This is a genomic window from Actinoplanes xinjiangensis (assembly GCF_003148685.1).
GTDB classification, from domain to species: domain Bacteria; phylum Actinomycetota; class Actinomycetes; order Mycobacteriales; family Micromonosporaceae; genus Actinoplanes; species Actinoplanes xinjiangensis.
The window spans coordinates 402,600-457,086 of the sequence record NZ_QGGR01000007.1; the positions used below are offsets into that span (position 1 = coordinate 402,600).

The 54,487-nt window shown below is 70.3% G+C and carries 45 protein-coding genes and 1 pseudogene (1 of these 46 running past the window's edge); 17 read left to right on the plus strand and 29 right to left on the minus strand.

Going from position 1 to position 54,487, the window contains the following annotated elements; genetic code table 11:
* Together BC793_RS18750 and BC793_RS18755 are read right to left on the minus strand one after the other, a co-directional pair.
* Nucleotides 1-2,242 carry the 5' portion of a PAS domain S-box protein gene (locus BC793_RS18750; protein ID WP_109593893.1) on the minus strand. It extends 1,253 nt beyond the left edge of the window, so 2,242 of the gene's 3,495 nt are visible here — the first part of the coding sequence; its start codon is at nucleotides 2,240-2,242; its stop codon lies beyond the left edge, outside the window.
* A gap of 42 nt (nucleotides 2,243-2,284) precedes the next feature.
* Nucleotides 2,285-3,463 carry a cytochrome P450 gene (locus BC793_RS18755; RefSeq protein WP_109593895.1) on the minus strand — a complete coding sequence of 393 codons (1,179 nt, stop codon included), beginning with the start codon at nucleotides 3,461-3,463 and terminating at the stop codon, nucleotides 2,285-2,287.
* A 91-nt stretch (nucleotides 3,464-3,554) separates the two neighbouring features.
* On the opposite strand from BC793_RS18755, the gene BC793_RS18760 reads away from it, so the two are divergent.
* From BC793_RS18760 to BC793_RS18770, 3 genes are all read left to right on the plus strand, one after another.
* On the plus strand, nucleotides 3,555-3,752 hold the full coding sequence (locus BC793_RS18760) for a ferredoxin (RefSeq protein ID WP_109593897.1): 198 nt from the start codon (nucleotides 3,555-3,557) through the stop codon (nucleotides 3,750-3,752).
* A 108-nt stretch (nucleotides 3,753-3,860) separates the two neighbouring features.
* The gene (locus BC793_RS52295; protein ID WP_109593899.1) at nucleotides 3,861-4,487 is read left to right on the plus strand and encodes a TetR/AcrR family transcriptional regulator; all 627 of its coding nucleotides are present in this window, start codon (nucleotides 3,861-3,863) and stop codon (nucleotides 4,485-4,487) included.
* Nucleotides 4,488-4,501: 14 nt separating this feature from the next.
* Nucleotides 4,502-5,005: an adenylyl-sulfate kinase gene (locus BC793_RS18770; RefSeq protein WP_158319298.1), complete on the plus strand. Its 504-nt coding sequence runs from the start codon at nucleotides 4,502-4,504 to the stop codon at nucleotides 5,003-5,005.
* 447 nt (nucleotides 5,006-5,452) lie between these two features.
* Here the strand turns inward: BC793_RS18770 and BC793_RS18775 are convergent, their stop codons facing one another.
* The 10 genes from BC793_RS18775 to BC793_RS18820 all read right to left on the minus strand — a co-directional run bounded on the left by BC793_RS18775 (nucleotide 5,453) and on the right by BC793_RS18820 (nucleotide 20,935).
* Nucleotides 5,453-6,055, minus strand: coding sequence for a hypothetical protein (locus BC793_RS18775; protein ID WP_109593903.1), 603 nt, complete (start codon nucleotides 6,053-6,055; stop codon nucleotides 5,453-5,455).
* Between the two features lie 1,549 nt (nucleotides 6,056-7,604).
* Nucleotides 7,605-8,195 carry a TetR/AcrR family transcriptional regulator gene (locus tag BC793_RS18785; RefSeq protein ID WP_109593906.1) on the minus strand — a complete coding sequence of 197 codons (591 nt, stop codon included), beginning with the start codon at nucleotides 8,193-8,195 and terminating at the stop codon, nucleotides 7,605-7,607.
* Between the two features lie 31 nt (nucleotides 8,196-8,226).
* The gene (locus BC793_RS18790; protein WP_109594055.1) at nucleotides 8,227-9,072 is read right to left on the minus strand and encodes an oxidoreductase; all 846 of its coding nucleotides are present in this window, start codon (nucleotides 9,070-9,072) and stop codon (nucleotides 8,227-8,229) included.
* A gap of 139 nt (nucleotides 9,073-9,211) precedes the next feature.
* Nucleotides 9,212-11,014 carry a non-ribosomal peptide synthetase gene (locus tag BC793_RS18795; protein WP_109593908.1) on the minus strand — a complete coding sequence of 601 codons (1,803 nt, stop codon included), beginning with the start codon at nucleotides 11,012-11,014 and terminating at the stop codon, nucleotides 9,212-9,214.
* Nucleotide 11,015: 1 nt separating this feature from the next.
* Nucleotides 11,016-12,662, minus strand: coding sequence for an acyl-CoA dehydrogenase family protein (locus BC793_RS18800; protein ID WP_109593910.1), 1,647 nt, complete (start codon nucleotides 12,660-12,662; stop codon nucleotides 11,016-11,018).
* On the minus strand, nucleotides 12,550-13,359 hold the full coding sequence (locus BC793_RS18805; protein WP_109593912.1) for a thioesterase II family protein: 810 nt from the start codon (nucleotides 13,357-13,359) through the stop codon (nucleotides 12,550-12,552). Before BC793_RS18805 ends, BC793_RS18800 begins: the two co-directional genes overlap by 113 nt.
* Complete coding sequence (locus BC793_RS18810) at nucleotides 13,356-16,265, minus strand: type I polyketide synthase (protein WP_109593914.1); 2,910 nt, start codon at nucleotides 16,263-16,265, stop codon at nucleotides 13,356-13,358. Before BC793_RS18810 ends, BC793_RS18805 begins: the two co-directional genes overlap by 4 nt.
* 3 nt (nucleotides 16,266-16,268) lie before the next feature.
* Nucleotides 16,269-17,534 carry an MFS transporter gene (locus BC793_RS18815; RefSeq protein WP_158319299.1) on the minus strand — a complete coding sequence of 422 codons (1,266 nt, stop codon included), beginning with the start codon at nucleotides 17,532-17,534 and terminating at the stop codon, nucleotides 16,269-16,271.
* A 2-nt stretch (nucleotides 17,535-17,536) separates the two neighbouring features.
* The gene (locus BC793_RS49650; protein ID WP_158319300.1) at nucleotides 17,537-17,740 is read right to left on the minus strand and encodes an MbtH family protein; all 204 of its coding nucleotides are present in this window, start codon (nucleotides 17,738-17,740) and stop codon (nucleotides 17,537-17,539) included.
* 36 nt (nucleotides 17,741-17,776) lie between these two features.
* The gene (locus BC793_RS18820; RefSeq protein WP_109593918.1) at nucleotides 17,777-20,935 is read right to left on the minus strand and encodes a non-ribosomal peptide synthetase; all 3,159 of its coding nucleotides are present in this window, start codon (nucleotides 20,933-20,935) and stop codon (nucleotides 17,777-17,779) included.
* A 54-nt stretch (nucleotides 20,936-20,989) separates the two neighbouring features.
* Here BC793_RS18820 and BC793_RS18825 point away from each other — a divergent pair, with 54 nt between their 5' ends.
* Nucleotides 20,990-21,961: an ArsR/SmtB family transcription factor gene (locus BC793_RS18825; RefSeq protein WP_109593920.1), complete on the plus strand. Its 972-nt coding sequence runs from the start codon at nucleotides 20,990-20,992 to the stop codon at nucleotides 21,959-21,961.
* 46 nt (nucleotides 21,962-22,007) lie between these two features.
* Nucleotides 22,008-22,550 carry a GNAT family N-acetyltransferase gene (locus BC793_RS18830; RefSeq protein WP_109594057.1) on the plus strand — a complete coding sequence of 181 codons (543 nt, stop codon included), beginning with the start codon at nucleotides 22,008-22,010 and terminating at the stop codon, nucleotides 22,548-22,550.
* A 332-nt stretch (nucleotides 22,551-22,882) separates the two neighbouring features.
* Here BC793_RS18830 and BC793_RS18835 read toward each other — a convergent pair whose 3' ends face one another.
* The 3 genes from BC793_RS18835 to BC793_RS18845 all read right to left on the minus strand — a co-directional run bounded on the left by BC793_RS18835 (nucleotide 22,883) and on the right by BC793_RS18845 (nucleotide 25,508).
* Complete coding sequence (locus tag BC793_RS18835) at nucleotides 22,883-24,364, minus strand: cellulase family glycosylhydrolase (protein WP_109593922.1); 1,482 nt, start codon at nucleotides 24,362-24,364, stop codon at nucleotides 22,883-22,885.
* A gap of 108 nt (nucleotides 24,365-24,472) precedes the next feature.
* Nucleotides 24,473-24,778: a hypothetical protein gene (locus BC793_RS18840; RefSeq protein WP_109593924.1), complete on the minus strand. Its 306-nt coding sequence runs from the start codon at nucleotides 24,776-24,778 to the stop codon at nucleotides 24,473-24,475.
* Nucleotides 24,779-24,806: 28 nt separating this feature from the next.
* Nucleotides 24,807-25,508 (minus strand): hypothetical protein, encoded by a 702-nt coding sequence (locus tag BC793_RS18845; protein WP_109593925.1) that lies wholly within the window; start codon nucleotides 25,506-25,508, stop codon nucleotides 24,807-24,809.
* A 212-nt stretch (nucleotides 25,509-25,720) separates the two neighbouring features.
* On the opposite strand from BC793_RS18845, the gene BC793_RS18850 reads away from it, so the two are divergent.
* From BC793_RS18850 to BC793_RS51385, 4 genes are read left to right on the plus strand one after another with little or no spacing between them, the layout of a single operon-like run.
* Complete coding sequence (locus BC793_RS18850; RefSeq protein ID WP_109593927.1) at nucleotides 25,721-26,131, plus strand: hypothetical protein; 411 nt, start codon at nucleotides 25,721-25,723, stop codon at nucleotides 26,129-26,131.
* Between the two features lie 10 nt (nucleotides 26,132-26,141).
* A complete protein-coding gene (locus BC793_RS18855; RefSeq protein WP_109593929.1) occupies nucleotides 26,142-27,179 on the plus strand; it encodes a hypothetical protein in 1,038 nt (345 codons plus the stop codon).
* A 22-nt stretch (nucleotides 27,180-27,201) separates the two neighbouring features.
* Entirely contained in the window at nucleotides 27,202-27,738 is a 537-nt protein-coding gene (locus tag BC793_RS18860; RefSeq protein ID WP_109593931.1) for a hypothetical protein, read from the plus strand.
* On the plus strand, nucleotides 27,735-28,550 hold the full coding sequence (locus BC793_RS51385) for a hypothetical protein (protein WP_109593933.1): 816 nt from the start codon (nucleotides 27,735-27,737) through the stop codon (nucleotides 28,548-28,550). The genes BC793_RS18860 and BC793_RS51385 overlap by 4 nt, the downstream gene beginning before the upstream one ends.
* A 95-nt stretch (nucleotides 28,551-28,645) precedes the next feature.
* Here the strand turns inward: BC793_RS51385 and BC793_RS52675 are convergent.
* From BC793_RS52675 to BC793_RS18880, 4 genes and pseudogenes are all read right to left on the minus strand, one after another.
* Nucleotides 28,646-28,876 (minus strand): annotated as a pseudogene (locus BC793_RS52675) (hypothetical protein); the annotation flags it as partial.
* Between the two features lie 130 nt (nucleotides 28,877-29,006).
* A complete protein-coding gene (locus tag BC793_RS52300; protein WP_275416189.1) occupies nucleotides 29,007-29,138 on the minus strand; it encodes a hypothetical protein in 132 nt (43 codons plus the stop codon).
* 22 nt (nucleotides 29,139-29,160) lie between these two features.
* Nucleotides 29,161-29,997 carry an SGNH/GDSL hydrolase family protein gene (locus tag BC793_RS18875; protein WP_158319301.1) on the minus strand — a complete coding sequence of 279 codons (837 nt, stop codon included), beginning with the start codon at nucleotides 29,995-29,997 and terminating at the stop codon, nucleotides 29,161-29,163.
* A gap of 127 nt (nucleotides 29,998-30,124) precedes the next feature.
* Nucleotides 30,125-30,415, minus strand: a complete 291-nt coding sequence (locus tag BC793_RS18880; protein WP_239170061.1) for a CoA-binding protein — start codon at nucleotides 30,413-30,415, stop codon at nucleotides 30,125-30,127.
* Here BC793_RS18880 and BC793_RS18885 point away from each other — a divergent pair.
* Entirely contained in the window at nucleotides 30,414-31,052 is a 639-nt protein-coding gene (locus BC793_RS18885; RefSeq protein ID WP_203896243.1) for a hypothetical protein, read from the plus strand. The genes BC793_RS18880 and BC793_RS18885 overlap by 2 nt on opposite strands.
* On the opposite strand, the gene BC793_RS52305 is transcribed toward BC793_RS18885, so the two are convergent.
* The gene (locus tag BC793_RS52305; protein ID WP_109593936.1) at nucleotides 30,995-33,190 is read right to left on the minus strand and encodes a rhamnogalacturonan lyase; all 2,196 of its coding nucleotides are present in this window, start codon (nucleotides 33,188-33,190) and stop codon (nucleotides 30,995-30,997) included. The two genes, BC793_RS18885 and BC793_RS52305, sit on opposite strands and share 58 nt — an antisense overlap.
* Before the next feature lie 247 nt (nucleotides 33,191-33,437).
* Between BC793_RS52305 and BC793_RS50625 the strand changes: the two genes are divergently transcribed.
* Nucleotides 33,438-35,777 carry an alpha-glucuronidase gene (locus BC793_RS50625; RefSeq protein ID WP_249037382.1) on the plus strand — a complete coding sequence of 780 codons (2,340 nt, stop codon included), beginning with the start codon at nucleotides 33,438-33,440 and terminating at the stop codon, nucleotides 35,775-35,777.
* A 168-nt stretch (nucleotides 35,778-35,945) separates the two neighbouring features.
* On the opposite strand, the gene BC793_RS18900 is transcribed toward BC793_RS50625, so the two are convergent.
* Nucleotides 35,946-38,171, minus strand: coding sequence for an ATP-binding protein (locus BC793_RS18900; protein ID WP_158319302.1), 2,226 nt, complete (start codon nucleotides 38,169-38,171; stop codon nucleotides 35,946-35,948).
* Between the two features lie 264 nt (nucleotides 38,172-38,435).
* Between BC793_RS18900 and BC793_RS48885 the strand changes: the two genes are divergently transcribed.
* Both BC793_RS48885 and BC793_RS18910 read left to right on the plus strand, forming a co-directional pair.
* A complete protein-coding gene (locus tag BC793_RS48885; RefSeq protein WP_146246332.1) occupies nucleotides 38,436-39,758 on the plus strand; it encodes an SET domain-containing protein in 1,323 nt (440 codons plus the stop codon).
* Nucleotides 39,759-39,763: 5 nt separating this feature from the next.
* Nucleotides 39,764-40,723: a serine hydrolase gene (locus BC793_RS18910; protein ID WP_239170060.1), complete on the plus strand. Its 960-nt coding sequence runs from the start codon at nucleotides 39,764-39,766 to the stop codon at nucleotides 40,721-40,723.
* 441 nt (nucleotides 40,724-41,164) lie between these two features.
* Here BC793_RS18910 and BC793_RS18915 read toward each other — a convergent pair whose 3' ends face one another.
* Together BC793_RS18915 and BC793_RS18920 are read right to left on the minus strand one after the other, a co-directional pair.
* Entirely contained in the window at nucleotides 41,165-41,431 is a 267-nt protein-coding gene (locus BC793_RS18915; protein ID WP_211340640.1) for a beta-galactosidase trimerization domain-containing protein, read from the minus strand.
* A gap of 66 nt (nucleotides 41,432-41,497) precedes the next feature.
* Nucleotides 41,498-42,493, minus strand: coding sequence for an aldo/keto reductase (locus BC793_RS18920; protein ID WP_109593946.1), 996 nt, complete (start codon nucleotides 42,491-42,493; stop codon nucleotides 41,498-41,500).
* Nucleotides 42,494-42,594: 101 nt separating this feature from the next.
* Between BC793_RS18920 and BC793_RS18925 the strand changes: the two genes are divergently transcribed.
* Both BC793_RS18925 and BC793_RS18930 read left to right on the plus strand, forming a co-directional pair.
* Nucleotides 42,595-43,452 (plus strand): helix-turn-helix transcriptional regulator, encoded by an 858-nt coding sequence (locus BC793_RS18925; RefSeq protein WP_109593948.1) that lies wholly within the window; start codon nucleotides 42,595-42,597, stop codon nucleotides 43,450-43,452.
* A gap of 39 nt (nucleotides 43,453-43,491) precedes the next feature.
* Nucleotides 43,492-44,049 (plus strand): hypothetical protein, encoded by a 558-nt coding sequence (locus BC793_RS18930; RefSeq protein ID WP_109593949.1) that lies wholly within the window; start codon nucleotides 43,492-43,494, stop codon nucleotides 44,047-44,049.
* A 59-nt stretch (nucleotides 44,050-44,108) separates the two neighbouring features.
* Here the strand turns inward: BC793_RS18930 and BC793_RS18935 are convergent, their stop codons facing one another.
* The 6 genes from BC793_RS18935 to BC793_RS18960 are packed head-to-tail and all read right to left on the minus strand — an operon-like array spanning nucleotide 44,109 to nucleotide 51,736.
* Complete coding sequence (locus BC793_RS18935; RefSeq protein ID WP_109593951.1) at nucleotides 44,109-46,127, minus strand: beta-galactosidase; 2,019 nt, start codon at nucleotides 46,125-46,127, stop codon at nucleotides 44,109-44,111.
* The gene (locus tag BC793_RS18940) at nucleotides 46,124-46,771 is read right to left on the minus strand and encodes a hypothetical protein (protein WP_109593953.1); all 648 of its coding nucleotides are present in this window, start codon (nucleotides 46,769-46,771) and stop codon (nucleotides 46,124-46,126) included. Before BC793_RS18940 ends, BC793_RS18935 begins: the two co-directional genes overlap by 4 nt.
* Entirely contained in the window at nucleotides 46,768-48,249 is a 1,482-nt protein-coding gene (locus tag BC793_RS18945; RefSeq protein WP_109593955.1) for a GH39 family glycosyl hydrolase, read from the minus strand. Before BC793_RS18945 ends, BC793_RS18940 begins: the two co-directional genes overlap by 4 nt.
* On the minus strand, nucleotides 48,246-49,886 hold the full coding sequence (locus BC793_RS18950) for an ABC transporter substrate-binding protein (protein ID WP_109593957.1): 1,641 nt from the start codon (nucleotides 49,884-49,886) through the stop codon (nucleotides 48,246-48,248). The genes BC793_RS18945 and BC793_RS18950 overlap by 4 nt, the downstream gene beginning before the upstream one ends.
* Nucleotides 49,887-49,898: 12 nt before the next feature.
* The gene (locus tag BC793_RS18955; protein WP_109593959.1) at nucleotides 49,899-50,771 is read right to left on the minus strand and encodes a carbohydrate ABC transporter permease; all 873 of its coding nucleotides are present in this window, start codon (nucleotides 50,769-50,771) and stop codon (nucleotides 49,899-49,901) included.
* The gene (locus BC793_RS18960) at nucleotides 50,765-51,736 is read right to left on the minus strand and encodes an ABC transporter permease (protein ID WP_109593961.1); all 972 of its coding nucleotides are present in this window, start codon (nucleotides 51,734-51,736) and stop codon (nucleotides 50,765-50,767) included. Before BC793_RS18960 ends, BC793_RS18955 begins: the two co-directional genes overlap by 7 nt.
* A gap of 202 nt (nucleotides 51,737-51,938) precedes the next feature.
* Between BC793_RS18960 and BC793_RS18965 the strand changes: the two genes are divergently transcribed.
* Nucleotides 51,939-52,988: a LacI family DNA-binding transcriptional regulator gene (locus tag BC793_RS18965; RefSeq protein ID WP_109593963.1), complete on the plus strand. Its 1,050-nt coding sequence runs from the start codon at nucleotides 51,939-51,941 to the stop codon at nucleotides 52,986-52,988.
* A gap of 8 nt (nucleotides 52,989-52,996) precedes the next feature.
* Nucleotides 52,997-53,974, plus strand: coding sequence for an acetylxylan esterase (locus tag BC793_RS18970; RefSeq protein ID WP_109593965.1), 978 nt, complete (start codon nucleotides 52,997-52,999; stop codon nucleotides 53,972-53,974).
* Nucleotides 53,975-54,487: the final 513 nt, after the last annotated feature.

Consider the following 54,487-nt stretch of genomic DNA (forward strand, 5'->3'; position numbering starts at 1 on the left):
CCTCCCAGCGGCCGTCGTGTTCGAGGCGTTCGCGCTGCCCGGCGGCCGTGCCGTGAGCGGGGTACACGGTGGCGAACAGACGGTCGGCGGCCCTGCCGGTGGCGGCGGTGAGCGGCCATCCGTACAACTCGGTGGCGCGGGCGTTCCACCAGCGGATCGTCCCGTCGAGGTCGCGCACGATGACGGCGGCCGGGATCAGTTCCAGCAGCCGGGCATGGCGGCGCAGTTCGGCGTCGGCGGCGCGGCGGGCGGTGATGTCCTCGATCTGGTTCACCACGTACCGGGCGTCGCCGTGCTCGTCGCGGACGACCGAGGCACGTACCGCGACCCAGATGGTGCGGCCGTCGCGGTGCCGGTAGCGGCGTTCGGCGCTGACCGTGTCGATCTCCCCGTCGCGCAGCCGGCGGATGAAGTCGGCGGTGCCGGCCACGTCGTCGGGGTGCTGGAGGTCGGCGTACGTCATCCGGCTCAGCTCCTCCGACGAGTAACCGGTGATCGCCGACATGGCCGCGTTGGCGTGCAGGTACCGGCCCAGTTCGCCGGGTTTGAGGCTGGACAGGGTGAGCCCGACCGGGCTGTTGTCGAAGGTGAGCCGGAACCGGTTCTCGCTGACCGCCAGCTCGGCCAGTGCCCGGGCGGTGTGCGCGGCGTCGTCGGCGTGCCGCAGCGCCCCGGTGAGGGCGTCGGCCAGCAGGGTCAGCAGCTGCTCGTCACCGTCGTCGAACGCGCCGGGCCGGCCGCCAGCGACCAGCAGTGCCCCGAACACGGTCCCGGCCGGGCTGCGCAGTGGCGCCACCACCAGCGAGCGCATGCCGATCGTGCGGGACAGGGTGTGGTCGGCGCGCGGGTCGGTGGCGGTGTCGTCGCAGCGTACGGTGGTGCCGGTGGCCGTCGCGGCACCGATGACGGTGCCGGAGAGGGCGACGGCGGGCACCTCACGGCCGGCGAACGCGCCGGTGCCCGCGACCATCCGCATGGTGCGGCCGTCGGGGTCGATCAGATGCACCGACGCGGCTTCGCCGGTCGAGATCACCTCGAGCGTACGGTCGGCGATGAGCCGTAACACCGCGTCCCGGTCGGCGGCCACCGTGGTGATCTCCCGTTGCACCCGGATCGTGGTGCGCAGCCGGTCGGTCTCGCGGGCGGCGGACTGCTCGGCGACGATCGCGTCGGTGACGTCCCGCCCGGTCACCATGATCACCTGCTGGTCCGCGACGACCCGGCGCGACCAGTGCACCCACCGGTATCCGCCGTCCCCGGTCCGGCAGCGGAACGTGCCCTCCGCGGGGGCCGCGCCGGCCGGGGCGTCGTCCGGGTGCCGCAGCGCGGCGAGGGTCGTCCCGGTCAGTTCGTCCTCGCCCCAGCCGAGCGTCCGCTGCCAGGCCGCGTTGACGCGCAACACCGTCCCGTCGAGATCGGTCAGGGCCAGCAGGTCCGGGCTCGCGGTGATCATCACGTCGAGCAGGTCCTGGCTGTGCCGCCCCGCGGTCACGTCGACGATCTGCGCCAGGAACCGCACCGGCACCCCGGACTCGGCGGTCAGCACGGTGACCGTGACCAGGCAGTGGAGCACCTGCCCGTCCTTGCGCAGCAGCCGCCGCGACACCTGCCGGCCGGCCCGGGACGCCAGGTCGTCGGGTACGGCGCCGTCGGTGTCCCGGTCGCCGGGGTGGGTGACGCCCGACAGGGTCAGCCCGGCCAGTTCGTCGCCGGTGTACCCGAGCAGCGCGGACACCGCCGGGTTGACGCGGGTCCAGCGGCCGTCCTCGTCGAGGACCGCCATGCCGATCGGGGACGCCTCGACCAGCGACCGGAACCAGGCCTCACTGTCGGCCAGCGCCTGCCGGCTGCTGCTGTCGACGACCTCGGCGATCAGGAACGCCGCCCCGGACCGGTCGTGGGCCAGGAAGTTGCGGCTGGAGATCCACACCCGGGAGCCGTCCCGGCGCACCAGCACCCGCTCGACCACGGCTTCCTGGATCCGGCCCTCGATCATGCCCTCGAACACGTCGCCGACCCCGGCCCGGTCCTCCGGGGCGACCACGATCTGCGAGGACCGCCCGATCAGCTCCTGCCGGTCGTAGCCGAGCAGATCGCCGAACGCCTGGTTGGCGGCGACGAACCGGCCGACCTCGCCCTCGGCCAGGGTGAGCACCACCTTCGGCACCGGGCTGGCGGTGAACGCGCCCACCAGCAGCTCCAACGGCTGGCCGTCGACGCGTTCGAGGATCCCGACATGCACAAGCTCACGATCGGCCGGGTCGCCCGGATCGTGAGGGGCCGGTCACCAGCGCACCGGTACCTCCTCGAGGCCGCCGACCAGCAGGCCCCGGCGCTGCCGCAGCTCCTCCACCCCGACCGCCAGCTCCAGGGTCGGCAGACGCTCCAGCAGCACGCTCAGCACGGTGCGCAGTTCCACGCGGGCCAGCGACTGACCGAGGCAGGAGTGCGGGCCGGCGCCGAAGGTCAGGTGCGGATTGGGGGAGCGGGCCAGGTCCATCTCGCCGGGGTCGGTGAAGACACGCTCGTCACGGTTGGCCGACGGCATCGCCGACAGTACGGTCGTGCCCGCCTCGACCACCGTGCCGGCGATCTCGACGCGCTCGGTGACCAGGCGGTGCGTACCGAATCCGAGGTTGGCGTCGAACCGCAGGACCTCCTCGACGGCGGTCGGCACCAGGCCGGGGTCGGCGAGCAGGCGTTCCCACCGCTCGCGCCGGGCCAGCAGCATGGCCGCCATCCTGCCGATCATGTTGGCGGTGGTCTCGTGGCCGGCGACGAGCAGCGCCTGCCCGGTGAAGACCAGTTCCGGCTCGGACAGCCGGCCGTCCTCGGCGTCGACGACCGTGACGAGCTCGGAGAGCAGGTCGTCACCCGGGTGCGCCCGTTTGGCCGCGACATGGGCCTGCATGTACGCCCACAGCTCCTGCCCGGACCGCCAGGTCTCCTCGGCGGTGAACCGGGTGATGTTGAGGAACCGGTCCGACCAGTGGGCGAACCGGTCCCGGTCGGACGCCGGCACCCCGAGCAGGTCGCAGATCACGTAGACCGGCAGCGGGAAGCCGAGCGCGGTCCGCAGATCGGCCGGCGCCCCGTGGGCGATCATGTCGTCGACGAGCTGATGCGCGATGCGGGTGATGCCCGGTTGCAGGGCGGTCATCCGCCTGGCGGTGAAGGACCGGGTCAGCAGGCGCCGCCAGCGCTGGTGCCGGGCCTCCTCGTTGAGGAACGCCGGCCCGGTACCCATGGCGTTGCCGCCGGCCGGGGTGTTGCGGATGAAGCGGCGGTCGGTGATCGTCGTCCGGACGTCGTCGTAGCGGGTCAGCAGCAGGGCGTCGGTGCCGGCCGGGGTGCGCACATGGGCCACCGGGCAGCTCGCGCGCAGCTCCTGCCACTCCGCGGGCGGGTCCACCGCGGTCGGGGGTGTGAACGGGTAATCGAGCACGTTCTCCTGATCCGGCATGCCGTCTCCTCGAGTAAACGTCTGATTACTTGGTAGCGTACGGGCGGGACGACGAGGCAGCAAACGGTCGAAACGGTCACCGGGAGGTTCTGTGCGGATCGCCGCCGACGAGGACAAATGCATCGGTGCTGGTCAATGCGCTCTGACCGCACCCCACGTCTTCGACCAGCGCGACGACGACGGTGTTGTGGTCGTGCTGGTCGAGTTCCCGGCCGAGCCGGACCGTGCGGCCGCCCGCGCTGCCGCCGCCGGCTGCCCCGTCGCCGCCATCACGGTGACCGCCGGCTGACCCGGTGCTCCACCGCGCCAACCGCCAACCGCCGACCGCCGGGGCCGCCGCCGACGACCTCTATGGGCCCGGGACAAACCGCCTGCCGGTACCCAGTACGGTCGAGGGGTGACGAACGCCGCCGATTCCCGTAAACGCGGTCCACGAGGCTCGTACGTCGCCGGTCGTGAAGCCCAGCGGGCCATCCTGGACGCCGCGCGCGACGTCTTCGCCGAACATGGTTACCGCGGTGGTGTCCTGCGCGACGTCGCCGACCGTGCCGGCGTCAGCGCCGCCAACATCATCCACCACTTCGGCTCCAAGGAAGGCCTGCTGGTGGCCCTTCTCGAGGAGCGCGACCTCGGCAACAGCCACGAGTTGCAGGCGACCTCGTCCGGCTTCGTCGCCGGCCTCCGCGACCTCGTCCGCCGCAACGCGGCGGACCGCGGCATGGTCCACCTCTTCACGACCCTCGCCGCCGAGGCGACCGCTTCCGGTCATCCCGCCCACAAATTCTTCCGTACGCGGTACGACGAGATCCGCCGAGCCGCCACCGAAGGCGTCGTGACCGCCCGCGACCAGGGCACCCTTCCACCGGGCCCACCCGCCGCCGACGTGGCCGCCGCCCTGCTCGCGGTGATGGACGGCCTACAGACCCAGTGGCTGCTCGACCCCGATTTCGACATGGTGGCCGCTTTCGACGCCCACCTGACCGCCATCGGCGCACCGCCCGCGCCGGAATCCGGAACACCCTGACCGCCCGGGCGCTGTTGATCACCGGCGTCGTCGGTGCCGGCAAGACGACGATCGCCGGGGCGGCCGCCGACCTGCTCCAGGCCCGGCAGGTCGCGCACGCCGTGATCGACGTCGACTGGCTGCGCCGATGCCGGCCCAGCCCGCCAGACGACCCGTTCCACGTCGCGCTCACCCTGCGCAACCTGGCCGCGGTCAGCCGCAACTTCCGGGAGGCGGGCGCCGGGCGCCTGATCCTGGCCGGCGTCATCGAGAGCCGCTCGGAACGCGACGCCTACCAGGAGGCCATCGGCATTCCCCTGGCCGTCTGCCGCCTGCACGCCGACCGGGCCACGATCCGCAGCCGGCTGACCGCCCGGCTGGGCGCCGATTCCCCGGAACTGTCCTGGTTCCTCGATCGGGCCGCCACCCTGGACCAGATCCTCACCACCGCCGATCTCGCCGACACCGTCGTGGACGCCGGCCGCCCGATCACCGAGGTCGCCGCGGACGTCCTCACCGCGACCGGCTGGGACCGCTGACCCGGTGCGGCGGTTTCGGTGGCCGTGGTCGGCGTGGCCTGGGACCGCTGACCCGGTGCGGCGGTTTCGGTGGCCGTGGTCGGCGTGGCCTGGGACCGCTGACCCGATGCGGCGGATTCGGCGGTCATGGTCGGCGTCGGCGGGCCTGGGTCTGCTGATCCGGTGTGACGGGTTCGGCAGTCATGGTTGGTGTCGGCGGGCCTGGGTCTGCTGATCCGGTGTGACGGGTTCGGTGGTCGTGAACGGCGTCGGCGGGGCCTTGGTCTGCTGATTCGGCGTGGCGGGTTGGGTGGTCGTGGTCGGGCGTCGGCGGGGAAGAAACTGCCGCGCCCGCGTGGGCGACGCCCTGCCGCCCGGCTACGGCGAGGTGAAAGGAAAGGGCATTCCGGTGCCGTGGTGGCAGCCGCCGCTACCGGAGTGTTCGCGGTCGTGGGCCGTCGGACGCGGTCAGGCTCCGGCCGGGCGGGTGATCTCCCACTCCTGCGTCTGAGCGGCGCCGGCCGGGCGCAGCGTCAGACGGAACCGGGCAAGGTCGATGCCCTCCGCCACTTCGAACAGGACGTGGCGCAGGCAGGACGCCGACGCATCGAGGAGCGAGGGGGCGTAGGGCTCCCATCTCGTGGTCATGTCGGCGTCGACCCGGTGCTCGTTGCCGTCCGTGTCGATGAGCCAGGCGCGGTCGGCGACGTCGTTCAGGAAGGGGACCGAACCGACGTTCTCCACCTGGACCAGCACCAGGACCGCCCGTCGGCCCGGCGTGTCGGTGGGGAAGTACGTGGGGTCCTCGACCGATGCGATCGAGAGCTGCATCGCCGTGCCGGCGGAACCCTTCATGATCACCACGCCGTCCTCCGGGACCACGTCACCGACGGGTACCGCGTCCGCCCGGATCCCCGTCGGCAGCCAGGCCCGGACCGTTGCCGTTGGCGCCGGGGCGGCCGGAGCGAAGTCGAAGGCCGGCGCAGACGTCCGGACCGGCGAGGCCGACGACGTGACGGTGCTCCCCGACCCTGTGGGCTCGTCGACCGGCCGGTCGACGCTGACGGCCACGAGCCCGAGACCGGCGGCGAGCGCGGCCGCGGTAGACAGGGCGATGCAGATCCGCCGCCCACGGGTCGACCCTGACGGCTCCGGTTCCGAAGCGGCCGCCGGAGCCGTCAGTGCCGGTGGAGAAAGCGGCCGAGTCGTCAGCGCTGGTGGAGGAGGTTGCCGAGCTGTCAACGCCGGTGGAGAAGGTTGCGCGGCTGTCAGCGCCGGTGAGGAAGCTGGCGGTCTCGTCTGTGCTGGTGCAGGAAGTCGCGGCGCTGTCAGTGCCGGTGGGGGAGGCGGCGGACCCGCCAGTGTCGATGGCGAGGGGGCGGCCGGGCCGGCCCCGATCCGACCGCGGCGGCTGATGCGGGCGCCGGCGATTGCTCCGGCAGCCGCCACAGCGGTCACCGCAGTGATCGCCAACCAGCGGGAATGTCGGCGGGGGAGGGGCGGTGGCGCGGTCACGGGCCCGAGCATCGGCCGCCGGGGTGACCATCTGAGCGAACCATCAGAGGGCTTTCGGAGTGAGGGCTGCCCCGTCCTCCCCCGTTCTCTGGGATTCCGGCATACCGTCATCGCGGAACAGATCGAGGAACAAGCCGCAGACCTCAACGCGAACGGTCTCCAGCGCCGAGGCCCCTGCCTGTAGCTTTTGCGGCGGCGTCGGTCGCCCGGTCACTCCCGGCAGGGCGGAGCGGGGGTGGGATCCGCTCGATCCACCGGCCGTGGACCGAACCGAGCGGCGTGCCGAACCGACCCACACTTGCCGAGTGGCAGCGACAACGCCATCACACACAACGCGATCGTGGGACCCGGTCGTCGTGAAGACGATGACGGACGCTCACGCAGAGCCGATCGCGCGACCCCACCACGGCTATACCGACGATCAGCGCCCACGATCGCTGATCGTGCGCCGCGGTCTTCGCTCAGAGCCCGTCAGACCCTGACACCGAAGGCTCTCGGACGGTCGGCGACGCTGGTAGGGGTCCAGGGCATCGCCGGCAGGGATCCAGGAAATGGGCGGTAGGGGTCTAGAGCATCGTCGGTGGGGGAGGCCATCAGTGGCGGGATGCTCGGCGGGGGCGGGGACCGGCCCGCCCGTCGGGAGAGACGAACCGGGAGGCGCGGCATGGGCGTGCCGGGCGGCCCAGGCAGCCGCGGCCACCGACAACCGCCGTGGTGACCGCCGCGAGCGTTGGCCAGCAGTTTGGTTCGGGTGGGAGGGGCACCGTCACGGGCGCGGGGATCGGTTGGCGGTGACGGACTGGGAGAGCCGGATATCGGCAAGTGGGAGGGGCACCGTCACGGGCGCGGGGATCGGTTGGCGGTGACGGACTGGGAGAGCCGGATATCGGCAAGTGGGAGCGGCGCCGTCACGGTCGGGGGCGTCGGCCGGGCGGTGACGAGCTGGGGGAGTCGGCTATCGGCGGGTCGGAGGGCGCCGTCGCGGTCGGGGGCGTCGGCCGGGCGGTGATGACCTGGGGGAGTCGGCTATCGGCGGGTGGGAGGGGTGCCGTCACGGGCGCGGGCGCGGGCGTCGGCCGCGGGGGTGACGACCGGAGAGAGCCGGCTACCGGTCGGCAACCCCGAGGAGGGGGCGCAGGACGTCGTCGACGACGTGGATCACCCAGGGCTGGTCGAGGGGTTCGCCGGAGAGCAGCAGCCGGTGCCAGAGCAGGGCCTTGCCGACCTCGACGAGCGTGGTGGCGTCGGCGGAGGCGGCCAGCTCGCCGCGGGCCACGGCGCGGTCGAGGACGGCCGCGGTCTCGGTCACGCCGGTCGACAGGACGTGTTCGTGCAGGAGACGGCCCAGGGACGGGTCGGCGCGGATGGCCGCGAGGAGGCTCAGCACGATCGGCTGTTTGCGCTCGTAGACGCGGCAGAACCCGGTCATCGCGGCGATCAGGTCGCCGCGCAGGGAGCCCGTGTCCGGCAGCGGTGGGTGGTCGATCATCAGGCCGTGCAGGGCGGCGGCGACCATGTCGGGTTTGCCGGACCAGCGGCGGTAGATGGTGGCCTTGCTGGCCCGGGCGCGGCGGGCCACCTCGTCGATCGACATCCGGTCGTAGCCGACCTCGGCCAGCAGCTCCCGGATGGCGTCGAGGATGGCCGTCTCGCGGGCCGGGTCCAGCCGGTGCTGGGTGGCCGGTGACTGTGGCATCCCCGGCCTCCCGCAGAAGAACGACAAAAGATCACTGAGCGCTGGTGAAAGTACCGTATCGCACTCCCGTCAGCTCCTCGGAGATCGCCCACAGCCGCTCGGCGACGGCCTGGTCACGGCCGGCCGGCGACACCTCGATCCGGGCCGGAGCGCCGCGCCGTTCACCGATGCCGTCCGGTCCGTACGCCTCCCCGGTCCGGCCCTCGACCGCCGCCCGCAGGATGGGCCGGGCGCCGTCGGCGGCGGACTGCGCCGACAGGCGGGCGAGCCTGATGAGCACGTCACGTACCCGATCGCCGGTACGGGCCAGGTCGGTGTGCGCGACGCCGGGGTGCGCGAGGACGCTGGTCAGCCCGGTACGCCGCCCGAGTTCCAGCCCGAACAGCACGTTGGCGAGTTTGGACTGGCAGTAGGCGCCGAACTGCCGGTAGCGGCGCTCGCCCATCAGGTCGTCGAAGTCGATGCGGCCGCGCCGATGCAGTCCGCTGGTGACGGTGACGACCCGGCCGCCGTCGCTCGCCTCGAGGGCGGGCAGCAGCAGGCCGGTGAGCGCGAAGTGGCCCAGGTGGTTGACCCCGAACTGGCGCTCGAACCCGTCGGTCGTCAGTTCCCGCCGGGGGACGGCCATCACCCCGGCGTTGTTGATCAGGAGGTCGAGTCGCCCGTACCGCTGGAGGAAGTCGTGCGCGAAGCGCCGCACCGAGGTGAGGTCGCCGAGGTCCAGGGGCTGCCAGACCGCGCCGATCCGGGTGGCCGCGGCTTCGCCGCGCTCCCGTCCGCGGGCCGCGATGATCACCTGGTTGCCCTGTCTCGCCAGGTCGAGTGCCGTGTGATAGCCGATGCCGCCGGATGCGCCGGTAACGATGATGACTGACATGTACGGTACGGTACCGTACACCTTCAAGCTGCGACGGGCCGGAAGTCGCGGCCGGCGCCCGATCAGACCTGCCGTCGACCTCGTCGAGCAGCAGACTGATCGGGAACCCGCTGGTAGGCCCTTGGGGGATGACCTTCGGCTACGCGACCGACAGTCCTGGGTGATCCGACATTCGCGGCGCGTGGTCGATCCGGTGGGCCAGTTCGGCGACGGTCGGGTTGTCGAAGACGGTTCGTACGGTGAGCGCGACGCCGAAGCGGGTGCGGATCCGCGACACCATGCGGGCGGCCTGCAGCGACTGTCCACCCAGGTCGAAGAAGTCGTCGTCGCGGGTCACACCGGCCTGGGTGAGCAGCTCGCTCCAGATCTCGGCGAGGGCCGCCTCCGTGCCGGTGTGCGGGCCGGTGGGCGTACCGGACGGGGTGGTCGTGCCGGTGGCCAGGGCGGTCAGTGCCGTGCGGTCGACCTTGCCGTTGGGGGTCAGCGGGAGGGCGCCGACAGTCACGAAGCGGTCCGGCATCAAATGTTCGGGCAGGTGCTCGCGAAGACGCAGGCGCAGACCGGTGACCAGGTCGGCATCCGTCCCGGCCGGCACCACGCATGCGATCAGGGTGGCGTCGTCGGTGCCGGATCCGGCCAGTGTCACGGCGGCGTCCTTGACCAGCGGGTCGCGGCGCAGCACGTCCTCGATCTCGGCGGGCTCCACCCGGAAGCCGCGCTTCTTGAACTGGTGGTCGGCGCGGCCGAGGAACTCGATGGCACCGTCGGGCCGGTACGTCGCCAGGTCGCCGGTGGCGTAGAGCCGCTGGCCGTACGCCCAGGGGTCGGGAATGAACCGCTCCGCGGTCAGCGCCGGGTCACCCAGGTAACCGCGGCTCACGCCGGGGCCACCGGCGTACAGGAACCCGGGTACACCGACGGGGACCGGCCGGTAGCGGTCGTCGAGGATCTCGACGCGGGTGCCGGAGATGGGCCGGCCGATCGGGATCCGCGGCCGGGTGGTGTCGGCCAGGGTCACGGTGTGGCAGGTGGTGAACGTGGTGACCTCGGTCGGGCCGTAGCCGTTGATCAGCCGGCAGTCCGGTGCCTGTTGCAGGAAGCGCCGGGCCCGTTGCGGTGACATGACGTCGCCGCCGGTGAGGAGCTGGCGCAGCCCGAGCAGGCCGTTGAGACATTCGTCGACCATGACGTTGAACAGCCCGGCGGTGAGCCATGCGGTGGTCACCCGTTCGCGGTGCAGCAGGCCGGCGAGCTCGGCCGGGGACAGGGCGCCGGGTGGGGCGATCACGAGCCGTCCACCGTTGGCCAGGGCACCCCACATCTCGAAGGTGGACGCGTCGAACGACACCGTGGACAGCTGGGCGATCACCTCATCGGGGCCGAGGTGTACGTAGTCGGGGTCGTCGACGAGCCGGACGATGCCGGCGTGCCGGACCGCCACCCCCTTCGGAACCCCGGTGGAGCCGGACGTGAACATCAGATAGGCGACGTCGTCGGGGTGCACGTGCGCGGCGGGCGCGGCCGGGCCGGGCCGGTCCTCGACGTCCAGGACGGTGCCGTCGTAGCCGTCGAGCGGGCCGTGGGCCAGCAGCGTCCGGGCACCGGCCACCTCGATCATCGCGGTCAGCCGCGCGGCCGGGTAACCCGGATCCAGCGGTACGTAGCAGCCGCCCGCCTTGAGGATGCCGAGGACGGCGACGACGAAGTCGACGGAACGTTCCAGCAGCACCCCCACCGCCTCGTCGCGGCGTACCCCGGTGGCGTGCAGGCGCCCGGCGAGCCGGCCGGCGCGGGCGTCCAGTTCGCCGTAGGTGACGTCGGTGCCGTCGCAGGTGACGGCGACGCGGTCGGGTGTCGCGAGAGCGTGCCCGGCGAACAGCTCGTGGACGCAGAGGTCGATGCAGCGTGCCTCGGCGGCCCGGATCGGTGAACGGTCGAGCATGTCAGGGGCACCCTTCGGGCAGGTCGGTGATGACGTCGCGGATCAGGAGGTCCCAGGCCGGCAGGTCGCCGACCGGGTCGTCGTCGAGTTGGGGCCACAGGGCGGCGAGGCGCCGCCGCGACGAACGGCAGGACAGGTCGGCCAGCGTCTGCGCCGCCGGATCGTCGCCGCACTGGTCGGCCCGGGCCAGGACGATCGACATGCTCAGCAGTTCGCCGCCGATGGCGCCGAGCACGGTCGTGCGGCGCTGTGAGGAGGCCGGCCGGGCGCCCGCGGCCGCCAGGTCGGCGGCCTGCCGGTGCAGGTGGGTGAGGTGGGCGCGGCAGGAGGGGGAGAGGCCGGCGGCTTCCGGGACGGGCCGGGCCACACCGGGGACGATGTCGCTCAGAGCGGTCTCCGCGGACCAGCGGTCGATCATGAAGTCGACACCACCGGCCACCCGCAGGGCGCGGGCGTCGCGGAAGAACCGTTCGACCGGCAGCGGCGGCACCCCTCGGCGCCGCTTGCTGGCCGCGGTCTCGTACCCCTCGCCGCCGAGCAGGGACACCGTCCGGTCGACCGCCCGCCAGCAGGCCAGCGACGTGATGTTCTTGGCGGCGGTGAGCTCCGGCGCGGACGGGTGGTGCAGCACCCACAGCATCACGCTGTCGATGGTGTAGACGTCCGCGGCGGTCTGCGCGATGCGGTGCCGGATCTCCTCGTACGTGTCCAGGGGGCGCCCGTCGATCACCCGGCGCCCGGCGAACTCGCGGGACCAGTGCAGGCTGAGCCGGGCGACGGCCAGCGACGGCGGCCCGATCACCAGGATGCGGCCGAGCGCGGCCAGCTGACCCAGGTCGGTCGCCGCGGCCGGTTCGCCGGGGCGCATCCGCCAGCCCTCCTCGTTCTCGTCCATTAGCGCGTGCGCCGGCACCCGGACCCGGTGCAGACCGAGACGGCCGATCTCGGCACCCTTGAGCCCCATGAACTCGTGCCGCCCCAGCACCTCGAATCCGGGGCTGTCGCTCTCCACGAACAGCAGCCGCACCTCGTCACCGACGGTGGCGGACACGTCCATCAGCCCGGCGATCGCCGCGTTGCCGATGAAGACCTTCTCGCCGGTGATCTCGTAGAACTTGCCGTCGTCGACCGGGACGGCGGTGGTGGCGCGGTGCTCGTTGGCCGTACCGGTGGGTTCGGCGTCGGCGCCGCCCGACACCACGCCCGCACGGACCCGGGCGCTGATCAGGTCCTTGAGCGGTCCGTCGGGCAGCAGCGGCAGGTAGGAGCCGGAGCCGAAACCGTTGGTGATGGCCAGGCTGTAGGCCACCGGCGAGGACCAGCTCGCGCCGGCCTGCAACACCCGGAAGGCGTTGTACGCCGACAGTCCCAGCCCGCCCAGCTCCACGTCGATCATGAGCTGGAGGAATCCGCCGTCCCGCAGCGCCCCGGTCAGCCCGTCCGGGAGCCGGCCGGCCGACTCCACCTGCTCGGGGTCGACGTGCTCGCGCAGCAGCCGGGTCAGGGCCGCGATGACGGTGTCGCCCCGCTCCCGGTCAGCCGGCGACTGCTCGGGAAACGGGTGCAGCGGCTCCCACGGGACGCTGCCGCGGTACAGCTGGTGCAGCGGACCGGGTGAGGACGGTGCCGAGGTGGTCGAAGAAGGCATCGGGGTGCTCCCGGAAGTAGAAGTGGTCACCGGGGAAGAGACGCAGATCGAAGGCGCCGGTGGTGTACGACCGCCAGGCGCGCAGCCCGTCGTGTGGTTCGTCGTCGTCGCGCCCGCCGAGCACGGTGATCGGGCAGTCCAGCGGCTCCGCCGGAACCGGCCGGTAACCGCTGACGATCGCCAGGTCGGCGCGGAGCCCGGTGAGCAGCAGCGTGCTCAGTTCGGGGTCCTCGTGCAGGGGTGCCGGCACCGGCCCGTAGAGCCGTTCGATCTCGGCGAGCAGCTGCGGACCGTCCAGTTCGCTCATCGACGGCCGGTGCGGCAGGGCGTGCGGGGCGGCCGTGCCGGAGAGCACCAGCGCCTCCGGTCCGGGCAGCCCGCGGTCCCGCAGTTCCCGGGCGGTCTCGTACGCGACGAGCGCCCCGAGGCTGTGCCCGAACAGGACGTACGGTGCGGCGAACCCGACATTGCCGATCAGTGCCCCGACCAGGCCGGCCATCCGCGTGAACGGCTCCTCGGACAGGCGGCTGCCCCGCCCCGGCAGCTGCACGGCCCGGACGTCGTGGTCGCGCAGCCGTGCCCCCCAGCGCAGGTACTCGCCGGGCGAGCCGCCGCTGTGCGGGAAGCAGTACATCCGGGTGACGGCGGGCGTACGCCGCGGGCGCGACAGCACCCACCGGGGGACGGAGGCCGTCACGACGCCACCACCGTCATCCGGGCCAGCTCCGCGGCGAGCCCGGCCACGGTCGGCGCCTCGAAGACGTTGCGCACGGTCAGCTGGGCCCCGGTGGTGTCCCGGACCAGCCGGCAGTACTGGGCGGCGACCAGCGAGTCCCCGCCGAGGTCGAAGAAGTTGTCGTGCCGGCCCACGTCGTCGAGCCCGAGCACCTCGCCGAACGCGGCCGCCACCGCCTCCTCCAGCTCACCGGCCGGCGCCTCGTAGTCCTGGTCGAGCTCGGGCGGGGTCTCGTCCACCGGCGCGAACCCGGTGCCGCCCTGGCCGGGCAGCCGGAACCGCTGCCGTTCGAACGGGTAGGCGGGCAGTTCCACCCGGCGGCGCGGCTCGCCAGCGTGCACCCCGGCCCAGTCGACCGGGACACCCTGCTGCCACAGCCGCCCGAGCGCGGACATCATGGTCAGGCCGCCCCCACCGGCGTCGTCGGCGGCATGCGGCAGACTCGCCACGACCGGCCGGTCCGGGCCGCACCCGGGGTGCCGGCGGGCCAGTCCGGCGAGGGTCCGGCCGGGACCGATCTCCAGCAGCGCGTGTTCCCCGGCGGCGAACAGCGTCCGCAGCGCCGCGTCGAACTGGACGGTGTGCCGCAGATGGCCGCTCCAGTAGGACGGCGTACCCGCCTGCGCGGCCGTGACGGGCTGCCCGGTGCGGTCGGAGATCCACGGCAGCGCCGGCGGGTGCAGCGGGACACCGGCGACGAGCCGTTCGAACTCCGGCAGGGCCGGCTCGACGAGCGGGGAGTGCGCGGCCGCGCTGATGTGCAGCAGCCGTGCCTCGACGTCGCGTCCGGCGAGCGCCGCCTGCACGGCCGCGATCCGCGCGGCGGGCCCGGTCACCACGCACTGCCGGGGACCGTTGACGGCCGCGATCGCCACGCCGTCGTCCAGGATCGGCAGCAGCTCCCCGGCGGGCAGGGACACCGCGAGCATCGCGCCGCTGGGCAGCTCACCCAGGATCCGGCCGCGGTGCAGCACCAGGGCGAGCGCGTCGGCGACGTCGAGGGTCCCGGCCACGGTCGCCGCCGCGTACGCGCCCAGGCTGTGGCCGAGGACCAGCGCGGGTTCGACACCCCAGGACCGCCACAGCGTCGCGAGGGCGTACTGGACGGTGAAGACGGCGGCCTGGCCGCCCAGCATCCCGGCCATCCGGGTGGCCGCCTCGTCGTGCCCGCCGGCCCGCGGGTAGAGCATCGTGCGCAGGTCGAAGCCGAGCTGCGCCCCGGCCAGCCGGGAGCACCGGTCCACCGCGGCCCGGAACACCGGCTCGTGCCGGTACAGATCCCGGCCCATGTCGACGTACTGGCCGCCCTGGCCGGGGAAGAGGAACGCCACCGGGCGCGGACGGTCCGGGCTCCGGGTCGCCGACGTGCCGTCACCGGTGAGCGCCGTACCGGCCTGCCGGGCGTCGGCGGCCACCACGAAACCGCGGTGACCGAAGGCCGACCGGCCGGTCTGCAAGGTCCACGCGACGTCGGCCGGCGCGAGATCACCGTCGGCGAGTGCGGCGGCCAGCCGGTCGGCCGACGAGCGGAGAGCGGTGGCGGTACGCGCGGACAGCGGCAGCAGATGATAGGGCCGTCCCGCCTCCCGCGGCGGCGTGGCGGGCGCCTCCTCCAGCACCACGTGCGCGTTGGTGCCGCCGATGCCCAGCGAGTTGACCGCCGCCCGCCGTGGTCGCGCCGACCGTGGCCACGACCGCGCGCGGGCACTCACCCGGAACGGCGTGCGGTCCAGGTCGAGCGCCGGGTTCGGCTCCCGGAAGTGCAGGGTGCCGGGGATGACCTCGTGGCGCAGCGCGAGCACCGCCTTGATCAGGCCGAGCACCCCCGACGCCGCGTCGGTGTGCCCGAGGTTCGCCTTCACCGACCCCAGAGCGACCGACCCCCGGGGTACGGCGTACGCCTTCGCCAGCGCACGCACCTCGATCGGGTCGCCCACCGGTGTGCCGGTGCCATGCGCCTCGACGTAGCCGACGTCGGCGGCGTCGACACCCGCGACGGACAGCGCCAGGCGTGCCGCGGCGGCCTGCCCGTCGACGCTCGGCGCGGTGAACCCCGCCTTGGCCGAACCGTCGTTGTTGACCGCCGAGCCGCGGATGACGGCCCGGATGTCGTCACCGTCGAGCACCGCCTCGTCGTAGCGTTTGAGCACCACGACACCGGCGCCGTCACTGGCCACCGTGCCGCCCGCCGCCGCGTCGAAGGCCCGGCAGTGGCCGTCGCGCGACAGCACCCCGTCGTCGCTGAACTCGTCGACCGGATGCGGCACCCGCAACGTCACCCCGCCGGCCAGGGCCAGGTCACAGTCACCGGCCAGCAGCGACTGCACGGCCACGTGGACGGCGACCAGCGAGGTGGAACAGGCGGTCTGCACGGTCACGGCCGGACCGTTCAGCCCCAGCTTGTACGACACCCGGCTGGTCAGGAAGTCGGCACCACTGGCCAGCCGCAGCTGCCACTCGCTGGTGCCGGGCAGTGCCGCCCGGTCGGCCAGCAGGGCGGCGAAGTGCCCGGTGTCGCCGCTGCCGCCGAAGACCCCGACGGTCCGGTCGCAGCCGGCCGGGTCGTATCCGGCGTTCTCCAGCGCCTCCCACGCGCACTCCAGGAACACCCGGTGCTGCGGGTCGAGCAACAGCGCCTCGCGGGGTGCGTAGCCGAAGAACGCCGCGTCGAACTCGTCGGCCCCGGCCACCACCCCGTAGGCCGGGACGTGATCGCGCCCGGCGGGCACCGGGAACCGCGTGATCAGCTCGTCGCCGCGGACCAGCGCGTCCCAGAACCCGTCCACCCCCTCGGCGCCCGGCACCCGGGCGGCCATACCGATGACCGCCACGAACCCGCACGTGTCCGGAATCTGTTCCCCCGTCATCGCCTATTCCTTCGCGTCCAGGAGCGCCGGCTCACCGGGCTCGTCCTGGGGTTGCGGCTCGACGTCGGCCGAGCCGGTCCGGATCTTCGAGAACAGCAGCGGCAGCACCGCGAGAGCACAGACGCCGGCGGCGATCCACAGCACCGCGCGGATCCCGAGCGGCACGACGAGCAGACCGCCCACGGCCGCGCCCACCGGCACCGCGCCCCAGGAGAGGAACCGCAGCGTGGCGTTCATCCGGCCGAGCAGCCGGTCCGGCGTCACCGTCTGGCAGATCGTCATCTGGAGCACGTTGAAGACGACGACCCCCAGGTAGACCACGAACAGGCCGGCGGTGAAACCGGCGATCCCGGTCGCCAGCGGCACCATGGCGGCGCCCACGCTGAACACCACGACGCTGACGATGACCGCCCGGCCGGAACCGATCCGCTCCGCCAGAGGGCTGCTCAGCACGGCGCCGAGCAGGCCACCGGCGCTGCCGACGGCCAGCGCGACACCGATGGCGCCGGGCGACAGGTGCAGCGTGCTCGACGCGTACGGCACCTGGAGGGCCAGGACCGCGGCGAACGCCAGGTCGGCGGCGAGCGCGCACAGCGCCAGCGGCCGGACCAGCGGGTGGCCGAACACGAACCGGACACCCTCGGCGATCTCCTTACGCAGGGTCATCCGCTCGATCGGCTCCGCCGCCGTCTCCCGTCCGCGCACCCGGAACAGGAAGATCGCCGAGGCGACGTACGTGAGCACGTCCAGCGCGATGGCCAGCGGCGCGGTGAACAACTGGACCAGGAAACCGCCCGCGCTCGGGCCGGCCAGCTGCGCGAACGACCGGGCACCCTCCATCTTGCCGTTGCCGTCGGCGAGTTCCTCCTCGGCGATCAGCGCCGGCAGGTAGGACATCTGGGCGACGTCGAAGAACAGGGTGCCCAGGCCGATGACGAAGGCGACCACGAACAGCAGCGGAAGGTTCAGGACGTCCAGCACGTACGCGACCGGGATGGTGGCCATCGCGACCGCCCGGCCCACATCGGAGACGATCAGCACCGCGCGCCGGGGCAGGCGTTCCACCCACGCCCCGGCCGGCAGTCCCAGCAGCAGCGACGGCAGGAACTCCACCGCGGCCAGCAGGCTCACCTCGGTGGCCGAGGCGTCCAGCAGCAGCAGGGCGATCAGCGGGAAGGCCAGGATGCTGATGTTGGTGCCGACCAGGCTGACCGTGTGCGAGAGGAACAGGTTGCGGTAGTCGGCGACGTGCCACAGATTGCGCTTCACCGTCACCGCCCCGCCAGGTCGCGCAGCGTCTTGGGCCGCAGGTCGGTCCACACCCGGCCGACATGCTCCAGGCACTCCTGCCGGGAGCCGGTGAAGCCGTCCGCGTACCAGCCGTTCGGTACGGGAAGGTCGGTGGGCCAGGTCGAATACTGCTCCTCGTCGTTGTGGACGACGGCGTACCGCGGCGGGATGGACTCGGTGGACATGGCGTACCTCTCTTGATCGAAAGCCGGCAGGACGGGTCATCGACCCTGTCGGCGTCGGTGCAGCCGGGACCGGCCGATGTGCCGGGCGTCGGCGTCACCGGCGGCGACGGTGCGCTCGCCGGTGTGGGTCAGGTGCCCGGCCAGGGCCGAGATGGTGGGGTGTTCGTACAGGGCGATCAGCGGCAGTCCGTCGAAGTGCTCGCCGAGCCGGGCGTGCACGGTGGCGAGGGTGTACGACGTACCGCCGAGGTCGAAGAAGTTGTCGTCGGTGCCGACCCGGTCGAGACCGAGGACGTCGCGCCACACCGTCGCCAGCAGGTGCTCCGTCGCGGTGCCGGCCTCGGTTCGTCCGATGCCGCGCGTCACGGGTGGCTGGGGATCCGGCAGCGCCGTGCGGTCGACTTTGCCGCTGGGCAGCGCCGGAAGCAAGGGCAGGCAGGTGAAGGAGTCGGGTATCAGATACACCGGTATCAGGGCCGACAGGTGCTGTCGCAGGTCCTCCGGGACGGTGCCGCTGTGGGTGACCACGTAGGCCGCCAGCCGTGCCGTCCCGTCCACTCCCGCTCGCGCCACCACCGCTGCCTGGATGACGTCCGGGTGGGTGCAGATACCGGACTCCACCTCGCCGGGTTCGATGCGGTGCCCGCGGACCTTCAGTTGCGCGTCGGCCCGCCCGAGCACCTCCACGGCGCCGTCGTGCCGGCGGCGGGCCAGGTCGCCGGTCCGGTGCATGCGGCTGCCCGGGGCCACGGCGTACGGGTCGGGCAGGAACCGTTCCGCGGTCAGGTCGGCCCGCCCCAGGTAGCCGCGGGCCAGCCCGGCCCCGCCGATGTACAGCTCGCCGGTCACCCCGGCCGGCACCCGGTTCAGGTGCTCGTCCAGCACGTACGCCCGGACCCCGCTGATCGGCGTGCCGACCGGCACACCAGCGCCGCCGGTGGAACCGGTGACCGGGTGGGTGAGCGAGGTGATCGTCGTCTCGGTCAGGCCGTACGCGTTGATCACCGGCACCGTGCTGAACTCCTGCCAGGCCCGCAGCGCCGACGGGTCGACGGGTTCACTGCCGACCACCAGCAGCCGCAACGTCCGCGGTGGCGGGGTGTCGCCCTGCGCGATCGCGGCGGTCCAGCGCTGCCAGTAACTGGACGGCAGGTTCGCCACGGTGACGTCGCGGGCGTCGAGCAGGCCGGTCAGCCGTTCCGGCGGCGGCGGTTGCTCGCACAGCACCACGCACGCGCCGGCCGCCCAGGTGGGGAAGAGTTCCTCCGCGGCGACGTCGAACGCGGCGCCGGCGAACTGCAGGACCCGGTCGTCGCCGGTCAGCGTGAAGACGTCCCGGATGGCCAGCGCGTGGTTGGCCAGCGCCCGGTGCGGGACACCGACGCCCTTGGGTTCACCGGTCGAACCGGAGGTGAAGATGACGTAGGCCAGGTCGTCGGGGTGCGGGTGGGCGTACCGTCCCGATCGTTGCGAATCGAATTCGATCAGGACCGCCTCGGCGCCGGTGCCGTCCAGCCGCGCCGCGTTGTCCTCGTCGGTGAGCACCTGCCGGGCGCCCGCCGCGGCCAGGACCCGCCGGAGGTGCCCGGACGGGTGGGTGAGATCCAGCGGCAGGTAGGCCGCGCCCGACCGGAGTACGCCGAGCATCGCGGTGACCAGGGCGGGGCCGCGCGGCAGCAGGATGCCGACCACCCCGCCGGTCACGCGGTCCGCCACGGCGTCGGCCCGGCGGTCCAGCTCCGCGTAGGACAGCGTGCCGCCCGGCGCGTCGACCGCCGGGTCCGTGGGCCGGGTGACCGCGTGCCGGCGCACCCACTCGGTGACCGGCGGCCGGTCGCCCGGGTCGTCCGCCGCGGCGACGGCCCGCTCGGCGGCGGTGAGCACCGGCAGCCGGTGCAGCGGCAGAGCCGGATCCGCGACACCGGCGGCGATCACCCCCAGCAGGCGCTCCGCGAACGCCGTGATCGTGCCGGGCTCGAACAGGTCGGTGTTGTACGTGAGGTGGACGTCGAAGTCACCGCTGTCGCCGGGCGCCCGGACGATCATGACGTCCAGATCGAACTTGGCCGTGCCGGTGAACATCGGCCGCACCTCGGTGCGCAGGCCCGGCAACCGCAGCTCGGCGAAGGGCCGCGACTCGAACGTGATCAGCGCCTGCACCAGCGGGACGGTCGCCGGGTCACGGTCCAGGCGCAGCGCCCGCACCACCGCGTCGAACGGCACCCCGGCGTGCTCGACGGCGTCCAGGGTGGCCGACCGTACCCGCCGTACCAGCTCCCCGAACCCGGGATCGCCGGACAGGTCGGCACGCAGCGCGACGGTGTTGACGAAGAACCCGATCAACGGCTCGAAGCGCTCGTCGGAACGGCCCTCGACGGGCGTGCCGATCAGCACCTCCCGGCCGCCGGTGAGACGGCCGAGCAGCGCGGCGTACGCGGCGGTCATCACCACGAACGGCGTCGTCCGCAGCTGCCGGGCCAGTGCTGATGCGTCCGCCACCAGAGCTGTCGGCATGCCGACCGTGTGGGTGGCGCCGCGCCCGCTGCGCACGGCCGGGCGCGGGTGATCGGTGGGCAGCGCCAGCGCGGCCGGGGCACCGGCGAGGTGGTCACGCCACCAGCCGATCGCGCCGCCGTCGACTCCGGCGGCCCGCTGCTCGACCGCATGGTCGGCGAAACCGGCGGTCAGCGGCTCGGGCTCGGCGCCGGCCGGGTAGTACCGGCCGAGTTCGCCGAAGAACACGTGCATCGACTGGCCGTCGCAGGCGATGTGGTGCAGGACCACGACCAGCAGGTGCTCGTCGTCGGCGACCCGGACCAGGCCGGCGCGCAGCGGACGGTCGGCGGCCAGGTCGAACGGCTCCTCGGCCCAGCCGCGGGCGATCGCCTCGGCCGCGCCCGGCTCGCGATCGCGCACATCGGCGACCGCCAGCGGCACACTCTCGGCCGGCAGAACCTGCTGGTACGGCTCGCCGTCCACCGACGGGAACACGGTCCGCAGCACCTCGTGCCGGTCGGCGACCCTGGTCAGCGCCCGGCGCAGTGCCTCGGCGTCGAGGTCACCGTGGAGCCGCACCACGACCGGAACGTGGTACTGGGATTGATTCGGATGCATACGGTCCAGCAGCCACAGTGCCTGCTGAGCGAAGGAGAGGGGCAGTAGCCGCGAACCGGCCGTGGTCTTCCCGGAAGGCATGGCGCCATCAAAACGGCCGCCGCGGATTTGAGGCCAGCATTTAGTCTCAGCGGAATGTTGGTGCTTCGATTCGACGCTGACGACCTGGCCTCGGTACGTTTCGCCTGTTCGCCGCTGCAAGAGGTCGTGATGAGCCTCTGGATCTGGCAGAACCCCAGCCGCTACGCGATCCACCTGCCCCTGGTGCGCATGTCGGCTTCACGACTGTCCGGGGTCGACTGGCCCCTGTTGCAGGCACTGATCGGGCCGGCCGGATTCCTGCCCGACTTCCTCACCCCGCACCCGGCCGTCCCACGCCCCGACATCGCCGACGAACTCGACGCCGTCCGGGCCACCGCCCACGACGTGGTCCGGCAGGATCTGCGCAACGCCGCCGGCGCCGGCGGTCTGCACCCCCGCCTGCGCGCCGCCGACACCGACCCGGCCGGGCTGCTCACCGAGATCACCGCGACGCTGCACGACTACTGGCGGCTGATCCTCGAACCGCACTGGCCGACCCTGCGCGCCGCCCTGGAGGCGGACATCCTCTACCGCGCCAAACGGCTCGCCGACAAAGGCGCCCAAGGCCTGTTCAACGACATCGACCGGATCATGAGCTGGGGCAACGGTGAACTGCGGATCGACGAGCCCGGTCTCCAGGCCGAGGTCGACGTCAGCGGCCGCGGACTGACCTTCACCCCGTCGCTGTTCTGCAACCGCGCGGTCACCCTGATCGACACGTCCCAGCCGCCGCGGCTCTGGTATCCGGCACGCGGCCGCGGCACCGTCTGGGGCACCCGCACCGCCCCCTCCGAACAGGCGCTCGCCGACCTGCTCGGCCGCAGCCGCTCGCAGATCCTGCAAACCCTCAACCAGCCGCTCAACACCGCCGAACTCGCCCGCCGGCTCAGCCTCAGCCCCGGCGCGGTCAGCCAGCACCTCGGCGTCCTGAGCCGGGCCGGCCTGCTCGACCGGTCCCGGCACGGACATGCCGTCCTCTACTCGCGGACCACGCTCGGTGAGCGGCTGATGAGCCAGATGACCTGACCGTACGGCCTTGCCGCCCGCGGAGATCTTCGGATACCAATGGGTGATGATCCGGGGCGAAAAGGTGGGGCTGCGAGCCCGCCACGAGGACGACGTGGCGGTTCTGCACGCCGAACTGTATGACGACGTGCGCACCCAGGCACTTGCCGACTCCGCCCCGTGGCGGCCGATCCGGGCCGACGCCGAGAAGTCGCCGTATGCGGTGGGGGAGCACTCCGACGACATCGCGTACTTCTCGGTGGTCGAACTCGGGACCGGCGCCCTGGCCGGTGAGGCACTGCTCTGGGGCATCGACACGTACAACCGGCGGGCCCATCTCGGGCTGTCCGTCCTCCCGGCCAAACGCGGCCTGGGCCTGGGCACCGACATCGTCCGGGCACTGTGCGCCTACGGGTTCGCGGTCCGCGGGCTGCACCGGCTGCAGATCGAGACCGCCGCCGCGAACACCGCGATGATCCACGCCGGACAGCGCGCCGGATTCACCGTCGAGGGCACCCTGCGCCGCTCGGCCTGGGGTTACGGCGAGTTCACCGACGAGGTGATCCTGGGCCTGCTCGACGACGAGTGGAAGGCCCTCGCGGACGGCTAGGCCGCGACCGCGCCGCCACGCTGCATGCCGTCGCGGGCGCGGACGTCTCGACGGGAGGTCACCCGGCGTGCTCCGGGGGCTCATTCCGGCGCGGGGGCCGGAACTCGGCATCGGACCCGCGGCGCCGGATCGGAATCACGACACCGTCCCGGTCGGGCTTTCCGGCCGGTGGCGGGTCGACGGGTTCGAGGGGCTCGGTGATGGGCACCATGGCGGGCCTTTCCGGGAGAGCGGTGAACGGCCATCATGCCCTCCGGGTACGACATCTCCCACCGCGACGCCGGCACCGGCGGAGACCGGTGCCGGCCGTGGTCGTGCTCACCGGGAGACACTCAGGAGATCGCGACGTCGTCGAACCAGACGGTGCCCCGGTTGTCACCGGACTTCAGGTGCAGCTGGACACCGGCCGCGCCGCGCGGGGCGACCGTCTCGACGACGAGCTTCGTCCAGCCGGTGGTGCCCTGCGGCAGCCGGTTCGAGCTGTGCTGGGTGATCCACCGGCCGTTGCCGTCGAACCAGCTCAGCGTGATCTCGGTGATGCCGGTCGCGGACGCGCCCCGGGCGTACGCCTCGGCCCGCCACCGGTGCCCGGCCTGCACCGGCGTGATCGGCGAGGTGACCAGCGACGGCAGGCCCGCCGAGGTGCGCGTGGTCCCGGCGAACCGGGCCGCCGCCTGACCGGTACGGGCGACGCCGGTGGTGATCCTGCCGCCGCCCGCCTTCGGCAGGTTCTGCCGCCACGGCGAGTCCGGCGGAGGCGCCTCGAAACCGAGGTTGAGCACCGAGTTCGGGGTGGCGCCGGTGGTCCAGGCGCCCTTGACCACGGCGGCCGCCGCCTTCGGGGAGCCGTCGGTGCGGTGCAGTCCGAACCGGTACTGGGCCGGCTTCTCCGACACCGCCGAGTGGGCCGGGATCGCGCCGGGCACGAAATCGGTGAGCGTCCACGGCGACACCGAGCGCACACCGGCCTCGCGGGCCGCCCGGAACACCCGGGCCAGGAACGCCGCCTGCTCGCCCTCGCTGTCGGTGGCGCTGCTCAGACCGGTCTCACCGATCACGATCGGCGACGGCGACACCGCGGCCTGCGCCTTGCGGATCTCCGCGAGCGACCGCTCGGAGCTGCCGTAGAAGTGGAAGTCGTAGTAGTCCAGGGGAGTGGCGGCCAGCGCCTTCTTGATCTTCGCCAGGCCGGGGGCGCCGGTCTGGCCGTCCACCGACAGGGTCAGCGGCATCGCCGGAGCGACCGCCCGGACCGCCGGGATCACCCGGCGCACCCACGCCACGGCCGCGGCGTCACCGGGCTGGAACTCGTTCTTCAACTCGACGGCGATCACCCGCGGATCGTTGGCGTACGGTGCCAGCACGGCCTTCGCCCAGTTGATGCTCCGGCCGACCTCGGTGTAGCCGTCCCACCAGTCGAACAGGGTCAGCTTCACCGTCATCCGGTGCTTCGCGGCGATGCCGATGAAGGTGCTGAGGCGCTCGGCGTACCCGCTGAGGGGTTTGGGGTAACCGAAAGCCTGCGGGAAGACGATGACCCGCACGTTGTCGGCGCCCAGCGCGGCGGCCTTCGCCAGGTCCGCCTCGATCCGCTTCGCGTCGAACTCGGTCCACATCGACGACCAGGCGGCGTTCGACGGGTAGTAGTTGATGCTCTTGGCCACCCGCACCGACGCGAGCCGGCCGGTCAGGGTCGGCAGGGCGGCCGAGGACACCCCGGTCGCGGAGTCGGCCGTGGCCGGCGCCGGGGGAGCCACCATGCCGAGGGTGAGCGCGGAGGCCAGGACGGCCGCGCGGAAGCGTGCGCTGCGCATGAAGGGGTAGGCCTCTCTCGCGGATGCGGAATGGCCTACTGATCGGCGTGCGACGGCGCTGACGGCAGAGCGGGTGGAGGGCGAAGGTGTTGCGTTTCGGTCGCCGGGTCAGGCGCCGGTTGCCATCCGGATCAGCGCGTTGCCACCCAGGAGCAGAACGTCCGCGCCGGCGACGAACGCCATGCCGCGCTTCAGCAGTTGCGCGGCCTGCTCCGAAACCCCGGCGGCGAAACCGCGCACCACCAGGATGATCGCGCACACCACCAGCGGGACCCCGGCGATCAGGAGCAGGCCGACCTGCCACGGTGTGTCGCCGCCGGCCACCAGCAGGCCGATCAGCACGGCCGGCAGGATGCCGAAGAACAGGACGGCGAGTACGGCGTACCAGCGCAGGGGTGCGATCGTGTTGCTCACGGCGCAGATCGTAGCCGGGCTCCCGGGGTCAGCCGGCGTCGCCGCACTCGGGGGTCTGCACGGTGGGCTCGTTCTTGACGATCCGGGCGGCGGCGAGATCCGCGGGGCTCCAGACGTCGTGGGCGCGGGCCGGTCGCGGTGCGAGCCGGTGGTTCGTACGCTCCCAGCCCTTGCCGCCGACGAAGAAGTCCATCCGCGCGGTTCGCCACAGCTGCACGTCGAGGAGTTGGGCGGGGCGGCCCATCCGCTGCCACGCCGCCTGGAGGGCGTCGCGCTGCACCCAGATCTTCATCTGGTGGCACGGCGGGATCGTCGCGATGTGGACCTGCGGCCGGCGGCTGTCCTCGTCTCCGGTGGAGTGCAGCACCACGTCGGTCACCGGCAGCGACGACATGTTGCGGATCATCATCCGGGTCACGTGCTTACGGGGGTCCGGCTTGTCGGTGTAGGGCCCGGACTCCCAGAACGTCACCAGCGAGGACCAGCGCTGCTCGTCACGCTCCAGCGCGCGTGTGTTCAGCCGCTGCTGATCCCGCATCAGCTGCTGCTGGTCCTGGTAGGTGGTCAGCGCGATCACCCCGCTCGGAACGGCCAGGGCGACCAGCAGCAGGTTCACCCACACCTGCCGGACCTGCGTCCGCACCTCCAGCCGGCGCAGTTCATCGGCGGGTACGGCACGACGGCGGATGACGCGGACCCGGGCTTTCGTCGCCGGCAACTTGAAGAGCACGCCCAGAAGAATGAGACTTCACCCGAAATTTCCGGATGTTTAACACGCTGGTGTCCCTCTTCAGGGTCATCCCGGCACACCGCGCCGGATACCACCGGCCGGGTTCCTTCACCATCTGCGGATTCCCGCGTCCTGCGGCCGGTGGATCGAACCACATCCGGGTCCGCTGCTGTTGTTACGGTCGTATCCGGCTTCGCGGGGGAGGCTCCACCATGGTCGATGAGATGCAGGGCGCCGTGTTCGGCGGTCCGCTGGAACGGCTGCGCCAGGCCGCGCGGGTCGACCTGCCCCGCCTGGCGGACGAGTACGCGCAGATCCGCAACGCGTGCGAGACCACGTCCAGTTATGACGACAAGTTCGACAGGCCCGCCTACTTCGGGCCGCCGGCGCTCAAAGGCGCCTGGGTTCAGCTGCGCGACATCGTCTGGGCCGCCACCGGGGAGACCGGCGAGAACCTGTGGGAGCTGTCCCAGGGGCTGGAGGCCGCGCTCAACAGGTTCGTCCACGAGGACACCGTGGCGGGCGCCGAGATGCTCGAGGTCCGGGACCGGATGCAGGGTGACACGTCCCAGGCCAACGACGAGTGGACGGTCGGCTACGACGGCGGTTCCTACCCGCGATAGGGGTGGCACGATGGCGGAGTTCCCGCAGAGTCTCGAATACGCGATCAGCAGCCTCGTCAACACGCTGGTCTACAAGATCATGACCCGTGAGGGTGATACCGACGCTCTGGAGGAGTTCGTCCAGGTCACCGGAATCCCCTACGTCAGTGACGTCACGGTCCGGGACTACGCCACGCAGAAGGCCAAGGAGATCTGGGGCCCCTACATGGAGCTTCCGGTGCCCTCGTCCTTCGACCCGGCGATCGAGGCCCTGGCCGGCGCGCATCACCGGCTCACCAACACCGGAGTGACCAGCATCGAGGACGCCGAGGCCTTCAGTCTGGATGCGCTGATCCCGGACTTCATGACGGACTTCAGTGTCAACCAGGCCGGCTGGCGTGGCGCGACGATCGACGCCGTCCGCAGCGGCTACCTCGATCGATGGGGTGGGATGGTGTTCCTCCAGGCCAACACCATCGCCCTGCTCTGGCTGGTGCTGCGCGGATACCAGGAACAGGTACGGCAGGCACAGAACGACGTTGTCAAACTCGTGAACCTCGCCGAGCAGGTGATCGAGGCGTACGACCCGTCGTCGATGTGCGGATCCACCGACAGCAAGAACCTCACCTTCAACATCGCCATCGGTGTGCTGGGTGTGCTGTCCGCGGGCGCCGGCGCCGCCGGAATGGCCGTCACCTCCATCGTCTCCGCCGTCGGCGGGGCTGTCCTCGGAGTGGCCAAAGACAAGTACGAACCGGACGCACCCCCGGACTCGGACATCGGGGGCGACAGTGTGGCCGCGATCTGGCAGAGCATTCTCAACGCGACCGACAGGTTGCGCCAGCAGTTCGAAGCGTCGGAGCGGGAACTCCACGACATCATCGAGGGCTTCCACAGCGGAGTCGTCAACGGAAGCATCCGGCTCGGAAAGTCCGACCGTGGTGGGAAGGTGACCGTTCCGGCGCTGGAAGCGCTCCGGTCGAAGCCGCTGGGCCCGGGCACCACCGGCGTGGAACGACCGTACGTGGGTTCGGCCAGCCCGGATCCGGCACATTCCCCGGAATACTGATCCAAGATCGGGAGGCGAGAAGATGGCTGCCATCGCAGACGATCTCCGGGCGATAGTCGTCACGGCGACCTCACCTGACGGGCGTATCGAGGGCCGGATGGAGTCGCTCGAGTACATCACGTTGCGCTTCTTGTCCGACAGCTACGAGCAGTACTATCGGCGCCGCGACGCCGAGTCGCTGGCACATCAACTGGGTCGCGGTGCGACGCTGATGGCCACGGCTTACCAGAGGGCCCGGCGGGCGGTCATGCTCACACACAGCTTCGAGCGTTACAGCTCCCTGAGGCCCCCGTTCTCGTCCCGGCATCGTGAGTACCTCGAGCGTGGCGCGGAGATCAGGTCTCGCGGCGGTTCCCCGGACCGGGAGATCCAGGTGACGGCGGTCGCCCTCATGGAATACCACGTGATCATCACGCCCGATGTGCTGGACCGCCACGAAGAGCGGGGATTCCTGCAACTGGCGGATGCCGCGATGAACGACCTCCGAGCGGACCATCGGCGGGCACACACGGCACTGCGACATGAGCTGTACCTGAAGTACAAGGACAGGGAACGGTGAAGGTCCGGGGACTTCCGCGGCGGCGCCTTCTCGTCGCCGTGCTCGGCGCGGCTGTGACCGTCGGCATGACCGCGAGCTGCACCGGGCCATCCGGCGACACCGACCCACCCGGCCCGTCGCCGAGCCCTGACCCGTCGATGTTGCAGGACGACCTCGCTGACGGGATCGCCGTCGAAGACCGCGGCTTCTCCACCTTCCCGGTACCGGGCGGCAGCGACACCGGGCGCATCATCGGTGCGGCGGCGGTCATCCGGAACACGACGGACCGGCCGATGAGAGTCCATGTCAGGTACCGGTTCGTGGACGCCACAGGGCATGGATGGCGATCCGACGAGCTCGACGATTGGGCGGCGGTCGTCAGCGCGGGCTGGGCCTATCTGCCGCCGGGGCAGTCGGTCGAACTCGGGGATGGCGAGCAGATCGACGCGGCTGAGGCGGCCCGGGTCGCGCGGATCGTGCTCTACGTCAACGGTGAGGGAACGCCGACGACAAAGGCGTCCGTGCTGCTGCGCGCGAAAATCGACAAGTTGCTGCCCCGGCCCGCAGGCGGCGGGTGGGACTACGTGTCCTTCGATGTGGAAAGCAGCCTGTACAGATTCCGAGAGCCGAACTACGTCATGGTGTTCCGCTCTCCCGACGGGCGCCTGATCGGTGGGTGGTTCGTCGATCGCGCCCACTGGGTCGACATCGAGAAGTCGCTGCCGGAGGGCGAGACCGACGAGTACCGCAGTGGCACCAGCCGGCACACCCTGCCCACCCTGCTCCCACCCGGGATCCGGCCGGGCGACGTCACCATGTATCTGTGGCCGTGACCGGCCACGGCCGGCTCGTCGGCGTGGGCCGGGAAGACCTTTCCGGTGAGCAGCTCGTGCACGGCCGGGTCGTCGTCGAGGCAACCGTCGGACAGGACGGTCAGCCGGTAGCCGAGGTCGGCGGCCTGGCGCAACGTGGACAGGACCACCCCGCTGGTCGCGATACCGGTCAGGATCAGGTGGCCGATCCGCTCGTCCGTGCCCGGCGCGACAGCAGGAAGCCCCGGATCTCGTCTCTGACACTCACCGCCCGGCCATAGGACGGCCGGTTCCGGCTCCGGGAGGAACTGGCGCTGCCGGAAGGAGGGGGGTGCCCGCCCCGGCACGGGGATCCGGGGCGGACCAGCTCAGCATCCTCCCGTCCGGCCCCGGCGGCGGTGAGGCACACGGGTGCGTTTTCCCTGGCCGAACGGGTGACAGCCGTCTCCGTGTGGGCGGTGCGGTGGTCCGTGGGCGTCAGGTGCCGGCGCGGACGACGACGGTGGACGGTGCCGGGGTGACGTCGTCGACCGGCAGGCCGAGGACGGCGCGGCCCGCGCGTGGTCGTGACCCTCCCGTGACGGCCGCGGCCGGCGGGTGACGGGTCACCCGCCGGCGGAAGGACCTTGTGTCAGGCCCGGTCGGTCAGGCCGCTGCCGGCGACGGCCGGCAGGTAGCCGCGGGCCTGGCCGGTCGCGGTCGGGTGCAGCACCCGGTCGTCGCGCATGCCCTCGGCGCCGACCAGCCACGGCTTGCGGCTGCACAGGCCGTGGGCGGCGAAGCCCGGCTGGACGTCGACGTAGCGGACCCGGTTGCGGTTGGCGGCCGCGGCGATCGCCGCGTTCAGGCGGCTGACCACCTGGTTGGCGCGCACGCGCATCCGGGCGGTCACCGGCACGGCCGGGCACTGCCGGCTCTTCGCGAACGGCAGCGGATAGCCGGTGACGATCACGCGGGCGTTCGGCGCGGCGGTGGTGACGGTACGCAGCATGCGGTTCAGATCGCGCGGCAGCGCGGTGACCAGCCGGCGGTTGATCGTCAGGGTGCCGTCCTGGCAGGCGACCGCCGAGAACCGGTTCATGCACGACTCCAGCAGCTGCTTGAGCGGGAGGTCGTTGGCGCCGGCCGTGATGGTGACCAGCCCGGTCCGCGGGCTGAGCGCGGAGGACTGGCGGATCACGTCGGCGGTGGTGGCGCCGACACACGCGGCGTTGCGCACCGCGATGCCGCCGTGTGCCTCCCGCGCCAGCAGCGCCGGGTAGGCGGCCGCGCTCCGGCCGCACGCGTCACTGGTGGGCGCGGCACCGAAACCGGCGGCGTAGGAGTCGCCGAGTGCGACGTACTGGAGCGGGGACGGCGCGACGGACACCGCCACGGCGGTCGCGGGGGCGGCCCAGGCGGTCGCGGTCAGTGCGACGGTCGCGCAGACGGCGACGACGCGATGGAAGATCGCGGTGGGATACGACATGACAGTTCTCCGTAGGAATGCGGTGTGTGCGGTGAACCGGGGAGGGTTCATAACGGACAAACGCACCGTACGGGAAAAGGTCCCCCTATTCAGGCAGGCTGTAGCCGCGGTCCCGCGCGGCGGCGTGTCACTGCAGGCCGCCCCGTACCGACGTGATCCGGGACGTGTTGAAACCGAGCCAGTGCATCCGCCCCACGTAGCGGGCGTGTTCGACCTTCAGGCAGCGGTCCATGACCACGGTCAGGCCGCCCGCCTCGGCGATGTCCGCCCCCTCCTGGTTGATCACCCCGAACTGGGTCCACAGCGCACCCGCGCCGACCGCCACCGCCTCGGTCGCGATCTGTGGCAGCGCACCGGCCGCCGAGTTGCGGGCGGCCGGCCGGCACGTGGTGCTCGCGGTGGGGGAGCACACCCGCATGCCGCGCCGGCACCGTGACCGTGACGTGCTGTGGTGGATGCACGAGTCCGGGCTCTGGGCGCAGCGGTACGACGAGGTCGACGATCTCGACCGGGCCCGGCGGCTGCCGTCGCCCCAGCTCGCCGGTGGTGCCGAGGTCGACCTCAACACACTGACCGCGGCCGGGGTCGAGCTGGTCGGCCGGCTGGCCGCGGTGCGTGACGGATGGGCGCTGTTCTCCGGCGGGCTGCGCAACGTGTGCTCGCTCGCCGACCTCAAGGCGAACCGGATGCTGGCCGGGTTCGACGAGTGGGCCGGACTGACCGACCGGGTCGTGCTCGAACCGACCCGGGTACCGGACCGGCCGCGGCTGCGACTCGATCTCCACGGTGGTGAGATCGGCACGATCGTGTGGGCGACCGGGTTCCGGCCCGACTACTCCTGGCTGGACGTTCCGGTCGTCGACGAGAAGGGCCGGTTGCGCCACGACGGCGGCGTGACCGGCGTTCCCGGGCTGTACGCCCTGGGCCTGCCGGTACTACGCCGCCGCCGGTCCACGTTCCTGCACGGCATCGAGGACGACGCCCGCTACGTCGTCGATCACCTGGTCCGGACGTTGAGCGGCACCTTCGACCAGTCGGTGTCCGAGGCAAGGTAGAAACTCGGGTACGACGGCTGGTTGTAGGTGGTCTGCTGACGGGCCACCTCGACCCGGTACTGCGGGTCGTGCATCAGCGTGTACAGCTTGTGGCCGGTCACCTCGGTGCTCAGGTAGATCCGGATCGCCGAACTGTCGGCGGTCCGGACCAGCAACTCCTCACGCCAGTCACCGAGGACGTCGGCGACCAGACCCGGGTTGCCCTTGGTGCCGTTGTTCGTCAGGGTCCCGTCGGCGGTCAGCAGCCGGCCCCGGGTCCAGTCGTCGATCGTCGGTGTGACGTCCTGCGCCCCGTTGACGATCTGCGTGGTCAGGTCGGCCGCCCACCGGATGCTCGCGTTCGTGCCGGGGATCGTGCCGGTCAGCACCTCGCCGGTGGCGCTGTGCAGGCCGAGCGCCTCGGAGCCGCCGGGCATGCTCGCCCACGACTCGATGCCCCGGGTGCCCGGCAGCACGTCACCGATCATGCCGCGGCCGGTGTCCCGCCCCGAGTACGTCCCGAACAGCACCTCGCCGGTCTTCGCGTCCCGCATCGCCATGCCGTACGGGGCCGAGGTGCCACCCTCGTGCACCGTGAAGATCTCCAGACCCGGCCGGTCCGGATCGATGTCGGTCACGTGCATGGCGTCGCCGTGACCGAGCCGCGCCCGCTCCCCGGTGGGCAGGGCGCCGAACGAGGAGTACAGCAGGTCACCGTCGTCGTCGATGGTGGCCCCGCCGTAGACGATCTCCTGCCTGCCGTCGCCGTCCACGTCGGCCGCGCTGAGGGAGTGGAAGCCCTGCGTGGTGAGCTTGCCGTACTGCGCCGACGTCCCGTCCCGCCCGTGCGGGGAGTCGTTGAACGGGTTCGTCATCGGCGTCCAGCCCGAGTCCACATACCAGTCCTCGACCAGCTTGCGGCCCGTCCACCGGTAGGAGACCAGCGTCGTGCGGGTGTAGTAGCCGCGGGCGAACACCGCCGACGGGTGCCTGCCGTCCAGGTAGGCCACCCCGGCCAGGAACCGGTCCACCCGGTTGCCCGGCTCGATCCGGGGCATCGCGTAGTCGCCCCACATCAGCCCGTCGTCGTGCCGGCCCGGCTTGTACTCGATGGTCTGCAACTCACGGCCGGTCGCACCCTCGAAGACGGTCAGGTACTCCGGGCCGTCGACGATGAAGCCCTCGAACGCCCGCAGGTTGTTACGGGCACTGCGGGACGGCGCGTAGACGTCCATGAAGTAGTCGGTCAGCTTCTCGGCGTCGGCGCGGCTCAACGGGTACTGATACTGCGGGGTGATGCCGAACGCCTGCTCCAGCGTCGCCGGCCAGCGCCCCGCCACCACCTCCGGATGCCGGTGCCAGCCGAGGAACATCCGCACGACGTGCTCGTGGTATCCGGCGGCGCTCAACCGGTGGTCCTCGGTCGGGGCGTGACCGGGGGTCGTGATGTACCGCTCCCGGCCGTCCCGGATGGTCTTCGTGCCCGGGGCCGTCTTCAGCATCATCTCCGAGCGGCCGTCGCCGTCGAAGTCGTACACCAGGAACTGGGTGTAGTGCGCGCCGGCCCGGATGTTCACGCCCAGGTCGATGCGGTGCAGCAGCCTGCCGTCGGCGCGATAGGTGTCGATGTAGACCGGGCCGGTGTACCCGACCTGGGAGACGTCCTTGGAGTTGGACGGGTCCCACTTGACGATGTATTCGTACCGCCCGTCACCGTCCACGTCGCCGACGCTCAGGTCGTTCGCCGAGTAGGTGTAGGCGGGACCGTCCGCCGGCTTCTGCAGCGGCAACTCGGTGTGGTTCGCCGCCCAGGGCGTGACCGTCCGCGATCCACTGACCCGGTAGCGGGAGGTGGCGGTGCCGTCGCGGTCCAGGAAGTTGGTGCTGTCGGTGACCGTCGCGATCCGCCGGCCGTCCCGGTAGACCCCGAAGTTCGCCCCGGTCAGGCCGGTCGCCGAGGAGCCGGTGGCCTCGTTCGCCAGCAACCGCCAGCTCAGGAAGACACCCTCGCTGGTCGCGGCCGCGACCAGGCCGCGGTCGAGGCGTTCCATCTGCGGACCGCCGCGCGGTTTCGCGGCGACGGGTGACGCGGGCAGGGCGGCGGCCAGCACGGCGACCGCGACGCACGCTTTCCACAATCTTCCGGTACGGGGACTCATGCTCTTCGTTCCTCCCGAGGGGATGTGCGGTAGGAAAGCGCTTTCCAGCGAGTCTCCAACGGTGCGCCGGGCCCGTCAACGGTTACCGGCGTGTAAATGTATGGATCGTTTCAGCTGCGCTGGGGAGTGATGACGGCCGCCCTCTGCAAGATCATCTTGGAACCGTTCAAAACTCGGGCTCGACGTCCGGACATCAGATGACTTCAATGGGATGCGGCCCGTCATCCCCCGACCCGCCGGAGTCGCCGTGCCCGACACACCGTCCCCCACGATCCACCCGGCCTGGCTGCCGTCGTCGGCGTTCCGCGCCCTCGGGTCCCGCCGCGTCCGGATCGACGCCGCCGGCCCGCTCGCCGACACCGTCCGAGCCGAGGTCTCCCGGGCCTGCTCCCTCTTCGGCGGTGCCCTGGTAACGCCGGAAGCCCCGGCCGACCTGATCCTCACCACCGCCCCGGCCACCGCCCCTGCTGCCCCGGCCACCGCCCCTGCCGCCTCTGCCACCGCGCCCGCCGCGACCCTCGCCGCGTCCTCCGCCGCCCTCCCTGGCTCCGCCGCCGCCCTCCCTGGCTCCGCCGCCGCCCTCCCTGGCTCCGCCGCCGCCCTCCCTGGCTCCGCCGCCGTGCCCGCCGTGCCCGCCTTTGCCTCCGGCAGTGGGGAGGGCTATCGGCTGGGGCGGCGCGGTGCGGCCACGGTGGTGACCGCCGACGGTCCGGCCGGGTTGCTCTACGGCATGTTCGAGGTGGTCCGCCGGGGTGAGGCCGCCTTCGACCCGGCCCTGCCCGGCGAGCGGCACGAGCCGGCCTTCGGTCTGCGCGTCCTCGACCACTGGGACAACGTCGACGTGCACCCGGTGATGGGCCAGGTCGAACGCGGCTACGCCGGCGGTTCGCTCTTCTGGCGCGACGGAAGGCTCCGCGACGACCTGACCCGCGTCGGCGAATACGCCCGGTTGCTGGCGGCGTCCGGCGTCAACGCGGTCACCGTCAACAACGTCAACGTCCACGCGGGCGAGACCCACCTGCTGACCGACCGGCTCGGCGAGGTCGCGGCCATCGCGTCAACCCTGCGGCCGTACGCCATACGCGTCCACCTGGCGGTCAATTTCGCCGCCCCGGTGATCCTCGGCGACCTGCCGACCGCCGACCCCCTCGACGAACGCGTCCGCCGCTGGTGGTCGGACACCACCGACCGGGTGTTCGCGACGATCCCCGACTTCGGCGGCTACCTGGTGAAGGCCGACTCCGAAGGCCAGCCCGGCCCGTTCACCTACGGCCGCACCCACGCCGACGGCGCCGGCATGCTCGCCGCCGCCCTGGCACCCCACGGCGCGCCGGTCCGCTGGCGGGCGTTCGTCTACAACCACCACCAGGACTGGCGGGACCGGTCCACCGACCGTGCGCGGGCCGCCCACGACCACTTCGCCCCGCTCGACGGCCGGTTCGCCGACAACGTGATCCTCCAGGTCAAGCACGGGCCGATGGACTTCCAGACCCGCGAGCCGGTGTCGCCGGTGCTGTTCGCGATGCCGAGGACCCGCCTGGCTCTGGAACTCCAGGTCACCCAGGAGTACACCGGCCAGCAGAGACACCTCTGCTACCTGCCCCCGATGTGGAGCGGGATCCTCGGCTTCCGCGCCACCGGCGACAACGCCCCGACCCTGGCGGCCATGCTCTCCGGCGCCCCCGGATCGCCTGCTGCCGCCGGATCGCCTGCTGCCCCCGGATCGCCGGCCGCCCCGGGACTACCGGCCGCTGCCGGATCGCCGGTCGTCCAGCAACAGCCGGCCGCTGCCGGACCGTCGGCCGCCGCCTCGGGTGCCGGTCTCGGGGGAGCGGCCTCCGGCCGTACCTCTGGGGGAGGGGTCTTGTCGGCCGTTTCCAACGTGGGTGATGACCCCTTCTGGACCGGGCACCCGTTGGCGCAGGCCAACCTGTATGCCGTCGGCCGACTCGCCTGGAGGCCCGACCGTGACCCCACGGAGATCCTCGACGAGTGGATCACCCTGACCTTCTCCGACGCCCCGGACCGGCTCCGGCGGACGCTGCACACGCTGATGGACGACTCGTGGCAGACGTATGAGCAGTACACGGCTCCGCTAGGGGTCGGTTTCATGGTCCGCCCCGGCCACCACTACGGCCCCGACGTGGACGGCTACGAGTACACCCCGTGGGGCACCTACCACTTCGCCGACCGCGACGGCGTGGGTGTCGACCGCACCGTCGCCACCGGTACGGGTTTCACCGCCCAGTACCCCGCCCCGTGGTCGGACCGTTACGAGTCCCGGGACACCTGCCCGGACGAGCTGCTCCTGTTCTTCCACCACGTCCCGTACACGCACGTGCTGCGCAGTGGCGTCACCGTCATCCAGCACATCTACGACACCCGTTTCGCCGGCGCCCGGCGGGTCGCCGAGATGCGGTCGCAGTGGCGGGAGATGGCCGACCTGGTGGACCCGGCCGTGCACGCCCGCGTGACCGAGCGCCTCGCCGAGCAACTCCGCAGCGCCGAGGAGTGGCGCGACCAGGTCAACACCTACTTCTACCGGAAGTCCGGCATCCCCGACGCGAAGGGCCGCCCCATCCACTGACGCGGCGCGCCGGGCCGAAATCGATTGATGGAATGAGCGTAAGTAGTAGCCGTCTTGCATGACGGTCGCGTGGGACGTGGGCGACTCGGTGGCCTTGCCCCGCGGATGAGGTCGGCGTCGGCGGCCAGTAGAGAAAGTGTGTGACTCCTCGGCAGGAAGGCATGCACCTCATAACCTCTTGCCGAGTCCCTTGGCCCACCTGATCGGACGTGGGAATCGAGCACCTCGGAGATCTTCTAAGCGCTGCAGCAGCTTCTCAGCGCCAGGCAAGCCCAGATCCCTTTTGATCTTCAAAGCATGTCGCCATGATTCTGCGGCACGGCCATGCTCGCCCATCGTGACGAAGACCGCCCCCAGATACTCAAGGGTGGCGGCCTCAGCCGGAAGGTTTCCAATCTCGGCATACATCGCGACAGCCCGGCGGTACGACTCCACGGAGGCCGCCAAGTCTCCCAGGCCTCGATAGGCGTGTCCCAAACTGTCCAGCGTGTCGGCCTGGCCTTGCCGGTCGCCTATCTGCCGGAGCATCCCGAGGGCCTTGTCGCAGTGTTCCACGGCTTCTCGGTGACGGCCGAGAAGGGTGAGCGCCCACCCGACGGCGTTGATCCCCCGGCCTTCGCCGCTTGCATCCTTGCCCGTCTCATACCTCGGCAAGGCCAGCTGGGTCAGCTCTAGAGCCTCAGCGTATCGTCCTAGCTCCTCCTCCAGCAGCGCCAGGTTGTGATAACACAACGCTTGTTCGTTCTTGTCACCGGAGGAATTAGCCAGCTCCAGCGCTCCGAGGAAGCGTGTCCGAGCGTCGTCGTAGGCGCCGACTTTCATCTTTGCCCGGCCCAGCCAACGTAGTGTGATGGCCAGTCCGAGTTTGCTATTGCCGCGCGCGGCGGCTTCATTGGCAACCTGCATGGCCTCGCCGAGAGGCCCCCAATGGAGGTTGCGGTCGATTGAATCACCGACGGCCCAGGCAAGCTGCCAGGCGTGGTCGTTCAAGTCGGCACGGGCGGCCAGATCGATGACTTCGAGGAGAAGAAGGTAATGGTGGTCGAGCCAGGAGGCGGCATCGTCAAAGCCGCGGAACTCCTCAGACTTAACCCGGTGGATGTTATTGACAAGCCTTATCTGTTTTCTTAATGGGTTTATCGCTGCTGCCGCAGCATGGGAACTCCGCAGGTAATAGTCGACGAGCCGACGTGTGGCGGCGGTTCCGGTTGCGTGATCGTCGGTAGTCGAACGGAGCAAAGTCGCGTAGTCACGGAGCAGGTCATGGAAGGCGTACTCGCCTTGGCCGTGCTCGCTTACCAGATAGTTGGCAGCGAGTTCGTCGAGCGCGGCGGCGGAGTCCTCTACGCTTTTTCCCAACAGGCTCGCCGCCGCCCGCAACGAAAAGGGTGTCGACGGGTGGAAGCTCAGGAGCCGGAAGGCTGTTGCAGTGGAGGCGGAGAGCTGCTCGTAGGACCACTCGAACACGAACGTCGGCGCCCCGCCGTCCGCTTGGCGGATGTCGCGGATGATGCTCTCGCGTGAACGTCGCAACTGGTCCACCATTCCGCCGAGCGGAACGTCCGGCATTGTAGCGGCGGTTGCAGAGACAATGCTCAAGGCAAGCGGGAGGTTGCCGCATATGCTGACTATGTCCTCGACCGCGCCCGGATTCGCTGCAACGATTTTCGCGGTGAGATGGCTGCGGATCAGGTCGAATGCCTCCAAGTCGGAGAGCACGTCGAGGGCGATCGTAGTGGAATTGGCAAGGTCAGGCATGCGGTTGCGGCTTGTGATGATGACAAAGCTGCCCGGCGTGTCCGGTATGAGTGGCTCAACCTGATCCCTGTCTCGAGCGTTGTCAAGAACAATGAGAATCCGTTTCTTCCACAGCAGGCCGAGGTAGGCCTGCTGAAGCATCGGCAGGTCTGAACTGTCAACCGGCTTCTTGATTCCGAATGCGTCGAGGAAAGATGCCATGACATCTATCGGACTCATCGGAGATCCGGGGCCGAATCCGCGAAGGTCTACATACAACCGTCCGTCCGGGAATCGGTCGCCGATAGAATGAGCCCAGTGGATGGCCATCGACGTCTTTCCAACTCCGCCCATGCCCTCCAGAGAGGAGATTACCATTGTTTCAGTGCTGTCCGACCGCTCGAGTTCGACAGTAAGGCGGCGCAGTTCGTCCACACGACCGACGAAGTGGTCGGGCGCGGCCGGCAACATGTCGGGTGCCTTGTCCGTCGTGGAGCCTGAGACCTGGGCCGCGTCACGGTCGGATCGGATGCGCGTGGCTGACCGGCGAAGCGCTATCTCTGCCGCCGTAGCTATCACACCACCTACCACGACGATCGCGACACCGAGGAGGTACTGACCCTGCTGGACGACGACTCCGGCGATTCCGGCCGTCACGACGCTCGCTCCGGCCATCGTCGGGCCGCTGACAGCTCGCAAGCGGCCCTTCGGGCCACTGCGGGCGGTCGGCTCGTCGCCTTGCTCGGCGTGCACCATCGACATCGCCTCCAGAGCCGCTGGAATAGATTCCATGCACTCGCGGCGCAATTTTAGCAGTCGATGCAAAATGATACGCCGAGCGCTATGGAGTGGCGTGAGGATCCAGGAGGATATCAGCTATGGTTCCGGCTCCGAGTCGTGAAGTGGAAGGAAATGACGTTCATGCGTGAGTTCCTCCCGGCGGAAATCGATGCCAGTTGTAACGCTGTTCACCTCTCAGAGTTCGACGAAAGAGTGATAGATGACTACGTTTCGTGGCGTACGGCACCGATTTTCCCCCGGCGGGGACGGATGGCCTGGCATATTCTTGAACGGCCCACCGGATGCTCTTCTGGGCAAGTGTACGAAGCCGCGAAGATCAAAGGCGTCGGTGTGTTCGATCCAGAGGACGAAACTCGCGGACGTGATCCGATCACCTCAGGGACCTTTTCTTCCGCGACGCCGCCGACCACTCAGCCATTGACCTCGTTTATGACCTACCCACATCTCGGATTCCGCCCAGACGGCCGGTTCGCCGTTGTCCACGGAGCAGCTGCTCCTGTCGGAGGGATTACGCTGTCCAAGGCTCGCCGGGAGTTCGATGCCGCGCATGCGTTGTTGAATGCCGGGGTGCCAGCCATTGCGCCACTACGTGTCTACCGGTATCCCGATCTGGTATTTCGCGGTGAATCTATGGGGGTGGCCGTCAGCGCGGCTCCCGACCGGCTTCCATGGCGCCTTTCGGAGGCGCAGCAGGGAGTAGCGCTTCATCCGGGTAAGAATTCCTCCCGCGACCTCTACTACCATCGACTGCTCGAAGCATTCGGAATCATCGGCGATCCTAGCGCAGAGGATACTAGGGTCCGGCTCATCTGCGCGTTGGCGCGTCAGGTGGGAGAACGTATCCGGCAATACTCGATGGCCGGCTTATTTCGCTATTCAGCGGAGTTCAGTAACTTCGAGTTCGACTTCCGCCATCGTAGGGTTGTATTGACCGATTTGGATTCGGCCGAGTTTATTGAAACGGCCAGCATCGAAACGCGGCGACTGGAAGTAATGCGCGACTTCGCCTCCGGGATGTATCACTTGGCAGCGAAGTTTGCCGCCCCGACAGCGCTCGGCCGATTCTCGGTTCCGATGTTGCTCAAGCATGATCCGTTGGCACATTATGCCAGTGGCTACTTCGGCGTAGCGGAGCCGAATAGATGGCAAACGCTCACGTTCAGGCTTTGGAACGCTTTCTTGCCGCACTTCAATTTGATCAACACGGTAGGGGCCGTCCGCGGCGACAAGTGGGGGCAAGCGGAGAGGCGTAGCTATAAGATGGATCATCATCTCTTCTTTATCCTCGTGTTCTGCGAGTTCGCCGAATCCTTCACTCGGTATGGCGACAGTTTGCCGGGATATGCGCCGGATCCGGACCGCTTGATCCTTAATGCCGAGTCATTTCTAGGGTTCCGCTTCGGATATCTTTCCCATCTGCGATCGATTCGGGTAGCATTGTGAACGTGATGGACGTAGGCGGCGGTGAGGCAGGTGGGCGTGCCCGGCTCGAGGTGCCCAGGATTGCCGTTCCTGAGGGCTTGGCCGTGCAGTTGTCGCGGATCGCGCCGCCGTGGTCCGAATTCGGTTTCGCTGCAATCGTCGACGGTCGAAATTCTTTCTCGATCGAATCGGACGGGCTTCGGCTGTTGTCTGCCGCAAGTCTCGCAAAACTTTTCATTGCGGGCGAGGCCTTCCGTCGGATCGGCAGCGGAGATCTGAGATTTGAAACGCAGGTTCCGATTGAGGCCTCGAACCGGGTTGGCGACCCTAATGGGCTCGATCCTACGCGCCGAGATGATCTCCTTGTTGCGGCGGATTCGGCTACGGTCAGATTACTGTTGAGCCAGATGCTAAATGCCAGTAGTAATACGGCGGCCAATGTTCTGATCGACCTGCTGGAGCGAGCGCAGGTCAACAGCGAGACGGTGGCCCGGTTTGGCTGGACCGGCAGTCAGGTTACTCGAAAATACCTTCCGCGCCATCTCGAGTCCGCCGGACATCAGGTGGCTCCGCCGACATTGACGTGCCCCCGACATATTTCAGAACTGCTCTACTTGGCATCCCGTGGAAGCTTGAACGGTGCGACTTTCGACCGAATACTGATTTCACACCTCTTGAATGGAGTGCGTCACAGGCGGTCTCTGGCGGGCGATTCCCTCGCAGTTGCCTCCCGCTATTTTCATAAGATCGGGTCGTTGGAAGGCCGCGACCGGCGCGGTAATCTGATTCGTTGGCAACATGAAGCCGGCGTGCTGCAGCGCGGGGCCACTGTGGTGGTTCTGTGCGTCATGAGCTGTTACCGCCCTCCCTCTCGTCAGCATTACTTCCCTCTGCCTGAGATGCAGCGGGCCATATTCGACGGAGTACTGCTACTCGAGGGATCCCAGAAAGTCGGACCGAGAAACGAGCCCTCACGAAGTCTCTGAACCCCGGATCCGTCGACGGCTTCCGCGGAGCGTGCGACGAACGCATGAGGCCAGCAGTAAGATCGGCGGCGCACGGGTGACGGCGGGACCTTCGAGAAAGAACGGATCAAGATCGGTGCTGCGGCGTCAGTAGCCAGCGTCGCCGGTGTGGACGGAGTTCGTGAGTGCAGCGCCGCGCGAACGCAGGACTGCCAACAAACTGGACTGTTCCGCCGCGGCCAGATCACCGGTCGGGTGACTGGACATGCGGTGCTTGCTGTGGGAGAGCCCTTAGTGCGGGAGCCATTTGGCCGCGCGCCCGACGCACGGCCTTGAAGAGCGAGCGACCGTTTGCGGTAGAAGGCGACTGCCTTGGGACCAAGCGTCCGGATCGGGTGGCTGGAGAGCAGGTCGGTGCGGGTGCAGGCGGACGGCGGTCTCCACGTCCGGCAGGGCGGCGCATCAGCCGAGCAGTCCGTGCCCGGACAAGATCTCGTGGACTACCGCGGTGACACCGGCGTCCTCCACAACGGTCCCCACGTGCCAGGCGTCACGGGCGCCCCAGGCGTTACGGGTGACGGCCGCGCTGCCGGCGTAGCAGTCGGCGCCGTAGGTTCCGACGACCTCGGCGCCCTCCGGGATAACGAGTTCGACCAGCAACCGGGACTCGAACGTCGCGCTGACCATTGTCACCGGGCTGACGTGACTCCGCTGGCGAGACCAGATCAACACCTACTTCTTCCGCAAGTCCGGCATCCGACGCCCAGGGTCGCCCTATCCAATGAGCCCAGGATTTCAGTTGCCGACGCCGACCGTTGCCATCATGGCGGCGGGATAGCGGTCGCCGCGGGCCGCGCCGGCCGGGACGGCCTCCTCGATCCGGGCGAGGTCGTCCGCGGTGAGTGCCACGTCCAGGGCGGGCAGCGCCTCGGAGAGCCGCTCGCGGGTACGGGCGCCGGCCAGCGCGACGATGTCGGTGCCCTGCGCTGCGACCCAGGCGATGGCCAGCTGCGCCACCGTGCAGCCTTTCTCGTCGGCGACCCGGCGCAGGCCCTCGACCAAGGTCAGATTGTGCCGCCCGTTCTCGCCGGCGAAGCGCGGCAGCATGGCACGATGATCGCCGGCCCGCCCGGCGGCGGCATCCCAGTGGCCGGAGATCAGCCCCCGGCTCAGGACACCGTAGGCGGTCATCCCGATCCCCAGCTCGCGCAGCACCGGCAGCACCTCCGACTCCACCGCACGGGAGATCAGTGAGTACTCGATCTGCAGGTCGGCGATCGGGTGCACCGCATGCGCCCGGCGGATCGTCGCGGCGCCGACCTCGGACAGCCCGACGTGCCGCACGTATCCGGCGTCGACCATCTCCTTGATCGCACCGATTGTGTCCTCGATCGGCACCGACGGGTCCAGCCGGGCCGGGCGGTAGACGTCGACGTGATCGACGCTGAGCCGGGTCAGGGACCGGGCCAGCTGATTCTTCACCGCGGCCGGCCGGTTGTCCTGCCCGAGGAAGGCGCCGTCCGGTCCGACCAGCGCCCCGAACTTGACGCTCAGCACATACTCGTCGCGGCGCCGGCCGTGCAGCGCCTCGGCCAGCAGCATCTCGTTGTGCCCGCTGCCGTAGTGGTCGCTGGTGTCGATCAGGGTGATGCCCGCGTCCAGGGCGGCGTGCACGGTGGCGATGCTCTCCGTCCGGTCAGCCGGCCCGTACGCGCCGGAGGTCATGCCCATCGCGCCCAGTCCCAGCGCGGAGACGAGGGGCCCGGTCCTGCCGAGAGTTCGTTTCTGCATGCACCGAGCGTGCGCCGGTCCGCCCCGGCCCGGGAGAGGAGCGGTTGTCGTGGGAGCGGCGCTCCCTGGCTCGCGTGCGGTGGGCGGGGCAGCATGGGTCCATGCAGCGTGACGAGTTGGCCGACTTCCTGCGACGCCGTCGGGCCGCGATCCGCCCCGCCGACGTCGGGATCGCCGACGGGCCCCGCCGCCGCACGGCCGGTCTGCGCCGGGAGGAGGTGGCGATGCTCGCCGGCATGTCGGTTGACTACGTGGTACGGCTGGAGCAGGGCCGCAGCAGCCAGCCGTCGGCCCAGCTGCTCGCCGCTCTGGCCCGGGCGCTGCGCCTGTCCGAGGATGAGCGCGCCCATCTGTTCCGCCTGGCCGGTCACCAGCCTCCGCCCGCGGCCGGCCCGGCGGCCCTGGCCCGCGCCGGTCTGATCCGCATGCTGGACCTGCTCGGCGACACCCCGGCCATGGTCATCTCCGACCTGGGTGAGGTGCTGGCCCAGAACCGGATGTCGGTGCTGCTCAGCGGCGATCAGTCCGGTTTCGCCGGAGACCGCCGGTATCTGATCCACCGCTGGTTCACCGAGCCCGGCGCGCGTGCCGTGGCCGAACCCGGGGAGCAGGAACGTCATGCCCGGCAGCACGTGGCCGACCTGCGCGCGGTCGCCGGCCGTCGCGCCGGTGACCCGCTGGTCACCGGGCTGGTCGACCGGCTGCTGGCGGCGAGCGCCGACTTCCGGCGGCTGTGGGCGGAACACGAGGTCGCGCAGCGGCGTGCCGACCGCAAGACGTTCCGGCACCCGCGGGTCGGCCGGCTGACCATGGACTGCGAAACCCTGGTCACCCCGGACCTCGGCCAGAAACTGCTGGTGCTGACCCCGGCCGACGCCGAAGCCCGGGAACGCCTGGAACTGCTGCGTGTCCTCGGCGCCGAGGACTTCCCGGCCACCCACCACGCCGGGAGCGCATGACCCCGGTGAACCCGTGCGCGGGCGTTCTACCGTGATTGCGTGACCGAGAAGATGCCCGATCTCCCACAGGCGTACGAGCCTTCGCCGGTTCCCCTCGACGACTCTTCACCGGTTCCATCCGACGACATCCCGCCGGTTCCATCCGACGATCTTTCGCCGGCCACGTCCCGCCGTCGCGGCCGGACGGCCCCGGTCGTAGTGGCCGTCCTGCTGCTGGCGGCGGTGGCCTGGGCGGTCCTCTCGCCCGGACCGGACCGGAAGACGCCCACGACCGCCCCGCCGGGGGAGCGGGCGACCGCGACCACCCCGTCCGTGCAGTGGCTCGAGGCGCTGCCCGCCAGCGCTGAACGGCCCCGCCGGGTCGACACCGAGGGCGCCCCGACGTCGATCTACTTCGCGAACGACATCGACCAGAAGGTCACCGTCAACCGGCTCGACGGCGACGGGCAGCGGATCCGCTACTCCGAACTCGAGCCCGGGCAGGGTTACCACCAGCAGACCCACGCCGGCCACGTGTGGGTGATCGCCACGGCCGACGGGGCTGCCGTCGCGGTGTTCCGGGCAGTGGAGGCTCCCGGGCTGGCCGAGATCCGCTGAGCACCGCTCTTCACCGACCAGGGGCCGGAAGCATGCCCTGCCGCCGCCCGGCGGCATGATCATCCTCCAGCGATTTCCGGACTTCCCGCTGCCGGTGAGTGGCGGAAGACGGCGACCCCGTTCGGGCCCAGGGTTCGGACCGGATGGCCGGAGAGCAGGTCGGTTCCGGTGCAGGCGGGCGGCAGGTCGACCGGGGACGCGCTGTGGTTGAGGACGAACAGCAGGCGGTCGCCGTCCGGGGTGACGCGGACCGCGGTCTCCACGTCCGGCAGGTCGGCGCACGGGCCGAGCAGACCGTGCCGGGTGAGGACCGTCCGGACCACGTGGTCGACCCCGTCCTGGGCGAGGCCCGCCCCGACATACCAGGCGTGACCGCTGCCGAACGTGTTGCGGGTGACCGCCGCGGTGCCGGCGTAGAAGTCGGCGCCGTAGGTTCCGACGACCTCGGCGCCCTGGGCGATGACCAGTTCGAACAGCAGCCGGGACTCGAACGTCGAGCCGTCCATGGTCACCGGGTTGACGTAGGTCGCCTCGCGGGCGTCCCACTCGTCGACCCGTATCCCCAGCAGAGGCGACAACGGCCCCGGTACGTCGGCGGGGAAGGCGTTGTCGTCCTCGTCGACACGGCCGGACAGGAACGTGGTGACCACCGTGCCGCCGCGCCGCGCGACCCCCGCCAACCGATCGGCCAGACCGTCTTTGATCATGTGCAGGGCGGGTGCGACGACCACGTCGTAGCGGTCCAGGGCGGCGGTCACCGGGATCACGTCGACGTCGGCGCCGAGTTGCCACAGCGCCCGGTGGTAGGCGGTGACCACGTCCAGGTAGCGGACCAGCCGCGACGGCCCGTCGGAGATCTCCAGCGCCCACCAGCTGTCCCAGTCGAACAGCAGCGCCACCCGCGCCGGGGTACGGGCGCCCAGGGTCACCGGGCCCAGTGAGTGCAACTCCGAACCGAGAGCGGTGACCTCACGGAAGACCCGGGTGTCCGCCCGGCCGGCGTGGCCGATCACCGCGCCGTGGTATTTCTCGCTGGCCCCGCGACCGGCGCGCATCTGGAAGAAGAGCACCGCGTCGGCGCCGTGCGCGACCGCCTGCCAGCTCCACAGCCGCATCACCCCGGGCCGCTTCAGCGGGTTGACGTCCCGGCACGCGGTCACGCTGGGGGTCTGTTCCATGAGCCAGAACGGCTGGCCGTCCTTGATCCCGCGCATCAGATCGTGGGCGAGCGCCATCCGGGCGGCCGACCGGTCGTCCGGCGGGTAGTTGTCCCAGGAGACGAAGTCGAGGTCGGCGGCCCACCGGTGATAGTCGATCGGACGGTAGAGGCCCATGAAGTTGGTCGTCACCGGTGTGACCGGGTCGGCGGAGCGGATCGCGGCCTTCTCGTCGCGGAAGTTGGTGAGCATCGCGTCCGACATGAACCGCAGGTAGTCCAGGGTGATGCCCTGGAAGGCGGTGTGATCGGGACCGCGCCAGTGTTCGGTGAGCGCCGACGGCGGCTCGATCTCGTCCCAGTCGGTGAACGTGTGCGACCAGAATCTGGTGTACCACGCCGCGTTCAGTGCTTCCAGCGTGGAGTAGCGCTCACGGAGCCATTCCCGGAACGCGGCGGCACAGAGGTCGCAGTAGCAGGCGCCGCCGTACTCGTTGCCGACGTGCCACGCGACGATCGCCTCGTGCCCGGCATATCGCGCGGCCATCCGGCGGGCGATCCCGGCGGACATCCGCCGGAACACCGGGGAACTGGGGCACGAGTTGTGCCGCTGCCCGTATCGATGCCGCCGGCCCTCGAAGTCGGTGCGGGTCACCTCGGGATGGGCCTTGGCGAGCCAGGCCGGATGCGCGCCGGTGCCGGTGGCGAGGCAGATCCGCCGCCCCGCGGCCGCCGCCCGCTCGATGATCGCGTCGAGGGTGCTGAAGTCGTAGACGTCCGGGCCGGGCTGCGTGAGCGCCCACGTGAACACACCCACGGTGAGCGTGTCGATGTGCGCGGCGTCGAACAGCCGGTGATCCTCCTCCCACACCTCCTTGGGCCACTGCTCCGGGTTGTAGTCGCCCCCGTACCGGATCTTCACCCGACGAACTCCTTCCGGACCACGGCGATCGCCGGCCGGGCATTCCCGAGCAGCGCCAGGACCAGCAGCGACGCCGCCAGCGCGAGCACGGCCTCGGACCAGAGCCAGACACCGGCGAGGGCGACGACGATCAGGCAGACGTTGCTCACCGTCACCCCGAAGGAGCGGATCAGGAGGTACGCCGAAAGCCGCGCCACATCACGCCCACGGAACACGAACAGTGACGTGACGACGAGAGCGTTCAGCATCCACACCGTCGCGACTGCGATCACCACCAGTTGCGCAACCCCGGGAGCGAACAGGTTCGGGGTGACCACGAGCAGCCACAGCCCCCAGACCTTCAGCGCACCCACGGCGTTCAGCCGGTAGCCCCGCAGGAACGCCGGACCCGGGCGCAGGTCGGTCAGGTCGAGCCGGCGCCGGTGCAGCGCGTAGATCGCCGCCGACAGTGCCGGCCCCACCGGGAGCAGGCAGAGGGCCGCGAGCGGCAGGTTCGACGGGTCCCGGTCGAGCAGGACCAGCAGCGCCAGCCCCGGCCCGGCGGTGACCAGGAACAACAGTTCGACGGCGAGCAGTGTGTAGACCATCGCGGCGGCCTGGGACAGCAGCCCGGTCCCGAACCGTTCGGTGAGAGCGGTGCTCACGACGGCATCCCGAGCAGGTGGCCGTCGTCCCACCACGACGGTGTCTCGTCGCGGACCGGCGTGATCTCCAGGAGCGTCACCTCGTGCCGGGAGAGCGTCAGGTCGAGGGTGACGTGACCGTCGACGATCGGCAGACCGCGGTGGCTGCGGACCGGCTCGGCGGCCTCCCGCAGGGCATCCAGTTGCCGGGGCAGCGGTGAGGACGGCCGGCCCATCTCCCGCCATGCCGCCCACGCGTTGCCGTACTGCTCGTCGACCGACGACCGCATCAGGAACGCCGACGACCCGGTCATCGGGACGGAGAGCCGCAGCGCATGGGAGGACGGCGAGTTCCGCAGATCCTCGTGGTCGACCGGCGCCCAGGCGAGAACGGTCACCCGCCCGGTGGTGTCGGTGGTCGTCAGGTGATCCGGTCCGCGGGACAGGATCTCGTCGGCCATGCGCGCCATGAACGCGTACAGATGGAAGGTCGGCTTCTTGATCTGCCGGTGGGTGAGCAGGCCGAAACCGCCGTGGAAGAGCGCGACCGGGATGCCCTCCTCCTCGAACATGTCGCTGAACGTCCAGTAGGCGAACGAATCGGCGTGGTCGCCGCCGGCCGCCACGACCGGCGCGAGATAGGCGGCGTGAAAGGCCGTGTCGTGAACGGGGTTGTCCGGGCGATAGGACGAGTTGAACTCGGTGATGTGCACCGGGAGCCCGGCCAGCGGCGTGCCGGCCAGCTGGTGCCGGGGCAGCGCGAACTGCTCCAGCAGCCGTGATGCCGGGCCCAGCGTCTGGTGTGTTCCGAACGGCACGTGCCGGGCCGGCCCGGAGGTGTACGCGTGACGGCTGACGAAATCGATCGGGACGTCCCGGGCGACGACGAATTCGGCGAACGTCTCCAGCCACTTGTCCGAGCCGGGCGAGATCGCCGGGCCGCCGACCTGCAAATCCGGGTCCACGTCCTTGACCGTCGTCGCGGTGATCTCGTAGAGCCGGTGATAGGCGTCGGCGTCCGCGTCGAGCCAGAACTGGGTCAGGTTCGGCTCGTTCCACACCTCGATCGGCCATTGCCGGACCTCGGCCAGTCCGTACCGGTCGACCAGGTGGGTGACCGTGTCGCGGACCAGATCGGCCCACGCCGACCAGGAACGCGGCGGCGTGATGTTGCCCTTCCACCAGAAGACCGTCTGGTCACCGGAGGCCAGCCCGTCGGGCATGAAACCGAGCTCCAGGAACGGCCGGACACCCATGCCGAGGTACGCGTCGACCACCTGGTCCAGATAGGTGAACGAGTGCCGTACGTGCTTCTCGCCGAGATGGGTGAACGGCCGGTGGATGCCCATGCCGTCGCTGAACAGCCCGTGCCCGCGAATGTGCCGGAACCCGATCTCCCGCTGGATCAGGGCGAGCGAGTCCTGATGGTCGCGGCGCAGGGCGAGTTCCATCCGGCCGGTCCCGACGCACGCGCGCCAGGCGGCCGGCAGCCGGCTCATCCGTGCTCTTTCTTGTAGCGCTCGTACGCCTTGTTCACGATGTCCACGTACTTCGTGGAGTTCTTGCCCTCCAGCTCCTTGACGTAGGCGTCCCATTCGGAGAGCGGCCGCTGCCCGAGCGCGAACTTCAGCGTGTTCTGGAAGACGTGGTCCTTGAGCGCCGAGTCCCAGAGGGTGACCTGCTCGCGTTCCTCGATGGTCAGCGGCGCGGGCGGCGCGACCGGGCGGATCTGGCGCTTGTTCATCTCGGCCTGGAACGCCTTCTCCTCCTCGGAGAACTGCGAGTTCAGCATCTTCGTGCTGCCGCCGTAGGCGAAGACGCCGTTGGAGAAGCCGTAGTCGACCTGGAGGTCCTTGGGCGCGCCGGGGTTCAGGCCACCCCACTTGATGCCCGGGTCGAGCTTGAAGCTGCCGTCTTCCACGTTGCCGGTGTAGGTCTGCCCCTCGATGCCCCACTTGCTGAACATCAGGCCGGCGTCGGAATACCAGAGCCAGTCGATGAACTGCATCATGGCGACGAAGTTCTTCGAGTCCTTCGCCTTCTTGGAGATCATGATGCCGTTCTCCAGGCGGTTGTGACCGGGCAGGGTGGCGCCGGCCGGCCCGATCGGCAGGATCAGCTTGGCGACCTTCGCCCCGGGGAGCTTGGCTACGTCCTTGCGCGCCTCGTTGACCAGCGTCTGTGCGTTGACGCTGATCATGAACGACTTGCCGTTGGCGAACTTCTGCCGGGCGATGTCGTCGGTCTGGGTGAAGCTCTCCGGGTCGAGCAGACCCTCCTTGACCAGCGTGTTCACGTACTCCAGCATCTGCCGGTACTGGTCCATGCCGCCGGAGTAGACGAACTTCCCGGCGGTCGCGTCCCACTCCATCGGGTTCCAGGCCCAGCCCGCGCGGGTGCCGTGCGCGGTGCTGAGCAGGCCGAACAGGTTGTTGGCGCCCGGTTGCGGGGGAGTGCTCCAGCGATCGGACAGCGGATAGAGGTCCGGGTGGGCCTTCTTCATCTCCCGCAGCACACCCGTCAGGTCGTCCCAGGTCTGCGGTGCGGTGAGCCCGAGCCTCTCCATGACGTCGGTGCGGACCCCGAGCGTGTAGTCCTGCCAGACGTTCTCGTGCAGGCCGGGCAGCAGGTAGTACTTGCCGTCCTGAGCCTTGAACCCGTCCAGGTTGGGCTGCAGGTTCCAGCGGGCGACCTTCTCCTTGAAATGCGGCATCAGGTCGACGTAGTCGCTGATCGGCAGGATCGCGCCGCCGGCGATGAACGCCTCCTCGTCCGGGTGGTAGGTCTTCGGGATGATCATCGGCGCGTCCCCGGCGCTCACCACGACGCTGCGCTTCTGGTTGTAGTCGCTGCCCGGCACGGCCGTCGACTCCAGCGTCACATTGGTCCGGGCGGCCAGCTCCTTGAAGAACGGCCAGTCCGCCTTGTACGGGTAGGCCTGGTTGCTGAGCATCATGATCGAGAAGGAGACCGGTTCGGTGGCCTTGAACTGGTCGCCGACTTTGAACCCGTCCATCGCGCCGGCCCGCTTGTCGTCGGTCGACGTGTCGCCACCGTCGTCGCTGCAGCCGGCGAGCCCGGCCACGGCCGCGGCGCCCGCGGCGGTCAGGAGATGACGCCTGGTCAGCTGAAACATGGGGGAGTGCTCCTAGCCCTTGACGGCGCCGAGCATGACGCCGGAGACGAAATACCGCTGGATGAAGGGATAGACGAGCATGATCGGCGTCATGATCAGGACGATCGTGACGGCCTGGATGCTCGCGGCGATCTGCAGCGCGGCCTCGCTGGTGGCGTTGTTGTCGGTGCCCGAGGTCGCGCCGGCGATCAGGTTGCGCAGATAGACGGTGACCGGGAACAGTTCCTGCCGGTCCATGTAGAGGAACCCGGCGAACCAGGAGTTCCAGAAGCTCACCGCGTAGAACAGCAGCATGGTGGCGAGCACCGCCTTGGACAGCGGCAGCACGATCCGCAGCAGCGTGCCGTACGTGCCGGTGCCGTCGACCGCGGCCGCCTCCTCGAGCTCGGTCGGAAGGCTTTCGAAGAACGCCTTCATCACGAGCAGGTTGAAGACGCTGATCGCGTTGGGCAGCACGATCGCCCACAGCGTGTTGCGCAGGCCGAGCGAGCTGATCAGCACGTAGTTGGGGATGAGGCCGCCGTTGAAGAACATCGTGAACACCGCGATCCCGACCAGCAGGCCGCGGCCCCTCAGGTTCCGCTTCGACAGCACGTACGCGTAGCAGGTGGTCAGGACCAGCGCGATCACGGTGGCCACGACCGTGTAGAACACGGTGTTGCGGTAGTTGGTCCAGAACATCGCGTCGGACATGACCTTGTCGTACGTGGTGAGGTTGAATCCTTTCGGCCAGATGTTGACCTGGCCGGACCGGATCTCCTGCTCGCCACTGAACGAGCGGGCCACGATGTTGACGAACGGGAACAGGGTCACCAGTACGACGACGGTGAGCACGAACCCGTTGACCGCCTGGAACGCCCGGTATCCCCGGGTCGCGCCTACCACAGGCTCGTCCCCGCGACGCGGCGCGACAGCGAGTTCGCGCCCAGCACCAGGGCCAGCCCGATCAGCGACTCGAAGAGCCCGATCGCGGCGGCGTAGCTGAAACTTCCCGACACGATGCCCACCCGGTAGAGGTACGTGGAGACGACATCCGCGGTCGCGTAGGTGAGCGGGTTGTACAGCAGCAGGACCTTCTCGAACCCGACCGCCAGGAACGTGCCGATGTTCAGGATCAGCAGCGTGATCATGGTGGGGCGGATGCCGGGCAGCGTCACGTGCCAGGTCTGCCGCCAGCGGTTCGCTCCGTCGACCTTCGCCTGGTCGTACAGGTCGTTGTCGATCGTGGTCAGCGCCGCGAGATAGAGGATCGTGCCCCAGCCGACGGTCTGCCACACCTCCGACGACACGTAGATGGTCCGGAACCAACCCGGTTCCTGGATGAACGCGACCGGATCCTGCCCGATCGCGCGCAGCCCCTGGTTGACCACACCGTCGATCGAGACGGTCTGCAGGATCAGGCCGGCCACCACCACGATCGACAGGAAGTGCGGCAGGTAGGAGACGGTCTGCACGAAGCCCTTCAGCCAGCGGGTGCGGACCTCGTTGAGCAGCAGGGCCAGCACGATCGGCAGCGGGAAACAGAACAGCAGCGTGAGCGTGCCGATCACCGCGGTGTTCGTGAAGACCTGCCAGAACGTCGGATCGGCGAGGAACATCCGGAAATACCGGAGCCCCACCCAGTACTCGCCGAACAGGTCGCCGCCGGGCTCGTAGCGCCGGAACGCGATCACGTTCCCGAGCATCGGCAGATAACGGAACACAACGAAGAACAGCAGCGGGAGTACGGCCAGCGAATACAGCTGCCAGTCCCGTCGCAGCGCCTGCGCCCAGGATCGGCGACGCGGCCGCAACGGGGGGTCGGGTGGATCCTCAGTGGACGTGGACGGGCTTGCCTGGGCTGTCAGCATGAGCCAGCCTTCCGAAACTTTCATCGAAAAACCGGGATGTATGGCGGCGAACCTAAGTCCGTTACGAATCGATGTCAAGCCTGATGGGAAGGCTCGTCGGATGGCGATCAACAGTGGACTCCATCGATCTTCTGTGGTTAGGGTGCGAGCAGGTTCGAGCGAAAGCCCATTCGCAACTACCGATGGCGGTGCGTGATTTTCGATGACGAAGTCTGACGGGTCCGCGACCATCGCCCTCATCGCGAGTGACGTCGGGGTGTCGGTGACGACGGTCTCGAAGGTGCTCAACGGGCGTGCCGACGTGGCCGCCCGGACCCGAGCCCTCGTCGAGGACAGCCTCCAACGGCACGGCTACCGCCGGCGCAGTCGCCGTCCACCCGCCGTCACCGGACACCTCGACCTCGTCTTCCACGAGTTCGACACGGCCTGGTGCATGGAGGTCATCCGCGGCGTCGAGGAGGTCACCTCCCCGGCCCGGGTGGAACTGGTGATCTCCCAGCTCGGCGGCCGGCACCGGCCACCCCGGCACTGGGCCGACGACGTGCTCCACCGCAGTCCGCTCGGCGTACTGCTGGTGCTCTGCCACCCGACCGAGTCCCAGCGGCGGCTGCTGACCCGGCAGCGGATCCCGTTCGTCGTCCTCGACACCGACAGCGCCACCGCGGCCTCGACCCCGACGGTCGGCTCCAACAACTTCAACGGCGGCCTGCTCGCCACCCGCCACCTGATCGATCTCGGCCACCGCCGGATCGCCGTCGTCTCCGGCCCGGCCGACGTGCTCTGCAGCCGGGCCCGCGTCGCCGGATTCCGGTCCGCCCACGACGAGGCCGGCCTGCCCGTGCTCCCGTCCCTGGTGCGCTACGGCGCCTTCACCGGCCACGCCGGATATGAGCACGGCATGCAACTGCTCGCCACGCCGGACCGCCCCACCGCGGTCTTCGCCGGCTCCGACATCCAGGCGATGGGCGTGATCCGGGCGGCCCGGCAGCTCGGCCTCCGGGTGCCCGCCGACGTCTCGATCGTCGGCTACGACAACGTCCCGGTCTCGGCCTGGGCGGCGGCCCCGCTCACCACCGTCGACCAGCACGTCGCCGACATGGCCGGCACCGCCGCCCGCATGGTCCTCGACCTGGCCCGGGGCATCGACGTCCCGATGACCCGCATCGACCTGGTCACCGAACTGGTCGTCCGCGAAACCACCGCCCCACCGCCGTCCGCCGCACCGACGGCATCACTGTCGCCCTTCGTCTGAGGTTTGCCATGGCCGCTTTTGATCTGCCGCTCGACCAGCTCGAACGGTACGTTCCGGACCTGCCGGAACCGGACGACTTCGACGCCTTCTGGCTGAAGACCCTCGTCGCGGCCGCGGGCCCGGCAGTTCTCGAGGTCCGTCCCGAACCCAACGACCTCGCGCTCGTCGACTGCTGGGACGTCACGTTCGGTGGCTTCGACCGCCAGCCGGTCCGCGCCTGGTACACCCGGCCCGCCGGCCACTCCGGCCCCCTGCCGGCGATCGTCGAGTACGCCGGTTACGGCCGTGGCCGTGGCCTGCCGCACGAGCGTCTGACCTGGGCCACGGCCGGTTACGCCCACCTGCTGATGGACAATCGCGGCCAGGGCGACCTCTACGGTTCCGGCGGCGACACCCCCGACCCGGAGTCCGGCACGGCGATGGGCGGCCCCGGCCCGGCCACCCGCGGGATCCTCTCCCCGTACGACTACTACTACCGCCGCCTGATCACCGACGCGTTCCGTGCTGTGATGGCGCTACGGGAACTGCCCGGCACCGACCCGGCCCGCATCGCGGTGATCGGAAACAGTCAGGGCGGTGGTCTGGCGCTCGCCGTGGCCGGCCTGATCCCGGACCTCGCCGCGGTCCTCGTCTCGTCCCCGTTCCTCTGCCACATCCAGCGGGCCGTGTCGCTGACCGACCTCGCCCCCTACGGCGAGATCGCCACCTACCTGTCCGTGCACCGGGACGCCGAGCCCGCCGTCGGGAACACCCTCTCCTACGTCGACGCCGTCCACTTCGCCCGCCGCGCGACGGCGCCCGCCCACTTCGGCATCGGCCTGCGGGACGCGGTGTGCCCACCGAGCACCGGCTTCGCCGCCTACAACCACTACGCCGGGCCCGACAAGACCATGCACACGTACCGCTTCAACGGCCACGAACACGGCGATGCCGTCCACACCCGCTCCCAGCTCCGCTGGCTGAACCCCCGCCTCCACCCAGCCTGACCCCACCCGCCCGGCAGAAACACAGCACCCCCCTTCCACCGACCACCCCTCACCACCGACCTCATCGAACCGGCCGCCACCGCCGCGTTCAGGGCGTTTTGACAGCCCCAGGCCACACCGGATCCTCACACCGGGCCACCGGGCCACCGGGCCACCGGGCCACCGGGCCACCGGGCCAACAGGCCAACAGGCCAACAGGCCAACAGGCCAACAGGCCAACAGGTCAGCGGGTCAGCGGGGCCCACGGGTCAGCGGGGTCAACCGGTCAGCGGGTCAGGGGCCAACAGGCCAACGGGTCGGCGAGTCAGCGGGCTAGTAGGTCGGCGGGTCGGCTAGGTCTCCAGAGCGCGCAGGCCGTCCTCCCAGCGCGCCCGGCGCTCTTCGAGGTCCTGCTCCCACCAAGGCGTGCCACGCTCACCTAGGTGGCTGGTGTTAAACGCGGGTTGATCAGAGTTTCTGATCAACCCGCGTCGGTCTTTGTGGGCTGCTGCGGGTGAGAGACAGCGGCGGCCG

Coding starts and splice junctions, on each gene's coding strand:
- BC793_RS18755 (WP_109593895.1), bottom strand. CDS start 3,463: ATGCCGGATCAGGAGAACGTGCTCGATTACCCGTTCACACCCCCGACC.
- BC793_RS18785 (WP_109593906.1), bottom strand. CDS start 8,195: ATGCCACAGTCACCGGCCACCCAGCACCGGCTGGACCCGGCCCGCGAG.
- BC793_RS18790 (WP_109594055.1), bottom strand. CDS start 9,072: ATGTCAGTCATCATCGTTACCGGCGCATCCGGCGGCATCGGCTATCAC.
- BC793_RS18795 (WP_109593908.1), bottom strand. CDS start 11,014: ATGCTCGACCGTTCACCGATCCGGGCCGCCGAGGCACGCTGCATCGAC.
- BC793_RS18800 (WP_109593910.1), bottom strand. CDS start 12,662: ATGCCTTCTTCGACCACCTCGGCACCGTCCTCACCCGGTCCGCTGCAC.
- BC793_RS18810 (WP_109593914.1), bottom strand. CDS start 16,265: ATGACGGGGGAACAGATTCCGGACACGTGCGGGTTCGTGGCGGTCATC.
- BC793_RS49650 (WP_158319300.1), bottom strand. CDS start 17,740: ATGTCCACCGAGTCCATCCCGCCGCGGTACGCCGTCGTCCACAACGAC.
- BC793_RS18820 (WP_109593918.1), bottom strand. CDS start 20,935: ATGCCTTCCGGGAAGACCACGGCCGGTTCGCGGCTACTGCCCCTCTCC.
- BC793_RS18825 (WP_109593920.1), top strand. CDS start 20,990: ATGTTGGTGCTTCGATTCGACGCTGACGACCTGGCCTCGGTACGTTTC.
- BC793_RS18830 (WP_109594057.1), top strand. CDS start 22,008: ATGATCCGGGGCGAAAAGGTGGGGCTGCGAGCCCGCCACGAGGACGAC.
- BC793_RS18835 (WP_109593922.1), bottom strand. CDS start 24,364: ATGCGCAGCGCACGCTTCCGCGCGGCCGTCCTGGCCTCCGCGCTCACC.
- BC793_RS18850 (WP_109593927.1), top strand. CDS start 25,721: ATGGTCGATGAGATGCAGGGCGCCGTGTTCGGCGGTCCGCTGGAACGG.
- BC793_RS18855 (WP_109593929.1), top strand. CDS start 26,142: ATGGCGGAGTTCCCGCAGAGTCTCGAATACGCGATCAGCAGCCTCGTC.
- BC793_RS18860 (WP_109593931.1), top strand. CDS start 27,202: ATGGCTGCCATCGCAGACGATCTCCGGGCGATAGTCGTCACGGCGACC.
- BC793_RS18875 (WP_158319301.1), bottom strand. CDS start 29,997: ATGTCGTATCCCACCGCGATCTTCCATCGCGTCGTCGCCGTCTGCGCG.
- BC793_RS18885 (WP_203896243.1), top strand. CDS start 30,414: ATGCCGCGCCGGCACCGTGACCGTGACGTGCTGTGGTGGATGCACGAG.
- BC793_RS18880 (WP_239170061.1), bottom strand. CDS start 30,415: ATGCGGGTGTGCTCCCCCACCGCGAGCACCACGTGCCGGCCGGCCGCC.
- BC793_RS52305 (WP_109593936.1), bottom strand. CDS start 33,190: ATGAGTCCCCGTACCGGAAGATTGTGGAAAGCGTGCGTCGCGGTCGCC.
- BC793_RS48885 (WP_146246332.1), top strand. CDS start 38,436: ATGCGTGAGTTCCTCCCGGCGGAAATCGATGCCAGTTGTAACGCTGTT.
- BC793_RS18910 (WP_239170060.1), top strand. CDS start 39,764: ATGGACGTAGGCGGCGGTGAGGCAGGTGGGCGTGCCCGGCTCGAGGTG.
- BC793_RS18920 (WP_109593946.1), bottom strand. CDS start 42,493: ATGCAGAAACGAACTCTCGGCAGGACCGGGCCCCTCGTCTCCGCGCTG.
- BC793_RS18925 (WP_109593948.1), top strand. CDS start 42,595: ATGCAGCGTGACGAGTTGGCCGACTTCCTGCGACGCCGTCGGGCCGCG.
- BC793_RS18945 (WP_109593955.1), bottom strand. CDS start 48,249: ATGAGCCGGCTGCCGGCCGCCTGGCGCGCGTGCGTCGGGACCGGCCGG.
- BC793_RS18950 (WP_109593957.1), bottom strand. CDS start 49,886: ATGTTTCAGCTGACCAGGCGTCATCTCCTGACCGCCGCGGGCGCCGCG.
- BC793_RS18960 (WP_109593961.1), bottom strand. CDS start 51,736: ATGCTGACAGCCCAGGCAAGCCCGTCCACGTCCACTGAGGATCCACCC.
- BC793_RS18965 (WP_109593963.1), top strand. CDS start 51,939: ATGACGAAGTCTGACGGGTCCGCGACCATCGCCCTCATCGCGAGTGAC.
- BC793_RS18970 (WP_109593965.1), top strand. CDS start 52,997: ATGGCCGCTTTTGATCTGCCGCTCGACCAGCTCGAACGGTACGTTCCG.